Raw genomic sequence first — 51,657 nt, 5'->3', positions numbered from 1 at the left:
GACTGTAGAAGCAGATATCCATCAGGGCCAGAGGGATCCCTCAATAACAGGCCGGATATATGGGTGCAATGAACTCTTCTCAAAATCGTTATCGAATGTCTTGCAAACCGGATGGGTCCATATATGCACGATGAAAGCCAAACGACGATTTAAAAACCAACCGAGTTCTGGTGATTTTAATTTGGAGTTTATCTATGAAGCTAAAAACGGCCCCCATACGCCATGTAGTGATAACAAAGTTTACCTTATGCACTCTGCTCACACTCAGCACACTGATCAGTTTATCCAGCCATGCTGCGACACTGACGGCCGAACAGCAACAAGCAGTAAAATCGCACTTCGATAAACTGGCCCAGTCACAGCAAGTTGCAGAGCAACGCCTGACTGAGCAGCTCGATCAAGAATTTACCCGCCAATTAGCACAGGAGGAGCATCAGTTCATGCGCCAAACGTGTACCCAATACGGCATGACCTTCGACGTTACCAGTAACGCATGTTTGCGCTCCTAGGGCGAATTAAAACGGAAAACGCGCACTAAGCTCAGGATATTGCAGTCTTAAGTCTTTGGGTTTAGTGCTAAATTTTTTGCCTACGGGAGTCGCTTTACCCGAAGGCATAAAAGGCAACTCTTTACCCGTTCGGTCTTCGTATAATTGCCCTGCAATAAGATCGTAATCTTCAATAAAGGGATAGGCATAACCATCCTTTTCTGGCCATGCAGTTAACTTCGCTAACGAATCAGGCTGGGCAATCACAGCCTCATAACGGGCTTGTCCAAGTGAAATCAGAAAAGCACGAAACTCGGCAAAGGCATAATCAGAATCACACCCCGTAATGATATAAGCCGCCCCCCAAACCGACCATAAATAACTTCGGCGCATCTGTTGACCAAACAGCTTATCAAAGACTTTTAGCTCTTCATCACTCAGTTTACTCAGTTTCAGCTTTAATGCCTCAACCAAAGACTCTTGGGATTGCGCTGGTTCACTGCGGGTCACTAAGTCCCAAAATTCTACTTCTGTCATCACTTAACCTAATTTAATGCCCAAGCAAAGGCGTATTCTACATGATAATACGGTTATGCTGGACTCAGTTCGGGGCTTTTCCTACACTTGCTCCACTTCACATTAGCCAGTAACCCTAACTTTATGCCTAAACGCCTAATCCTATTGATAACCCTTTATACTCTGTTTGCCATTGTTGCCCTGCTACGTGCGGTTGCCACGGGTTCATTCGATCTCTTTAGCTTAGGTGTATTGCCCGTGTTGTTTGGCATACTGACGCAAGCACCTTGGTCTAGCTTAGTGCTCAAAATTTACCTTGGATTACAAACATTAGGCCTGTCAGCACTCGGTGTCACAGCCATTATCGCCTATCAGATTACACCTCAAGACGTTAAAGTGGTGGTAGAGGGTCATAACATCCCGATGTTACCGCTGGTGCTGTCTATCATTGCCCTGCTATTAGTAGAGTATTGGATCGCATTTTCACGGGTAACCCGTGATTATTTAACTGCAAAATTGAAAGCTTGATTTAATGTGTTGCGAAGCAGTTATTTCTCGCCTAAGTTAACGCCTTTCTAAAAAAGCCCAATAGCTTGTGACTATGACTCATTTATCGCCTAACGAATTATCGATGCTTATTATTGAGCCATCGGAAACCCAGCGCCGCATTATCATCAAGCGCTTACAGCAAGAAGGCATTGTTAGCATCGAAAATGCTGCCAATATTGAAGAGGCTAAAAGACTCATTGCTCGACACAAACCCGATCTCATTGCCAGTGCAATGCATTTTGAAGATGGAACAGCGACCGAGTTTTTGAACTACCTGCGCAGTAAAAGTGAATATAAAGATATTCAATTTATGCTGATCTCAAGTGAATGTCGCCGTGAACAATTGGAGATTTTCCGCCAGTCTGGCGTAGTCGCCATTCTGCCAAAACCTTTTAATGCCGAACACTTAGGCAAGGCGCTAAATGCGACCATCGATTTGCTCAGCCACGATGAACTCGACTTAAGCCACTTCGATGTGCACGATGTACGCGTGCTTGTGGTTGATGACAGTCGCATGGCACGTAATGTGATCAAGCGAACTATTGGTAATTTGGGGATAAAACTGATTACCGAAGCAGAAGATGGTGCGCAAGCCATTGAGTTAATGCGTCATAATATGTTTGATTTAATTATCACTGATTACAATATGCCCAGCGTTGATGGACTGGCATTAACGCAATTTATCCGCAATGAAAGTCAACAATCCCACGTGCCTATTTTAATGGTCTCGTCTGAGGCTAACGATACACATTTAAGTAATGTATCTCAGGCTGGGGTGAATGCCCTGTGCGACAAGCCCTTCGAACCCAAATTGGTTAAGCAACTCTTATATCAGTTGCTCGAAGAATAAAACCTAAGTCACGAATGGCGCAAATACCCTCCAATTTTGTTACTTCGATGACACAAGCCCGCAGCAAAGGGCTTTCCAACGCTTTAACCTTGTGGCATGTTAGGCTCGCTGACTTACATAAATCTACGGAAAGAAGAGACAATAAAAATGAACAAAACTGAACTTATCGCCAAAATTGCAGAAAATGCCGATATCACTAAAGCTGAAGCAGCACGAGCATTGAAATCTTTCGAAGCGGCGATTACTGAATCAATGAAAAACGGTGACAAAATCTCTATCGTCGGATTTGGCTCCTTTGAAACAGCGACTCGTGCAGCTCGTACTGGTCGTAACCCACAAACGGGCAAAGAAATCCAGATCGCTGAAGCCACTGTGCCTAAGTTTAAAGCGGGTAAAACCTTGCGTGATAGTGTGAACTAATTCGCTCGACATTGATTTTATAAAACGCCTCCTCTGTGAGGCGTTTTTTTTCCCTCACGAAAGCATAAAAGATGATTTTTTGCACAAACACAGTGCGTTCACCGCTCCATTTTTGAGCACTTTAAAACATTTAATTAACATAAATTATGTAACCAGTTGTTTTTAAAGATGTTCAAATAATGGCATGTGATTAGCAACTCCCTTATCAGAAAAAACCATGATGCACCAATGCCGCCGTATTTAAGTGGCATGAGTGAATCGATAAATAAGTCAATCGAGGGGATGAGTATGAGAAAATCACTGTACAGCGTTTTGGCATTATCGACGGGATTATTACTAACCACTAACGTCTTTGCGGCGGTATCCGGCAATATTGGCGGCACATCAAACTATCTATGGCGCGGAGTGACTCAAACCAATGATGCGGTCGCGATCCAAGGCGGTCTTGACTACAGTCATGACTCAGGATTTTATGCGGGTACGTGGGCATCAAATGTCGATTTTGGCAATGACACTAGCTACGAGTTAGACCTCTATGCTGGTTACGGTGGCAACATCACCGACGATCTCAGCTATGATTTTGGCTATCTCTATTATGCCTACCCGGATGCCGAAGGCAGCATCGATTTTGGTGAGCTCCACGGGGCTATTACCTGGAAGTGGGTTGAACTCAGTTATTCCCACGTAATCAATGCGGGTGATGACGTAGCGGCGGAACCACTCGATAACAAAGATATGAGTTATCTTGCCGCCACAGCATCTTTCCCTTTAACCGAGAAACTTAGCCTGTCATTCCACTATGGCTACTCCACGGGCGATGTGGTTGAAGCTTGGTTTGGTGAGGATAACTATGCCGATTACAACGTAACACTTAGTGCAGATACCAGCATGGGCACAGTCTCTTTTATGGTATCAGATACTGATCTGGCTGATGACGATGCTAAAATCGCTTTAGGTTACTCCTATAGCTTTGATTTATAAAACAAAGAACTAAGAAACACGCCGCGTTAATCGCGGCGTTTTTTATTAAGCGATCACCGCCCGATTCGACTTACGTGCTAACACCATTTTCTCAATATATTCCACAATAGGCTCAGTTACCGAAATACCCGTAGTTTGCTCAATACCTTCGATACCAGGAGCTGAGTTCACCTCAAGGATCAACGGGCCACGATTCGAACGTAAAATATCCACGCCTGCAACGACTAATCCCATCGCTTTAACAGCGGCAACGGCCATCTTGCGCTCTTCTGGCGTAATTTTCACTTTTTCACCACAGCCGCCTAAGTGTAAGTTTGAACGAAAATCGCCCTCTGGCCCCTGACGCTTCATCGAGGCCACCACTTTATCACCCACCACAAAACAGCGAATATCACTGCCGTTGGACTCTTGAATATACTCTTGCACCAAAATATTGGCTTTGAGCCCTAAAAAGGCTTCAATCACGCTCTCAGCGGCGGTTTTCGTTTCCGCTAATACCACCCCAATCCCCTGCGTACCTTCGAGTAACTTGATCACTAAAGGAGCACCGCCCACCATATTAATGAGATCAGGAATATCATTGGGTTTATTGGCAAATCCAGTGATAGGCATACCAATGCCTTTACGTGAAAGTAATTGCAGAGCACGTAACTTATCCCGCGAGCGTGCTATCGAAATTGAATCGTTGGCGGCAAATACACCCATCATTTCAAACTGGCGCACGACTGCGCAGCCATAAAAGGTCACACTGGCATGAATACGCGGAATAATGGCATCAAACCCTGTTAATTCTTCTCCCTGATAATGAATGCTAGGTTTAACGGAATTAATATTCATGTAGCAATTCAAGGTATTAATCACCACAGCCTCATGACCACGGCTTTCGCAGGCGGCCACTAAACGTCGGGTGGAATACAATTCTGGAAACTGAGATAAAATACCGATTTTCATTACTAAATGACCAAATTAAACACAGTGATTGAAGCTCTGAGCACATTGCATCAGAAAGGGGCGCTGATATTTGTCTATTGCTCAGTGTAAAGCAAGAAAATATTCCTCACCAGACGAAAACCTAAGCCTTAGTCAAACGTAAGATAATCTTCACAATTTAGTGACTAACGGTGTAATGAACCTTGCTTCAAATTCGCTTGCTTCTAGAGGACGAGAAAAGAAGTATCCCTGTAATAGATTGCAGTGCCTTACTGTACAAAACTCCGCTTGCTCGAGGGTTTCAATTCCCTCGGCAACAGAGGTGACGTTAAAGCCATAGGCAAAGTTAAGCAACGCTGTGAGTAAACGAGTGTCCTTTTCGTCCTTATCGTAGGAAGCAATAAAACTTTTATCGATTTTTAACACGCTGATGGGGAACAACTTTATATGTTCAAGGGATGAAAATCCGGTACCAAAATCGTCCAACGCAAATCGCACTCCAAGTTGGGCTATTTTATCGAGGATCTTGGCATGTTCATGGGGTTCTTCAATCAAACAGTTTTCAGTAATTTCCAACTCAAGTGCACTGGGCGCTAGCCCTGTCACGTTAAGAACATGGGCGATTTTCTCATATAAGTTGATATGCCCAATTTGAGATGCAGATAAGTTCACGGCAATGGTAAAGCGATGCCCTGTTGGAGCTAATTGGCTCAGCCAATATTGGGCCTGTCGGCAGGCTTCATACAATACCCAGTCACCGATTTCTTCCATCAACCCAATTTCTTCCGCTATGGGCAAAAATTGGTCAGGAGAAATCAAACCATCTTCGGGATGCTGCCAACGAATTAACGCCTCCATTCCCACCATATGATGTGTTTGAGCGTCAACTTGCACCTGATAATAAACCTTAAACTGATTCTGCCTTAAGGCCATTTTTAAGCTGGACTCGATATGATTGCGGTAGCGGACTTCTTTATCTAGCGCCTCGGAATAAAACTGGATCTGATTGCGTCCCATTTTCTTAGCACGATACATGGCGATATCGGCGCATTTCATTAACTCAGAGCTATCGGAGGCGGCTTCATTATAAAATGCCACGCCAATACTGGCGCCAATCATCACATCGTTATCTCCAAGGCAAAACACTTCTTCAAAAGCTTTAAGTAAACGGTTAGCCACTATCATGGGGAAATATTTGTAGTCATTGTCAGTCACTAACACCACAAATTCATCCCCGCCTAAACGAGCAATGACGTCACCATCCCGTAACACGGCACTGAGTCTAGATGCGACTTTCACCAACAAAATATCACCAGTCTGGTGACCTAACGTGTCATTAATCGCTTTAAAATCATCAAGATCAAGTAAAATCACGGCTAAAAAATCATTACTGCGTTTTGCTCTTGCAATGGCGCGATTTAAACACAGCTCAAATCCATAACGATTCATCAACTTGGTGAGTGAATCGTGCTCCGCCAGTTCTTTCAGTTTCTGATGGCTATTTCGTAGGGCAAGTGCCATTGAGGCGCGCTGTTTAGCGTAACGAATTGAACGACTCAGGATTCTTGAGTTAACTTCATCTTTAAGTAAGAAATCTTGGGCACCTAACTCAATACAACGCTGAGCGAGTTTTTCATCTTCGTAACGGCTCAACATCACCACCACAGTTTGATCTTGAGTCATAGAATTGAGCTTGATAAGCACTTCTAAGCCATTAGCATCGGGCAATAGGTAATCGAGTAGAATCCCGTCAAAATGACGCTCCAAGGCAAGATTCAATCCATCAAAAGCACAGTTTGCCTCAACCACATTAAAAGCTAACTTGGACTGTCGTAGCGCTCGAATAATAGCGGTTCTATCAACTTCATCATCATCGATAAGTAGTAAATCCATATACACATCCTATACGCTTGGAAGCTCAACGATGCGCCAGTAGCCTTCCAACATATTAAAAATATTGTGGAAACCATCTTTAATATCTGTTTTAACCATGTAACCAGCCACATGGTGACGGTAGGCTCTCATCCGATCTTCATCGGTACTAGAAGTCGTCAGCATAAACACAACGGAAGAAGACAACGTCGGATCAGAACGAATATGTTCAAGAAATTCAAAACCATTCATTCTGGGCATATTGAGATCGAGCAAGATCAAGTATGACCCCTTGATAGCGTTGGTATGCGTCAGAATTGAAAGTGCTTCAAGCCCATCCCTCGCTCGCACAAGAGGATTAAGCAAACGCAGTTGCTTCATCGCCCTCTGCACCGCCATATAATCCACATCGTCATCATCAACTAACAGAATGGTCACTTGTTTATAGTCATGGCTATTACTCATACCGCCTCCTTGTTGACTATGTGCATCGGCCAGCTAAACCTAAAGCAACAACCTCGCCCCGCTGATTCTAGTAGAATTTCCCCTCCTAAACTTTCAACCGTCTTTTTGACAAGCGACAATCCCAAACCGCTTCCCTCGACTTCGTCTCTTGGTCTAAGAGTTTGAAACATTTCAAATACTTTGTGGTGAAACTGGGCAGAAATTCCAGGTCCATCATCAATCACGCTAAACCAGTAATAGTGGCCTTTTGTTTCACATTGCACCTTAAGTACACCACCACCTCTATCATGGTGTTTAATGGCATTGCTAATTAAATTCCGAACGACTAGTTCTAAGAGCGTTTTAACCGTTTTAAATCGTGGAAAATTACCTTCGATGACCAATTCAAATCCCTGAGGCGGAGCGACCAAAGCGAACATATCTTCGACCAGTTGTCGACAATCGGTGTCAACCATTTCAATATCAACACGCCCAATGCGTGAAAACGTTAACAACCCGTCGAGCAATAACACCATTCTCTGGATACGATTCTGAATTAAGCCTAAGTATTTTTGGACATTTTCATTGGTGTTATCAGCAAGATCTTCACTTAACCAATGGGTTAGTTGCTCAATGCCTCTGAGGGGCGACTTCAAGTCATGGGAAGCAATATAGGCAAATCTATCTAGCTCTTGATTAATACGCTCCAATTCTGCCGTATGCTCGATACGCTGCGCTTCAATCCGCTTACGTTCAGAAATATTATTGATCGTCGTTAAAATGTAGATCCCATTACTAAAGTGAATAGGAGTTAATCCGACCTCGATCGCCAAACGTGTACCATCTTTGCAGCAACCAAACAGATCATCCCGCATCGACATATTCTTCGCGATGGGATGAAGCAGGTAATGAGATAGATGTTTTTTATGAATTTCCCTAAGCGATTCAGGTAGTAACATATTAATTGAACGTCCAAGTAACTCCTCCCTCGTATAACCAAAAAGCCTTTCGGCATGGGTATTGACTAAGGTAATCGCGCCTGTTTTATCAACCATAAACAGTGCACTCGGAGAAGCCTCGATGACTAGACGAAAGCGTTTTTCATTGGCAATTAATTCGGCGGTTAACATTGACTCTTGGTAACGGTTACGAGCCATACTGATAACAGCGTAAAATAAGGCAAGAATAAAAGCGCAACCAATCACTTGCAGCCATATACTCTGCGTTTGCTCAGCACTTGAAATAAAGCGCGACTCAGAAGAAACATCTATTCGCCAAACTTGCCCTTCCATGTTTTCTAGTTTTGATTGATAAAAAACATCCTTCGGAGAGGGAAGCGCTTTGTGGGAACTAAACATTAAACTGGCATGATTTGCCTCTGAACCATCATAAATGGCGAGTTTTAGGCCCGAAAAACGTTTTCCCATAATCCCTTGCATTAGATCATCCATTCGAAAAGGTGCAAAAATAACACCTATAGCCTGTTGTATACGCTCCGCTTCTGTCACGGGTTGACCATGATAAAAAGGAACATACATCAATACACCAGCCTGAGAATTATCGGGTGTTTCCTGCACTAAGGTAACTTTGCCAGACACCTTAACTTGTCCCGAAGCAATAGCGTTTAGAATTGCAGTGCGACGAGTTGATTCGGAACACATGTCAAAACCAAATGCCCGTTGATTTCGCCAGTCGAATGGTTCTAAATATTTGATAACACAGTAAAGCTCTCTATTACCTGTGGGAGTGACGCGAAAATCAGTAAATCCCTCCTCTCGGACTTGCTGGGTAAATTGATCCAAGATAGTAGGCGTAACTAACTCAGCATAACCAATACCTTGAATTCCTGGGTAATAATCAGATAAACGAGCATTGGTTACATAGGTATGCCACTCACTGCGGGTGACGCCGTTGGAGGACAAAAAAAGCCCTACTCCACCACGTAAAACTTGCTCATAGGCCGTCATTCTTCGGGTAACGGCTTCGGACAAATCCTGCACATTATTATTAAACCGCTCTTCGCCTCGATCTCTTAAATATTCCTCTAAAACAAACCAAGAAATACCCATAAAAGTCAGCGCGGCAAATAACATCAGCCAACTTGAACGAATCACACTAACGAAAAAACTTTTTGGGGGGCCGAAAGATTCAGGAAAACGGTCCGTGTCCATATTAGCTTCCCTAGCAAAGTTACATTTGAGTGTCTTCCCCAAGTGTTGTTCGATTTTTATGCAAATTCAAGTTTATCCGACTATTTAAGTAGGACTTAACATCAATATAAAAAGAAAGTGTTATGCGCTAAATCACAAAATTCAGCAAAAACTTAAATAGCCTTAACTCCCCTAAAAATCCAGTAATGCCATAGGAGTAACACACTGTCGTATGGGAAAAAAAATTTGCGTTTATGAGTAAAATTTTTTGCTTTTCTGCCACACTCTTTTTAGATAGAAAGGCGTTAGGAACAACATGAGGAATTCGTTATGGCTCATATTACTGAAGTCGTGCCCAACGATACTGAAATTGAGGCAATGACCACCCCTAGAAATAGCAAAGCAGCAGAGGCAATGCAGCATAAGCGTGAAATCAAGAAACGCTTAGAAGATTATCTCGAACGTGCCGAATTACGACGCGCATTAGGAGATGATGACTTTTTCTAAACTTCCTACTCCCATAAGGCATTATGGTCGTTTAAGTTCACGACTGTTATCCAAACCTTCACCCAGCTCCTTGGGGCTGGGTGCAAACGTTAACACTGATTTACCAAGCCGACTTTTCCTCATTTTATAAACCTGTGTCAGCCTAGTTTTATCAGCTACCGTTAAATCGGCACCACCAACGCATGCACTGCTGCATCGTTTCTCAAATAGCACAGTGCAGCCATAATCATCTCACACAGACTTTATAACCTTTTAGCATAAGCTAATTAGTCTTAATCTCATTGGGATAACACAATATTTAACAGTTACTTGCATAAAAAATCTTCGCCATTTTCAGGCTAAAACAATTCATATTGCACCAAAATGATTCACTAAATCGATAGCAGATAAGATACTTAATCGACAAGATTTAATTGTTCTGGGTAAGAAACCTATAAAAACAACGACTTTACCGCTATGATTGAACTAATTTTAGCGCCTAAGTAGCAACAGGATTTCGGGAATGTCAGAGTCATTAGCCCAGTACCAAGAAGATTTACGTCGCTTTTCCGATGAGCTGATCCGCATTCAAACCCCGATCAAGATTTTAGATGCCATCAAATGGCCGCGGGAAATGGAGGAGCGTTTTCTTTCTAGTAAAGGCACGGTTCTGCCAGCAATTACACAGGATTTTTATCAAAAAATTGCTCTGCCCTTCGATCCCGTAAAAACACAGGCTGAATTACTTTCTCTCAAACAAGACATTCATCGACGTTTAGGCAAAAAAGACAAGCTGGGCAAGATATTAGTCGCTAACGTAGACCAGTATCGTTTGGTGGTCGATATGCTGGGTCATCGAGGGACCCCTGTCTTTGGTCAGCTTAGCCAAGAACTCTACGGCAGCGCCAGCCACAGATTACATGGCGATCGCCACACTCTGCGCCAATTGGGCGATAAACTCAGTTATATCTTCTCATTGCCCGCTGCGCGGCATATGAATAAGCATCACCCTAAAATCATCAGTGCCCCCGAAGCCGTGAATGTGCTGAGCCAGCGATTGGAAAAATACTTCCATAGCGATGACATGCGGGTGCGTTTGAGTGACGGGATTGTGTCTGACGCCGCAGTGGGGGGCGATACGGTCAAACTCAATAGTAAGGCCATGTTCAGCGAGTCAGATCTCAATGTGTACGAAGTTCATGAAGGTTGGGTGCATGTGGGCACCACCCTGAATGGTCGGGCTCAACCCCATGCTACTTGGCTCAGCGTCGGCTCTCCCCGCGTAGCTGCCACCCAAGAAGGGCTTGCTGTATTACTCGAAATGCTCACCCTAAGCTCAAACCCAGGCCGTGCCCGCCGTATTAGTGACCGTGTCGCAGCGGTAGATATGGCGGAAAATGGGGCCAACTTTATTGAAGTATTTAACTATTTTAGAGAGTTAAATCTTAGCGCTAAGGATAGTTATCGAGTCACACAAAGGGTGTTTCGTGGCGGTATGGTCGAAGGCGGCAGCTTTTTTACCAAAGATATTTCCTATGTGCGTGGTTATGTTGAGAACATCAACTTTATCCGCAGCGCCATCACATCGGGTTTACCCGAACTTATCCCTATGCTGTTTTTGGGCAAACTCGCCATTGAGGATATTCCCGTTCTCTATCAAGCCTGCCAAGAAGGCATCATTACGCCACCAAAATATTTACCGCCCATGTTCGACAACTTTAGCGGCTTGTATGCTTGGTTTGGTTTCGCCTCAGGATTGGCAGGTATCGATTTGAAAGGGGTGCAACGTCACTTCACTCGCCTATTTAAAGATGTGCCTAGTATCGATCCAAGCTTAGAGTTATTCGACGATACAGAGTTTGATAATAACTCGGACTAATCAAGTCATTTTGCCACAGCCCTCTTCGGGCTGTGGCCTATCGCTTAAGTTGTTATCCACATCAGTTTGGGTAAGGCGTTCAAATCCAACTTATCGCCACGGGTGGCAATAGCCAGTGCCTTAGGTTTAGTTTTCGGATCTTGATTCATGACGGTCACTAATCCCTGTTGTGCTTGGGCCTCGCCATGCACTAGCACTAAAGGTGGTTGATCTTCAAAGTGCCGATACCAACGTAGCAACTCTGCCTGATCCGCATGGGCCGATAAGCCTCCGACGGTATGTAACTTGGCGGCAACTTTGACGCTATTACCATGGATAGTGAGCTCCTCAGCGCCATCGACCAAGGCTCGTCCAGGCGTGCCAAGCGCTTGGAAACCACAGATAATCACATCACATTCTGGCCGCCACAGATTATGTTCCAAATGACTACGGATACGGCCACCATTACACATGCCGCTACCCGCAATAATGATCAAGCCCTGATGCACATCGTTTAATGCGATAGACTCTTCAGTAGTTTGAATAAATTCGACATTCGATAATAAGGGATGTTGCCCCGGATGCTGGCGAGTAAAACGCTTAAAATCATCATCCATTAACGGATAGTTATTAACATATACCCGTGTTGCCTCAATCGCCATTGGACTATCGAGGCAGACTTTCCAGCGAGATAAATCCCAATCTTTAGCATATAAATGAAATAGATATAAAAGCTCCTGCGCTCGCCCTACTGAGAAGGCTGGCAAAAGAATATTACCGCGGCTCTCGGTGACTGCCTTAGCAAAAATCGCCTTTAATTCGGCCAGAGTATCAGTCCAGCTTCGGTGGAAACGATCGCCGTAGGTGCTTTCCATTAACACTAAATCTGCGGTGTCGACTAAGGTGGGATTACGTAATATCGGCATACCCGCCCGGCCAAGATCACCACTAAAGACGATTTTCTTCTGGGACTTACCTTCGCCTAACCATAACTCGACTAAGGCAGAACCTAAAATATGCCCCGCATCTGAGAGGCAAATATCCACATGGGGAATAACCTGAGTCACTTGGCCGTATTCCAGCGACACAAATTGACTAATGGCCTGTTCGGCATCTTCGACGGTGAATAGTGGCTCTAGGGGGTCAAGATCATGTTTAGCACGCTTTTTATTGGTTCTTTCAGTGTCGCGCACCTGCAGCATTGCCGCATCTTTAAGCATGATCGCGCACAGATCTGCTGTGGCTTTATGGGTATAGATTGGCCCATCAAAACCCGCTTTGACTAAGAGTGGTAAACGCCCTGAATGGTCGATATGGGCATGGCTGAGTACAACTGCGGAAATAGACTCAGGATCGAAGGTGAAGGGCTCATGGTTACGCAATTCATCCGCTTTACCACCTTGGATTAAACCACAATCGAGTAATAAGTGTTCATGATCGACCGAGAGCAAATGGCATGAGCCGGTCACTTCCTCTGTCGCCCCTAAAAACTGCAGTGTCATCCGCATGGTGTGCCTCCAACGTGATTACCTCGTATAAAGCTAGACTATGCCCTTATTCCTAAAACAAAAAGCAATAATTAGTCGCATGCGAGCAATGTCAACTTTTGCCGTAACACTCAAGCATCAATAACCTAATAGCGGGTACAACTCACCTTGGCGCACGGTTTTATCGGCATTGATTAAGGTGCCATCACGCTGCCATTGAGCGAGTTGATCTTGAATGATGGGTTGCACTTCTTTTGCCGTCATCCCCGCGTTAATCTGGCGACTGTAGAGTAATTTCAGCAAAATATAATCGAGCCCAGTGAGTAAGTCCTGCGGGGTTTTATCGTTAAAGATGGACGGAAATACTTTTTCAGAATCATTGGGTAGCCCAAGTACTTGAGTGATTTCTTCGACGATACAAGCCACTAACTTACCATGCATTTTTGCCTGATCCACGGGAATAATTACCCAGGCGCGCTCAATCTCATTCTGAGAGTTGAGGGCAAATTTGCCCATACAAACAGAGCCATGAATATTACTGGCTGCACTCGCGCCCATGAGGCGCATCACCTCATCGGCCCATTGGGATTGGCGGGTAAAGACTAAATGTAAATTAGCCTCTTCGAGCTTATCTACCTGCAAAATACTGTGACCCGTGATTTGCGCAAGATGACTTAGATGCATCTGCACCAATTGCGCATGCAGTGCATTGTCGCCAACTTGGTGCTCAACAAAGACGCGCACGGGTTTTTGCCATTTTCGTACTCGGTGCTTATCTTTATCGTATTCATTTTTAAGGGCTATCTCATCGAAAGCTTGGTTGATGTAGGCTGGATTTTTCCAATCTCGAATGGATGTTGAAGCGAGATTGGGCATGTCGGCCTCTTTGGGACTTAACGTTGGGGAAACCGATGCACAGAGTGGCGCAACAAAGGCTGCAAGTAGTGAAACAATACAGGCTAAGCCAATCGAACTCTTCCCCTTGAAGTGCTTTCGCCAGATTAACATCTTGTTATTCCTTCGATTGTCGAGGCAACTTAATAGAAATCAAGGCCGTAGTCGCGATAAAGGCTGTCGACATCCATAAGCAGGCCACCAGCCCATGACTCTGATACACCCAGCCAGAAAGCACGGTTCCCACCAAACGCCCCATAGCGTTGGCCATATAATAAAATCCAACATCGAGGGATACCGCCTCTTCGCTGGCATAACTCACAATCAAATAACTGTGCAGCGACGAGTTCACCGCAAACAGTGCACCAAATAGCATTAAGCCCAGCAACAAACTGGCTTCAGGGTAAAAACTGAACTGTATCGCGCTGGCAATCAATGCTGGGATAAAGGCCAAGATACTGGCCCAAATTAACGCGCTGCGACCATCGGGTACTGCACCGACGGCTAAGCTTTGGTGTTGGTGATTGCCAGTGATCTTAGGCGCCAAGGTTTGTACTATACCGTAGCCGATAACCCACACAGCTAAAAAGCCGCCCACCGCCCAATGATCCCAGCCAAATTTACTCGCTAGATACACAGGCAGCGCCACCACAAACCACACATCCCTGGCGGCAAACAGGAATAATCGTGCCGCCGAGAGAATGTTCACACTGCGACTCTTAGAGAAAATCTCCGTAAATTTAGGCTTATTCTTGGCTTTACCTAAATCCTTCTTCAGCATCACTAAGCTAAGTAGCCATACGAGTCCGAGCATACTCGCCATAGTGGCGATCGCCAGCTCAAATCCAAGTAAGGCAAGCAAAACACCACCGAGGAAAAATCCCGCGCCCTTGAGGGCATTTTTAGAACCCGTTAACAAGGCAACCCACTTATAAAGCTTGCCCTGCTCGCCTTTTGGTACTAGCAGTTTGATCGCGCTTTTAGCACTCATCTTATTGAGATCTTTAGCAACTCCAGATAACGCCTGCGCCGCCATCACCCAAGGCACGCCGGCGAGCCACAGCGGTAAACTCGCCGCTGGCACTAATAACATTCCTAATGCCAACACCTGCATACCAAGACCCAGATTCATGGTGCGATTTAACCCTAAACGCGCACCGAGATAGCCGCCCACCAGATTGGTTACAACGCCAAAAATCTCATAGAACAAGAACAACATCGCAATCGCGAATGGCGTATAACCGAGATCGTGAAAATGCAGCACCACCAACATCCGCAGCGCGCCGTCGGTTAAGGTAAAACTCCAATAATTGAAGGTGATCAGCAAATATTGCCGCACGGCGGCGGACAATTGCATCAGTTGTTCAAATAGCTTGGCAGCAGGCACTATGCTCTCCTAACGTGGCACATCAAGCTGGCCGACTAAACGGGCGAGCTCTGCCGTACGGTTGGCATATCCCCATTCATTGTCGTACCACACGTAGAGCTTTAGCTGAGTACCATTCACCACCATGGTCGAGAGCGCATCGACAATGCTCGAACGGGGATCGGTTTTGTAATCCACCGACACCAGCGGCCGTTCCTCGTAACCTAAAATCCCCTTAAGCTCCCCCTCAGCGGCGGTTTGTAGCAGCGCATTCACTTCTTCTTCGGTCACGCTGCGTTCAAGCTCAAATACACAATCGGTTAGAGAGGCATTGGCAAGCGGCACCCGCACGGCGTGGCCATTAAGCTTGCCCTTAAGCTCGGGGAAAATATGGGTAATCGCCGTCGCGCTGCCAGTAGTGGTTGGGATTAAACTCAAACCACAGGCGCGGGCGCGACGTAAATCTTTATGTGGCGCATCGAGAATGGTTTGAGTGTTAGTAATATCGTGGATCGTAGTCATAGAACCGTGTTTGATGCCGATCTGCTCGTGGATCACTTTAACCACAGGCGCAAGGCAATTGGTGGTACAGGAAGCCGCGGTCACAATCGGATGAATAGCCGGATCGTACAACTGGTGATTCACACCCATCACCACATTTAACACTCCTTCCTCTTTGACTGGCGCAGTGACTACAACCCGTTTAACACCTTGATCTAAATAGGCTTGTAATAAGGCTTTGGTTTTCATCACCCCAGAGGCTTCAATCACTACATCGCATCCAGACCAATCGGTCTCGGCGATGGCTTTATTACGTGTGGTGCGAATGCTTTTATCTTGAATGTGGATCTGATCATTATTCGCCGTCACGGGATAACACCAGCGGCCATGGACAGAATCAAACTCAAGCAAATGGGCTAAGGTGGCCGCATCCCCCGCGGGATCGTTAATCTGCACAAACTCCACCTCATCCCATTCCCATGCTGCACGCAGGGCTAAACGCCCCATACGTCCGAAGCCATTAATGCCAATTTTGATTGCCATGCTGATATTCCAATATGTTGATTTAAAATTTTATATTGTTAATTTTTAATATGTTATGAATATTGCGGACTTTTTACTTAATCGATAACATCACCATTGCCAACCCTATTGGATGACAATGGCGCATCTTGTTAACGACGATTATTGCTAGGCCAAAAGCAAGTCTTGCTCAATGATAATGGCTACTAATTTACTCCCTTAGCCATCCTTCAATTTCATCTCGGGTCGGTACTGAGCCGCTGTGGATTAACTCACCATCGATCACAACCGCTGGGGTTTTCATTACGTTAAATTTCAATAGGGTTTGCGGATCGGCATCCTTTTTCACAATCACATCTATACCCATTTCTTCAGATATATCCGCAATCATTTCAGCGGTTTTACTACATTTAGCGCAACCACTACCTAATACTTTGACTTGTTTCATGTTATTTCCTTAAAGATACGGTGCTGCAAAATTAAACATCCAACCTACTAACGTAAATGCCGTTAATAGCACAATCAACAGCAGCGCCAACAGGCGCCACTGCATAACTTGTTTGAGTAAAATAAATTCGGGGAAACTGGCTGCCACAGTGCTCATACAAAATGCTAGTGTAGTGCCAATTGACAGACCGTTTGCTAGCAAGCTTTCCATGACAGGAATAATGCCTGTCGCATTCGAATAAAGGGGAATGCCGATTAATACAGCCGCGGGCACTGACCACCATTGGCCTTGACCTAAGTGGGTTTCAACCCAACCCTCAGGTACAAAACCGTGCAGGGCAGCGCCAAGACCTACGCCGATAATGACCCACTTCCAGACGCGGCCAAAAATATCAATCGCCTCAGCTTTGGCAAATTGATGACGTTCAGAAAAAGAGAGGGCTTGCTGAGTCATTAAAACAGCATTTGATGCTGTCATCTGACGCCCACGGACGAGGGCTTCGGCGGCGAAGGATTGCAACCAACGCTCAGCCTTCATCGCATCTAGCAATAATCCGCCGAGCATACCCACCGCCATCCCCACAGCCACATAGAGCAAGGTAAATTTCCAACCGAGTAAACTCATTAGTAATAGGACAGCAACTTCATTGATCAAAGGTGAAGTGATCAAAAAGGCCATAGTGATCCCAAGGGGAATACCCGCCGAGGTAAAACCTAAAAACACAGGTATGCTAGAGCAAGAACAAAAAGGCGTGATGGCACCAAAAATCGACCCCAGCAAATAACCCACGCCCTTATTCTTACCCGCTAAATAATTGCGGACTCGCTCAACATCTAAGGACGCACGTAGCAGGGCGATCACATAAATCATCACCACCAGCAATACGAAAATTTTACTGACATCTTCAACAAAAAAATGCACTGCGTCGCCCAAGGCCGAACCCGCATCGAGGCCAAACACGCCAAACACTAGCCAAGTCGCAAAATCAGTAAATATTTGGAACATATCGCTCCTTAAAACAATGCAGACCTACACCCTGAGATTTATTAAGATTGAAACCAGTGCCGAGTGCGATTCGCAAAATACACCAGCGACAACATCACAGGCACCTCAACTAATACCCCAACCACAGTCGCGAGAGCCGCTCCCGAGTGCAGACCAAATAATGAAATAGCCACAGCGACCGCCAGCTCAAAAAAGTTAGAAGAGCCAATCATGCTCGCTGGTGCCGCAATCGCATGGGTAAGTTTTAGTTTTAAGGCTAGCCAATAGGCCAAGATAAAAATGCCATAGCTTTGAATAATCAAAGGGATAGCTATGAGTAGAATATTCTGTGGTTGACTCACAATAGTCTTCGCTTGAAAACCAAATAACAGCACAACCGTCGCGAGTAGCCCAATCACAGACCAAGGTTTGAGTTTAGCCAGTAACTGCGGCACAGCACTCGTATCATGGCGAGTCTCAAGGCGTTTTCGAGTCGCAACACCCGCAATCAAAGGCAATAACACATAGAGGACAACCGAAAGTAACAGGGTTTCCCATGGCACTTGAATATCGCTCACACCGAGTAATAATGCCGAGAGTGGCGCAAATAAAAACACCATAATGATATCGTTAACAGAGACTTGCACTAGCGTATAGTTCGGGTCACCTTTCGTCAGTTGACTCCACACAAACACCATTGCAGTACAAGGCGCCACACCGAGTAATATCATTCCCGCGATATATTCACTGGCGGTTTGTGGATCAACCCAGTCGGCAAATAGCAACTTGAAAAATAACCAGCCTAACAATGCCATAGTAAAAGGTTTAACGAGCCAGTTGATGAAAAGCGTTAACATCAATCCCTTCGGCGCTTTGCCAACATCTTTCACCGCAGAAAAATCAATCTGCACCATCATGGGATAAATCATTACCCAGATAAACAGGGCGATGACTAAATTAACATGGGCATATTCAAGCGCGGCTACAGCAGCAAATACACCGGGGACAACATTCCCCAACACAACCCCAGCAATAATGCTCAGCCCGACCCAAACACTTAAATAACGCTCAAAAATTCCCATATAAACCTCTTAATCGACTAACGGGTGGGCAAGTACAATTTGCTGTAATGCTGCCGATAAAACCCTAGGCTCGGCCTTTAAATCAACACGCAGCAAAGCACCTATCCGTCCCTCTAACAATCTGATTATTTTAAAAAATAAGACATCTTGATCTTCAAGCTGGCTTGGATCGGGTAATCCCCAGTGCAATTTCGGGGTATTTCCTAGCCATAAAGGGCAAGTTTCGCCCGCTGCACTATCACAAACGGTGATAACCAGATCCGGCGAGAAGTCAGCTAACGCCTCCCAACTTTTACTGTGAAGTCCTGCGGTTGAATACCCCTGTTGCTGAAGATGTTTCAGGGTCATAGGATGGACCTTGCCCGACGGGGCGCTGCCAGCACTCATAAAAGTCAGTGGCAACCCCAATGCCAGTTGCCGAGCAATGGCCTCCGCTAAAATGCTCCGACAAGCATTATGTGTGCACAAAAAAAGCACGTTAAAATCGGGGGTTAGCTCCACATATTGTTCTATAGCCGCCATGACAAACTCCAATCCTGTACGTTTCAAAAGTTATATTAACAACACGCTTTTGCTCGCTCAGGCCGCCCACCCATTTGACAGAGATTACGCAGGTTCTCCTGCAAAAAGATGTCGTTATCATCACAGGTTTGGGCAAGTACCTGCTGGCACCAAGGCGCGATCTCAGTATTAATCCGATAAAACACCCATTGTCCTTGACGTCGATCGACTAACAGCCGGGCTTTTTTTAACTGAGCCAAGTGGCGCGAAACCTTGGGCTGACTTTCAGACAGCGCAGCCATCAGTTCACACACGCATAATTCCCCTTCCCGCTGGATCAGCAGCAGACATTTCAACCGAGTTTCATCGGCAAGCGCCTTAAAAAATGCGACAGGTTGCATGGTTTAGTCCAAAGGTAGATAAAATTACATATGGAATTTAATATATATGAAAAAACATATATGTATAGTTATTTTTGTAGAAACCACTCACTGGCTTAATAAAACAAACATAAAAATAAATACCTTAACCGTTGAAGATGATGATGTAGGTACGAAAATAACCCATTGGAAAGGCCGTTAAAAAATGGTTACTCAGGCATAAAGTCGTGAAACCCGACCAAAAGAAATGCCAGTTAGCATTAACTGGCATTTTCGATTTGCAATACTTTATATCAAGCTAATGCTGATAAGGTTCTAGGGAGTAACCAAATCAAACCTTGGGTGACAACTTACACATAAATTTTCTGACTTTTGGTGTACGTGGTGACACTTAGCACAATCCGTCTCGGTAGCAAAGTGACGGTTGTTATGGGGGTTAGTCGGTTTCAGGTTTTCAGTTTTTAGCGCCAGCTTTTCAGTGTTATGGCATTGCACACACTTAAGCATAGGCACAGCTTGGCGCTCTCCTGTTCCATGGCAACTGTTACATTTAATCCCTTTTGCAGCATGGGTTTGATCGAGTAGAACATTGTCTTTTGCTATCGCACTTGCTGCGAAAATGCCCAAGACAAGAGCCAAAATAATTGTGAGATTTTTCATTTTTAAATTCCATCATTCATGTCACTGGATGCCAACTAAAAGCAGCCGCTATTGATAATTTGGCGTTTAAAGTTTCGCGACGTATTTGCCCGCTAAGTAGCCAAAGGTGTAGCAACGTCCCAGAGACAGACCGAATACTGTTAATGGGTAATCAACACCACCATAGAAGCCCGCACCCAAGTTGCCGACAATAAACAGGCCAGGAATTTCTTTACCATCCGCATCCAGTACTTGATGATTTTCGTTCACCAGAATTCCTGAACATAAGGTTGAAATTCTCATACGACGATGAATGCCGTAAAACGGCGGTTTAAGCACTGGAACCATTTTGCTGGCTGGTTTACCAAAATCTTCGTCTTTACCTTTTTTGCACAATTCGTTGTAACGATTCACGCTTGCAACAAAGGTTTTGGGATCACATTCTAGCTTCACAGCTAATTCTTCTAAGGTGTTGGCGGCGTAGGTATTGGTCAAAGAAGGGAATACACCTTTTTTCTCGCCGGGCACTTCAGGCATATAAACCTTAAGCTCCTCTGGAGAATAAAGATGACCTGGCCAATCCTTCGCTTGTGTCATGTAATCCGAATCAAATACCTGGGAGTAATGTCCCGCGTTATACTCATCTTTCAGGTAGTTATTCATTAATGACATTTCAACTGTTTCATTAACGAAGCGTTCGCCTTTACGGTTAACGGCTAAGAAAGGCATATCGCACATTGAAGCAGGGCCCGCGTCGAAGTCATGCAACATTTTGGTATGACCAACAGGTTCAATAACCCCACCGGCCCAATACGCCATGGCAAAACCATCACCGGTACGGTCCATTTGTTTGCGTTCAAAGTTTTTCAAATCTGGAATAAAGAAATCACACATGGCCTTGTTATTTTGGTAATCACCAGAAGACAGGATGACCCCTTTCTTCGCCATGTATTTGTGGTACTTACCATCACGAGTTTGAGCAATAACACCGATCACTTTGCCTGATTCGTCTTGGATCAGTTGTTGTGCAGGAGTGTTAAAGAAGAATTTTACACCTGCCTTTTCCGCTGTTTTTGCCAGTGCACGAATACCATCACCGGTTGTGTAGGGTTTAGGGCCACAGAATGAGGTCACAAAATTTAAACGATCAGATTGGTCCGCAATACCTCGAATACCATGTTGTACCTTGGTACCCTGATCGACCACTTGGCCACCACTTTGTTTCATTCGATCAATCACCCAAGTGACAGCTTCACCGGAGTTGTAAGCCCATTGTCTTAATAAACCAGGATGCGAGCGGTGAGCATTATCAGCCATCAAACGGCTTACTAACGCCTCAATAGCTGCTTTATCACTATTTTTAAGATCGATGCCAGAACCAGTGTTTCCCTGTGAAACAGGAATGGCTTGTTTTTGTAAACAGGCAACTGTGGCGCCGTTTTCTCTGGCAGATAATGCCGCAGGAACACCGGAAGCTCCGGCACCGACAACAACAACGTCAAAGGTTTGAGTCGTTGCGATATCTTTATCTGCAATCGGTTTAGGTTTAGGTAAAAAACTTAAGGTTGCACCGCCAATCTCGGCACATTCGGCACCCACTTGCAGTGGTGCAGCACTGGCAGACCCCATTCCTAAAGAGGCAAAAGCTAAACCACCACTGCCCATTGCCGCTCGAGTCAGAAAACTTCTTCGAGAGATCCCGTTTTGAAGCACACTCGCTGTGTATTGATCAATTTCTTTCGATTTATTACTCATTTGATACTCCTTTGCCCTCATTGCGAGTGGTATTGCACTCACAATGGTGCTGGGTCTATTCGTGCCCAGATTTTTTTCGTGTATTTAGAAGCTAAAACCGCTGCGTTGACTTAAGAACACCCAATCAATCAACAATTAAATGTATGACACATGACAATACATAAAAAGAGGTATTAGCAACATCTTTGCAGTACTTCACAAAATATTAAATTTATGGAAAAACTAACCTTATTTAATAAGCAACTTCAGACTATTTTCAAACTCACCATTTAATAGATAAATACTCTAATTTCAATTATCTAATTAAAAAGTAATTTAAAATTTATTTCACAAGAAAAAATAGGTATACCCCAAAAAAAAATGGTATACCCTTAAAAAGTTGCAGGGGAGCAGTTTTCAGTACTAATGACCTAAAGTAAATTTATAGTTAATATAGAACCGAACATCATTGAAATTCTCACCTTGATCAAAATCAATAGTGGCATAACGAGCTTTTAACCCTAAACCGGAAAGTGCTCCAGAGAATTTATAACTAATTGAATAGTTGATTTCGCTAAAATCACTACCAGCATTTTCTGGCACATCATATTGACCATAATATGCATAGGCCTCTAATCCATTAAGGCCGAGTTTCTCAAAATCATAGGCTAGTTTTAATGCATTGACTTCTTCATCAGCACGCGCAGATTGATATACCTGTTGAATAACCACTTTTTCATCTCCCCATGGAGTGAGCACAGTGTCATCACCAGTTTTAGCATATAGATAAGTGACATCAGCACCAGCAAACTTGGCACCGAGATGGAAACCATATTGATATGTGTCTAGTGGGCCGCCAGTTTCATCACCCGTTGCTTTCTGAGTTAAGTAAGATGGAGTAAGATAAAAATTAACCGCACTGATGTCAGTGGAGAATTTTACTTTTGCATAGGTTTGATTAAAAACATCTTCCATGCGGTAATGCCAAAGATTAACCTCGGTTTTGACCGCTTCGAAAGGTAACTGATATTTAGCACCCAGAGCATAAACAGGGTTATCTGCCACCTCAGTAATCACACCCGCTCTCGCTAGCTCACTTTGTACAGCTTCTTTAACCGATATGAAGCTGTTATCAGACCATCCCATTGAGTCCGTAATATACAATGCGGAAAGAGTGAGATTATTTACGCTATTATTTTCAACAGAAAAACCACGAAAGGTTCTTGGAATGGCTCTAATATCGTGAGGATTCATCATCGGAGTTCTTAATTCTTGAGCTCCAAGTTTAAATTTAGTATTCCACCAATCACCTTGAATAAAATATTCTTGCAATCGATTGACACTATCATGGTCGCCATTTTTATCTCGAGCCACTAAACCATAAACACTATCAGAATCATTAGTCCAAATTGGATTAGCAGAGGCAAAGCTAGTACCAAAACTAATACCGTTAACTTTAGCGGTATTATAATAAAACAGCCCACCTAATGACGTATCATGTTTTTTATTCGTTGCGCCATCATAATCACGCGTAAAATCAAATAACCGCAATTCACCTTTAACCGTTCCATCGCTAAACATTTTATCAATCGTTGTATCTGCGAACGCAGATACAGAAAGTGCCGACAGCACAAAAAAAGATAGGCTTTTCATTTTCATCATCATCTTCCTGTTATTAGTTGACATGTTTGCCATGCCTATACTGGTTAAGAAACAGACTCCAAACCACTTTGGAGAAATGTATGACGTATAACCTTAATTAACAATGAAGACTGAACAAATATGAGAAACTAGTTGCGAAATTTATAGAGATGTTACTTCGATCAACAAAAATGAATGTTTTTTAATCACTAATATAGGAAAAGCGAGAGTACATTTTCTGCCTCAAAAGTACTTTTATGTTAAGATGGCAGAACTAAGCATATTGAGGGCAAACTAGTGCATAACTTCAAGCCAATTAAGCAGATAAAAGCATCTAGTGAAGTTGGACAACAGCTAAAAAATGCTATTTTAGGTGGCGATTATAAAGCTGGTGATAAACTACCATCCGAACGCGAACTCATAGAATTATTCCAAGTGAGTCGAACCGTTGTCAGGGAAGCCATTAAGAGCCTTGAAGCGAGCGGCTTGGTAGAAATTCGCCAAGGTGCAACGGGTGGTGCATTTGTTAAACATCTGACATTTGAGCGGTTAAGTGATGCCTGCCATGACATGTTTATGATGGGAAAGTTATCACTCCCCGAATTATGCCAAGCGCGCATTTTGATTGAACCTCAAGTCACCAGAATGGCAGCTAAAAATTGCACACCAGCACAAGCAATTGCTTTGCATGAAGCATTGCGACATGAAAATGACTCGTACGCATATCCCGAGACTGTCGCTTTACGCTCTGAAGTGCATTATTTATTAGCAGAAATGTCAGGCAACCGTTTCTTAGAGGCAATTGTAAAATCACTATTGATTTTACTTAAAAATCAAACAATAAAGTTTGAGCCGCCAACGGATGAAATCCATCCCTTGGGCTTACACGATATTATCGTTCAAGCCGTTATCGAAAAAGATGAAGCCAAAGCCGAAGCCGCCATGTTGGCACATTTAGAAGACTTTAATCGTCGTTTGAAAGAAATCGAATTGAGATACATCAAGCGGCTAAATAACGCTTAGTACTGCCCACGATAAATTTTGGCATTACAGTTTGATAAGCCGACTTACTGTAATGCCAAATTCTTTCATTACAACTCTTGATGACTGATTGAATCAACTCAATATCAGTATTATCTAATAAGTTAAGCTCCGTTCTTTGCACCATATTCTTAAACATCAAACATGCAAAAAATTAAATAATTGATTTAAAAAACAAAGCTAATTGATGCGTCAGATTTTGCCATTCCCTTTGAGCGATTAACCGCCGCATAATACCTTTAAATAAAAACACCCGATGGGTTCATCAGGTGTTTAGGAGTCAATCAGTAGCTCTGATGGCAAACCAGACTGTCGCACAAATGTGTGCAGATTTAGCTGAATTGAGCATGCTTATAACCCAAAGCTTCAGGATGTTATTTTTTGCAACGTCCAATATTGGAGCCAATAGATGCAACTTTGTCACACTCCTTGGCAGCTTTCTTTTCAGCAGTATTTGTAACTTTCGAGTTAGAGTTAGTATCAGCATTTGTCGATGCACAACCGCTCAAACCGAGAAATACGAGGGGAATAAGGCTCAGTGTCCATGTTTTTAGCATTGTATACATCCGTGAGTTAATTAGTGTTTAACATTTTGTTGCGGTATTGAATAGCGAAGACAGTAAGCTAACCAATAAAATCTCCTGATACAATGCTATAAACTGCAAAGACAATGTAAATTAATACATTCTACTGACGACATAAGGTTTATTAAGCGATAACACGGTAAAACACTTAGACGATGACCTGATGATAGGTTTCGACTTGGAACGACTCAACCAACTCAGGCATCACTTGGTGGAAATAATGTTGAATAGCCTCTTTAGCGCAGTGCTCATCGAAGGCAGTAATATCAACAAACTTCTCCACAAAGGTCACGCGGCGCGGTTCATCACGGCTGACGTTGAGCTCATACCGAATACAACCGGCTTCACGGCGTGTATCGGGGATCAGCGAGGCGAGCGCCGCAATCAAGGCCTCGGTTTTGCCTTCTTTGGCTAAAAAGCTCGCGACGCAAACGAGTTGTTGTTGATTGATTTTATAGTCCGCAACAGTAGTCATTTGATTTCCTTAATAAGATGTAAATTCAGCTAGTTAAAACCAGATCACTGAGGCTGGTAGCGCATGTCGATATGAGGAATGCCATCTTCCAAATACATTTCAGAACAGATGTTAAACCCGAGTTTTTGGTAGAAGTTTTTCAGATAATCCTGAGCACCAATTTGGATCCCCGCCTTGGGCCAAGTACTGAGTGCAGATTCGATCGCCCGCTGCATCAACGGCATTGCCAATCCTTTACCTCGTCCAGCAGGTGACACCACCACTCGGCCAATGCTGGCCTCGGGATAACTCAGCCCCGGAGGCAAAATACGGGCATAGGTGAGTAACTCGCCCGCAGGTGATAGGCCGATTAAATGCTGGGTTTCAGGGTGTCTATCTTTATCATCAAGCTCTGGATAAGCACAGGCCTGCTCGACCACAAACACATCGACTCGCAGTTTAAGGATTTCATATAAGGTATTGGCAGTTAATTGATTAAATTTAAGAATTTGCCACTCAACTGAATCTTGTATCGACATAAAAAGGCTCTGCGTACAACAGGAAAAGAGCTCGAGTCTATCACAGCTCAGCGGATAAAAAAGCGCCTTAATTCTGGGGGGAATTAAAACGCAAGGGTTACGCATTGCGAAAACTGACTCAGTGTTATTCGATAACCGCATCGTGGGCGACTGGGCCTTGTGGTTTACGGATAAGCAGCACAGCCACCACGGCAATTAACAACAGGGCCCCCATAATCAAAAACACATCGTTATAGGCTTGAATATAGGCCTGCTGACTCATGGTTTGCCCTAACAATGCCTTGGCCTGCATAGAGGCGGTATAGGGATCCGAGCCACCCTGTTGCAACATACTGGCACTCTGATTCAAATAGTCCTGCACCTGTGTGCTAACCGCTGGCAAAGATTCCTTCACATGGGCCAAATGGCCGCGAGCCAAGTTATCGGTTAAAGTCGCCACCAAGGCGATACCAAAGGCCCCACCTAAGTTACGCATCACGTTCAGTACGGTCGAAGCCGAAGGATTCTCATGGGGCTTTAAATGCGCAGTCGCGAGCATTCCGATAGGCACTAAGATAAAGGGCTGGCCTAAGGCGCGCACCACTTGGGAGGCTATCATCTGCTGCCCAGCGTAATCTGCGGTCATTTGGCTATTCATGTAATAACTTAGGGCAAACATAAAAAAGCCGAAGGCGGCTAAGTAACGCCCGTCGAAACGTTGCATTAAACGTGGCACTAAGGGCAAAACTAACAACTGCGGGAATCCCATCCACATAATCACCTCACCAATTTCCAGTGGTGTGTAATCATGCACTTGAGACAAATAAAGTGGGATCAAATAGATCGCGCCAAAGAGCGCCATCCCCAGTAAAAAATACGCCACGGTTGAAAGCACAAAATCACGTTTACCGAGTAAGCGTAAATTCACTAAAGGATCTTTACGTTTAAGCTGGATCCACACAAACAGCACTAAATTCACCGCGGCAATGATGGCGAGATTGCGGATCAAATCCGAGCCAAACCAATCCTTACGGTTTCCCTCCTCAAGCACCACCTCGAGGCAACCCATGCCCAGCGCCATGGTGACAATGCCTGCTAAGTCGGCATTTTTCAGCTTGTCCCACACCACAGGGCGTTTTTCGAGACCATAGGCCAACATCGCCATAACCAGCAATCCTGGCGGTACGTTGATATAAAACAGGTAATGCCAACTAAAATGCTCAGTTAACCAACCACCTAAGGTTGGGCCAATCGAGGGCGCAAACGTCGCAGTCACCCCGAATAACGCCATCCCCACGGCACGTTTATTCTCGGGTAAAAATTCTAAGATCAGCCGAAAAGCCAGCGGGATCAACGCGCCACCAAAGAAGCCCTGCAACGCCCGAAAGGCGATCATGGCCTCGAGGTTCCACGAAATCGAACACAGGATAGAAGCAAAGATAAAGGCTGCGGTGGTCCACAGCAGATAACGCCTGACCGAGAGCCCAGTGCTTAACCAGCCCGAGAGCGGAATCGCAATCATCTCGGCAACCAGATAAGCCGTTGAAATCCAGCTGCCTTCCTCAAGCGTTGCCCCAAGGCTGCCTTGGATTTCCTTCATAGAGGCATTGGTGATTTGAATATCGAGGATCGCCATAAAGGCGCCAATCAAACCACCAAAAACGGCAATCCACGAACGGCGACTACCACGCTCATATTCGCTCGGCGTAGCCCCAGCGTCGATAGCCTCAGGTGCAGCAGCAATTGTGCTCATGTTAACGACCTACTTAACGACCGACGTTAGCAGCTATAGCTGTCGTCGGATGCGACGCAGTATCGACCTTCACCACCGCACTTAACCCAGGGACGACACGCGCCTCTTCTTCTGAGAGCTCTAAACGGATCCGCACCGGAATACGCTGCACGATTTTGGTGAAGTTACCCGTGGCATTTTCAGCGGGCAGCAGACTAAATTTGGCTCCGGACGCCGGCGACAGACTATCGATAACACCTGCAAAGGTTTTGTCGGGAAACGCATCGAGACTGACCTGCACCGACTGCCCGGGTTGCATATGTTGGATTTGGGTTTCTTTAAAGTTCGCCGAGATCCACACAGCCCCGTCCGGAACCAAACTAAAGAGTGCTTGGCCGGGCTGAACATACTGCCCCACCATCGCGCCGCGTTTACCAATCACCCCAGAGAAGGGCGCGGTCACACGGGTATCATTGAGCTGAATGTTAGCTAGCTCCAATGCCGCATTCGACTGCTCAACCACAGAGCGGGCTTGATTAAGCTGAGCATTAAACACAGCAAGCTCACGTTCTTTAGCCACTAACAGCGCCTTGGCTTCATCGAGGCGCGCAGCAGCAGCATCAAATCCTGCTTGCAATTGATCGACATCGTCCTGTGAACTGTAATTGCTAACCTTTAACTTTTTCGCTCGGCTTAACTGTTGCTCTGCACGGATGTTATCTGCCTGCGCAGCCACGACGCCCGCACTCGCTTGGCTGATCAGCGCGTGTTGCAACTCAACCTTAGCGGCTAAGGTTTGCAAATCAGCTTTAGCACTGGCAAGTGCAGCCTCAGCTTGGCTGACTTTGGCGCTAAACTGGTTATCTTCAAGTTGCGCCAATAACTCGCCCTTACGCACATGCTGGTTATCGGTCACATCGGACAACACCACATAACCTGGCACTTTTACGCTCACATGGGAGATATCGGCCTCAACATAAGCATTATCAGTGGTTTCGATAAAACGTACTTGCGTCCACCAGTAATAGCCGCCACCCGCAGCGGCGGCGAGTAATAGTGGAACGGCGATAATGAGCTTACTTTTGGACATGAATGACTCCTTGATTAGTGAGTACTAGTGTACTACTGTCTCATCAAGTTTATTAGGTAGTTAAAAATCAACCCACTGTTTCACAGGTGTAACAATCATGGATCTCAATCGGGTGCAAATATTTGCTCAAGTGGTAGAGCAAGGTAGTTTTACCGGGGCAGCTAAAGCCCTCGGACTCACTAAGGCAACAGTCAGTCGCAAAATTGCCGAACTAGAAGCCGATACGGGTACTCAGCTATTATTCCGAACGACTCGCGCACTCAAACTCACAGAAGCGGGTTCGAGTTATTACAATCGAATCAATAAGATCTTAAGTGATCTTCAAAGCGCCGAAAATCAGCTCAGTGCCCACCAGCAATTAATCAAAGGTAACCTAAGAATCGTATGCCCTATTGAATTAGGCCAACTGTTTCTTGGGCCGATCTTCGCCCAGTTTTTAACCCTTTATCCCGATATCACCATAGAAGCCGAGCTCACTAACCGTAAAGTGGATGTGATAGAAGAAGGTGTGGATCTGCTATTCCAAATCGCTGACTCGAGTGATACCCGCCTACAAAGTTATTCCTTAGTTAACGCCTATAAATCCTTAATGGCCAGCCCTAAATATTTGGCTGAACATGGCACGCCCAAAGTGCCAAAGGATTTGGCTAAACATAAAGCGATTCGTTTACAGTCGGCCCATATTGAAGGGGCATGGAAGCTATTTGATGGTAAAACTTGGGTAGTCATTGAGCCCGTCACGCAATTAACAGTGAATAATGTCACCATTGCCCGCGAAGCTGCCATTGCAGGGCTTGGCATTACGGCCGTGCCGTCGATTATTGCCCAAGAGGCGATAGAGAAAGGCTATTTAGTGCGACTCCTTGACGATTATCCTATGGTGCAAACCAAGGTGGTACTCAGCTATCCCAAGCGAGCCTATCTGCCGCGCAAATACCGCGTTTTTATCGAGTTTATCTACGCCTCTTTGTTTAAACGCTGGGGATCACAAGTATTAGAAGTGCCAGAATTTATCGGTCAGCAAAAATAGACCCATTCACACCAAAATTAACAACTGTAACCTTGAGAGTGTGAAATCTGCCAGTGCAGGATAAATCCTTAATCTCAGAATTGCCTTAATCCTTAAGCCCCTATAAGCTTGGCAAGGTAACAGGCAGCAAAAGACCCTAAGGTTTTCCTGATACAGTTAATACAATAAAATTTAACATTTAATCATATTTTCGGAGGAAACCTAATGAGCTTACTTAAAGAGTTCAAGGCTTTTGCATCCCGTGGCAATGTAATCGATATGGCGGTGGGTATTATCATCGGTGCCGCTTTTGGCAAGATAGTCTCATCCTTTGTGGCCGATATCATTATGCCGCCGATTGGGATCATTTTAGGGGGGGTGAATTTTAGTGATCTGAGCGTTGTGCTCCTCGCTGCCCAAGGTGATGCGCCAGCTGTTGTCATCGCTTACGGTAAATTTATCCAAACCGTTATCGACTTTACCATTATCGCCTTCGCGATTTTTATGGGCTTAAAAGCCATTAACAGCTTAAAACGTAAACAAGAAGAAGCACCTTCCGCTCCGCCCGCACCAACCAAAGATCAAGAACTACTGTCTGAGATCCGCGATCTGCTTAAAGCTCAACAGGAAAAATAAGCCTTAAAAGTCCCTTAAGCAGAGTATTAAACATAAAAAACCCATCGATTCCGATGGGTTTTGTTTTTAACCTGTCAGGTCTCGATTACTCTGCGGCTTCGTGCACGGTTTCGCTATAATCTTGCACCACTTCGGCGACACGGATGCGATAAGCGTTAAACAAACAAGGCACTATGCCAGTCTGCTCGGCAATGCTGTGGGCCATTTGATTACGCCATTGGGTAATAGAAGCCATATCATCCCAAAACGATAAGCTCAGCACCTTACCATCGTCGGTTAAGCTCTGAAAACGTTCAATCGAAATTAATCCCTTGCGGCCTTCTAAATACTGGCGCATTTCAGCGGCCACATGCAGATACTCTTCCTTTCCTTCTTTCGTGGGAACGACTTCAAAAATGACTGCGATCATACTCTCTCCAGAGATACTTATCCTTAATACCAGCGCTAAGCCTAGCCTATATCACACACTATAGCTCGCTGATTTTTAAACTTTAACATTGAGACTTACCACAAAATCATGCCAAGACTCAGCCCCAACTAATCAGGCAATTTATCGTGTCGATATAACCAGCGGTATAAGGTAGGTAATACCAATAAAGTCAACGCCGTTGAGCTAAACAAACCGCCAATGATCACCACCGCTAGCGGCTTTTGGATTTCACTACCCACACCCGATGACACTAAGATCGGAATTAACCCTAAGGCAGAGGTTAATGCCGTCATCAATACTGGTCGTAAGCGGCCCACAGTGCCTTCATAAACCGATTCATAGAGCGACTCGCCGCTCTGCCTGCGTTGGTTTATCGAATCCACTAATACCACTCCGTTGAGCACCGCCACCCCAAACAGCGTGATAAAGCCAATGGAGCTTGGCACCGACAGATAAGTACCACTAACAAACAACGCCACAATACCGCCGATGAGTGCTAGCGGCACGTTCGCCATAATCAGTAATACCTGCTTAACCGCACCGAAGGAGAAGTACAACAGCAAGGCAATCAAGGCGATTGAGACAGGCACTACCAACATCAGCTTTTGCTGTGCCCGCTGCTGATTTTCATACTGACCACCCACAATCACAGTATATCCAGCAGGTAGATCGGCCTTTGGCACCAGCGCGTAAATATCATTTACCACAGAGCCCATGTCTCGCCCCGCCACGTTCGCTTGCACCACCACGCGGCGCTGCACATCGTCACGGCGAATATTCGGCGGCGCCATTTCCACTGCAACGCTGGCCACTTCGCCTAAGCGCACAATTGCGCCATTGGTGCCACTCAAGAGCAAATCCTTAATCACATCTGGACTGCTGCGAAACTCGGCGGCAAGGCGTAAATTAATGTCGTATCTGGCGTTACCGTCGATGACTTGGCCAGCGCTGGCGCCACCAATACCTTGGCTCACGAGTGTCATCACCTGATCGACACTGAGGCCATAACGGGCAAGCTGCGAACGCTCTGGCCGCACTACCAGCTGCGCCTCCCCACTCACCTGTTCGAGGGACACATCCACAGCGCCGGGGATTTTCGCCACCAGATCGGTGAGCACTTGGCCCTTGTCCGACAACACCGCGAGATCGGGACCAAAGAGTTTAATAGCTAACTGCGCCTTAACCCCCGAAAGCAGCTCATCGACCCGAGTCGCAATCGGTTGTGAGAAGGTGAGTAGCAGCCCAGGGAAGACACTGAGCTTTTCCTCCATCAGCCGTTGCAACTCCAAACGCGAACTGGCCGATTGCCATTCTTCTATTGGTTTTAGGCCGATATAGACTTCAATATTGCTGACAGGCTCAGGATCGCCGCCTAATTCGGGCGCACCGATTCGGCTTAAGGCATACTCCACCTCGGGGAATTCCAGCAGCAAAGCCTCAAGCTTAGGTGCGACATCCAAAGAGGTGCCAAGGCTAGCGGTGGGTGCTAACGTGACCCTCAGGTTAATCGTGCCTTCCTCTAACTCGGGCACAAACTCGGTGCCGAGTCTAGGCAGCAATGCCATGCTCATGACAAACATCAGTGCCGCACTGAGTACCACCATTTTAGGACGCGCTAGCGTTGCTCTGAGCAGTTTGCGATATGCGCTATCCAGCGGCCTTAAGATCACACTTTCTTTCAGCACAACTCCACGTTTAAACAGATATACCGCTAAAGCTGGCACCGCGATTAATGCCACCAGCAAGGCGGAAATCATCGCCAAAATAATGCTGACGGCCATAGGTTGGAACAGCTTGCCCTCAACCCCTTCCAGCGCAAATAGCGGCGCAAACACCACAATGATAATCGCCGTCGCGAAGAAGATAGGACTGCACACTTCTTTCGCCGCCAGCATAATGCGCACGGCCATATTCCCCTGATGTTCGTCATCATCAGCGTTAACACCCCCATCCTCATCACCATGGTACGGGTCAGTTTCACCATCGGCACGCGCCCTTGCCTCAGCTAAATGACGGCGATCCGGTTGGGTTAAATGTTTGAAAATATTCTCAACCATCACCACTGAGCCATCGACCAACATACCAATGGCCACCGCTAACCCACCGAGGGACATCAAGTTGGCTGAAAGGCCATAGTAGGACATCACCATCAGCGCCAAACCGATGGACACAGGGATAGACAGCAACACCAACAGGGTGGCGCGGATATTCACAAGGAACAGCGCCAAGATAACCACAATAAACACAAAAGCCATCAGCAGCGCATCGCGCACTGTGGTAACGGCTTTATCCACTAAGTCTGCTTGGTCGTAAAACACCTCAAAGGACACGCCCTTGGGCAACGCCTGCTCAATCAGATTAATCCGCGCATCGATATCATCAATCGTCGCCTTAGTGTTAGCGCCCATCCGTTTAAGCACTACACCCGCCACCACTTCGCCCAAGGCTTGCGCCTGCCCCGCCTCATCACGGCGCGTCATCGTCACTGCGCCAACGCGGATCTCACTACCAAAATCGACCTTTGCAATGTCACCCACACGCACAGGCGTGCCACGTACTTCAGTGAGTGGAATTTGAGCAATTGAGGCAAGCCCTGCCTCTCCGGCGGGCAACATACCATAGCCTCGAACCACTAATTGCTCTTGGCCTTGGTCCATAAACCAGCCACCAGCGTTACGGTTATTGCTTTCGAGCGCCTCGCTCACCTGCGCCATCGACAAGCCATAAGCACGCAACTTATTAGGGTCGACCTGCACTTGATATTGACGAACTTCGCCGCCAAAAGATAACACATCGGTCACGCCGCCAACGGGCATCAAGATAAGTTTGACGAGGTAGTCGTTAAGACTACGCAGCTCGGCGGCATTGATGCCTGCACTTGGATCCGCCCGCAAAATATATTGATAAATCTGCCCCAATCCAGAGGTGTTAGGGCCAATTTCTGGCACACCCACCCCGCTTGGGATCATCTCCCGCGCCGCCTGTAACTGCTCAAACACTTGCTGTCGGGCAAAGTAAATATCCGTGCCCTCAGCAAAGACGACCGTCACAATGGACAAGCCTGTGCGCGATAACGAACGCACTTCAGTCACCGCAGGCAAAGCATACATGGCCGATTCGACCGGATAACTGATGAGTTTTTCTACCTCTTCGGCGGCCAAGCCCTCAGCCTCGGTATTGATGGTCACCTGTACGTTGGTGACATCGGGAAAGGCATCGAGATTCAACTTGGGCAACATGGCCACACTGGCAGCGACCGCCGCCAGCAGCGCCAACACCACTAATAGCCGATTTTTAATCGCGGCTTCGATTGCTTTTTGCAACATAAGAATTCCTTAAGCGAGAATCATAGGCACAGTGATAGGCATCGCGATTAGTGGGCATGAATATCAAAACCAGCTTTCGCCTGCTCCGATGCCAAGAAAAATGCCCCTGCAACTACCACCTTTAATTGTGCCTGCCGTGCTTTATCCAGCTCACTGCCGCGAACTAAACTCAAGCCGCGCTGACGCTGCACCAGCTCCACCTCAATGGCTTCAAAACCATCCTCATCCTGAATAAAAATCTGCCAATCGCCATCACTGCTACGGGTTAACGCTGCATCGGGTAATACAATTCCCGATGAAATACCTGACCCGCTACTCGCCGCTGCCATGTTTTGAGAGGCATCGGCAAAGTACAGCTCGGCAAATTGCCCTGCGTGCAACACATGATCAGGATTAGGCATACTGACTAACACTTGCTCAGTACGTGTCACGCTATCCAGCTCGTGGGAGCGGCCGATAATCTTACCTGCTAAGGTTTTATCTCCCACTTGGATCAAGGCTGGGGCACCCACCTTCACATTGACGGCCTGCGCAGGCGTTAGCTGAGCCTCAACCCAAAGGTGCGACTCATCGGTCAACTGCATTAATGGCGTGCCTGCGCTAAACACTTGGCCTAGCATGGCGATATCTTGCTGCACACGGCCGTCGATAGGCGCCAACAGTTGATAGCTACCGATAGCTTCAGGGGTCGACTCTAAGGTACGAATTTGCTCCGAGGTCATTTTTATCGCCTCTAAAATCGCCCGTTTCAGTTCGGCATCGACTTGAGCCTGCATTCTGCGACTCACACTCACAGCGCCTTCACTCATGCGGCGCACGCGGCTCCATTCAGCAGCGGCATTAATGTAGTCCGCCTGTGCCTGCGCAACGGCTGTGCCACCCAAGGTAAGTAAAGGCTCACCTTTTTTCACCTCTTGGCCGGGAACCACATGGCGCGCTTGTACGCGAACATCGAGCTGTGGCGCTAAGGTCGCGGTTCTATCACGATCAACCACTAAAGAAGCCGTTGCTCGAACATCGAGGTTTAAATTGGCAAGACTTAAGCTATCGCTGCTCAAGGGTAACAAACGAATTCCCGCCAGCTCCAACTGCGCAGGCGTAAAGGTTAATGCTTGCTCGCTATGGTCATCCGGTGCTTGCTCGGCAGCAGTACTCTTCGCTGCGTTGTTAACTTGTTTTTCGCCAGCATGATCATGGCCGTCACCAGCAAATGCTGACGTTGGCGTAATCAAGGTTAACGAGGTGAGCATCAGTGCCAACGCTAAACGTGATGGCGTAAACACCGATATGAAACCTGCTGCAGACACATTGGCGAAAGAGTGAAAAACAGATTTAGGAAAAGTTGAATTCATTAGTGTGACCTCACGATTGACTTGGCTGGCACGGCGTTAGTGGGAGAAGTGGCTGTTAACGAATCGATAAAGGGCAGCAGTTGACCGCTGTCCCCCATCCAGGTTAACCAGCTCTGATAAATCGCCGTTTCGAGGTTTAAACCGACCAAATAACTGGCCGCAAGTTGTCGCCGACTCTGTAAATACTCACTGGTGCTCACATCGCCCGAGCGCCACTGTTCACTTAAGGATTTAGCGGCTTTACTCCCCGAGGCTGCGACTCGCTCACGCCAATCTTGGTAACGAGCCAGTAAACGGGGTAAGGCATTGTTAAATTGCGCCTGTTTAGCAGTAAGCACTCGCTCACGGGCTAAGTAGGACTGCTCTGCGATAGCGATGCCCTTATCTGCAACCGACTGTAACTCACTGTAGTTATTACGAACCTGCAAGGGGATAGCCACACCGACGCCAAACTTGTTGTCAGAGCCTTCCCGTTCGAGACCAAGGTTGATGGTGGGATCCGCCGCTGTATCAGCCTTAACCTTCATGGCATTGGCCTTTGCCAATAACACCTGCTGATGGGCACTGGTCAATGCGGGTAATTCCGCTCTCGGGGCAATCATCGACACAAATTGGCCAATATCAGAGATGAACTCCCTAAACTTGAGCTTATCAACCCCAAGTAACTCAATCACTTTACCTTCGGCGACTAAGGCCGCTTGTTCGGCTAGAGCATAGTCGGCGGTATTGCTTGCCAGTTCGAGTTTAAGCAGTTGCAACTCAACATCAGACAAATCTCCCGCGGCAAAGCGCTGCTCGGCAATATTGAGCTGTGCCTGAGTAAATCTTAATTGCTGCTCTGCAAAAGTAAGCGCCTTGTGGCTTTGCGACTGCTCGGCCAGCGCTAATAGACGCTCGGCCAACATCTGACTGCGTTCTAACTGTATATCCGCTAACAGGATCTGCGCCTCAAGCTGGGCAAGGCGGGTTGCTACGCCACGCTTATCGCCCCAATCGATGGTTTGGCTCAGCCCTAGGCTGTAGGTATCTGTGTCGGCATTTTGATAATTGAGTCCAAGTTCAGGGTTATAGACGGCGCGATCCGCCGCGGCAATCACCAGCTCCGCCTGTTGCTGCCGAGCAATTTGCGCCTGCACCTCTGGCAACTGGTTAATTTGCTTGAGTAACTCTGGTAACCACTGATTCAGCGAGGTTTGAGTTTCTTGGGTTAAAAGTTCACCTTGCGCTACTGCATCTAGCTCTTTGACGTCTAGGCTTGAGCTTGCTGCAACAGCGTAATTCACCTGTCCACCAACGAGCACTAGCGTACTCAACAGGCCAAACAAGGTCTGGGCGATAATGGTTTTCTTCATCGCAATTCCTAACAATATCTAAATAGGATTGGCCCTACGCCATCGACGTGCGGATACCAATCGAATGCTCCCCAGAGGCAAAATGTCGAATAAGCTCAAAGCGCTAGCGCGAGCCAAACACGTTCGAGGTTAATAAAACCTTTGCTTTGGGGATAAATTAAGGGCTTATTGCGGCGCGCCCGAACAATAGATACGCAACCAGAAATAAGCAGATATTGAGGGTTAAGCGATGGGTGGGCGGTACTTAGGTAATTGATCTGGAGGGAAATAGGCTAAATCCGTTGGCATGTAAGCCGTTTCGAATGCCGTTAGGGTTTGGCTTTCAAAATGAGATAGTAACGCCACATGGCCGCCATGGCATTGGCAATCAAGGCAAAGGTCAAAGTTTTGAATTTCAGTGGTTTGCACTAAATGAGAGTGGCTACTAGCACTGGCAGTCGATACGCCCGCATTGAATGCGGCTTCACCAAACTGCTCGGTGCTGAATCCGGGAGTCTGCTCATTGGGGCACACACAATCCACACATTGAGCTAAGGTGGTCACGGGAGCACTAAATTGTAGGTGGGGATGATTCTCGGCTTCTTCAACGCCATTACCCGCATGTAACTGATGGGCACCCAAATTCGCGCCCGCAAATTGCAGCACGATAATGGCTATCAGTAGGGTCACCATTCGGCTAAAGAATGGCTTAGCGGTCGAAATCAAATATCACCTTTGGACGATTTAGTCATAATTCAGCAATAGCTTGTGCAAACTTAAGACAGGGATTTTAAGCATAAGTTCACAGCTTGCAAGGATTAATCTGTCAAGCTGTGACACTATTCGCTTGAAAAACTTACTTAAACACGCAGTGTTTGGCGTAATCGGCCGCTTCGTTCGCCGTCCAATCACCTTTAGGTTTTTCCTTCATTTGCTTACACCAAGCATCACTACCTACCTCTGGCGCACAGGCACTTAAGCCTGCGGTAAAGGCCAACACTAGGGCGATAGCGCCTAATTTAGCGGTCGGTTTGGCCGTTATCAATTGCAACAAAGACATAGTTAATTCCCTATAAGTTATACCCACCATGGGTCATTAAAAAGTTGAACGTTTAGCGATCCACGCAATGGCTTTGGCTTTCTGCTCCAAGGGGAACCAAGCGACTTCGCCCTGCATAAAGGGGCCGAGTAAACGCACAGCATTCCCCACCCAATCTGGGCCGCCAACAAATACTAAAGCTTCAAAATTAGGAAGTTGGACTTCACCACTGCCCGTTAGCGACTCAAATTCCCAACCTTCAAGTAAGACGTCCGCCTCAATATACAGGCAAACCTGTCCCCAATCCTTGCGGTAACTCTTAATGGCCGGTTGTAAGCGGGTACGATAATCGGTTGAAGAGAGTCGACCACTGGCGAAAAGACTGATAACACCCTTAGCAATATCGGGGATTTGGCATAACATAAAGGCACTCCGAAACGAGAACACTATTTTGCGAACGGGCAACCACGCCTGCCCTGCAAGAATGCGCCCGATGATAACAAATCTATTGAAAAGCCATAAGCAGTTATTGCTCGCTTCTCAAAGCAATTGGACAAAACCCTAAGTCTGCCATGATAAAAATCTCAAACCGTGTGGAACTTCCGGAAAATGAAATCGAGTGGCAATTTATCCGCTCAAGCGGGGCTGGCGGGCAGAATGTCAATAAAGTCTCCACCGCCGCCCAATTGATTTTTGATATCAGAAACTCGTCATTACCCGAGTTTTATCAGCAGCGCCTGCTGCAAAAAGCCGATCATCGGATTACCGCCAGCGGCAAAATCATTATCAAATGTCAGGCGAGCCGCAGCCAAGAGGCGAATCGGCAAACCGCATTGGAACAATTTATCGCCCTAGTTGCCAGCGTGGCCGACGTGCCCAAAAAACGTATCCCCACCCGTGCGACCAAAAGCAGCCAAACCAAACGCTTAGACACCAAAAAACAACGTGGTGCCACTAAGGCTATGCGCCAGATTAAGTTGGATTAACCCAGCTTGCACAGTAACGACATTCATAATGCAAAATCCGCCCGAACAGGTTAAGTTAATGGCATTCAACCCGTTAAGGCATGTCGTAAAAGGAAAGCGTAATGAATCATAAAGTTCTGCTCATCAATGGCCCCAATTTAAACCTCCTTGGCCGCCGCGAACCCAGTGTTTACGGTCATCAAACCTTAGCCGATATCGTTGCCATTTTGAGTGAACAAGCTCAAGCAGCAGGTGTTGAACTTGAGCATATTCAATCGAATGCCGAATTTGAACTGATCAACGCGATCCATGCTACCGATGCGCAGATGATTATTATCAACCCCGCAGCCTTTACCCATACCAGCGTGGCCCTGCGTGACGCACTGCTTGGGGTAGATATTCCTTTTTATGAAGTGCACTTATCTAATGTCCATGCCCGCGAACCTTTCCGCCACCACTCCTATTTGTCCGATAAGGCCATTGGAGTGATTTGTGGTTTCGGTGCCCAAGGCTATGAGTTTGCCCTCGCGGCGGCGATTAAAAGATTAAAGGCATAAACGCGATAAGCGTGAGCACAGGGAGCCACAAGCCATGGCCGTTGACCTTCGGAAGATCAAAAAACTGATTGAATTAGTGCAGGAATCTGGGATTGCAGAGCTGGCGATTACCGAAGGGGAAGAGTCTATTCGCATCACCCGCTACGGCCCGCATACAGTAAGCACACTCGAAGGCGCGCACAATCCACCGCCCTCCACAGCATCAAGCCCAAAGCTGGCGAAAGCCCGTGACGCCCTGCCTGTGATTGAAGGCTTTGTGCAAGTATCGCCCATGGTGGGCACCTTCCATGCGTCGCAAGGCCAAACCGAGCCGCCCTTGGTGCGCATCGGTCAACGGGTGGCTCGCGGCGAGACGCTTTGCATTATCGAAGCCATGCGAATGCAAAATCCCATCGATGCCGAGCGTGACGGTATAGTCGGCGCTATTTGGGTGAAAGACGGAGATGAGGTCGCCTTCGACCAGCCGCTGTTCACTCTGATCGAAACTTAGACTTCGAAATAGAATTTAGAGGTAAAGATGATACTGATTACTGGCGCAAGCAGTGGCTTAGGCGCAGCATTAGCCGCCCTGTATGCCAAGGATAACCAAGCACTTACACTGACGGGACGCGATGCCAACCGTCTTCATACTGTGGCTAATGCCCTCAGCCCATTTTCGAATCAAAGCATTAGCGCCATCAGTGCCAATTTAGCAGACGAAGCGAGTGTCGAAGCGCTATTCGATGGCCTTACCGATGCCCCCGACACGGTTATCCACTGCGCTGGCAGTGGTTACTTTGGCGCACTGGAAACCCAAGGTGCGAGCGAAATCCAAGCGCTGCTAAATAACAATGTCACTTCAACGATTCTGCTGGTGCGTGAATTGGTGAAACGCTATAAGCAGCAAGCGGTTAAGGTGGTGATCGTTATGTCCACCGCCGCCCTCGCCGCCAAAGCGGGTGAATCGACCTACTGCGCCGCCAAGTGGGCGGTGCGGGGCTTTATCGAATCGGTACGTTTGGAGCTCAAGCAAAGTCCAATGAAGTTGATTGCGGTTTATCCCGGCGGTATGGATACCGGCTTTTGGCCAAGCAGTGGTAAGAGTCTAGATACCTCAAGCTTTATGTCCGCCGATGAGGCCGCAGGCATGCTAAAACAAGCGCTACTCGCTACTGAGCACGGTTATATCGCCGATATCACCATACAAAGAGGTTAAAAAGTTAAGAAATTAACCGATAGGCGGCGCAGAGATGGATCTGCGCCGTCATGGTCGGCTTAATCAATACAGTTTGCAGTACAAAGATTATCAGCGCGGCGGCTCTCCCTGTGGGTTAACCACCACATGACTAAACCGCCAAGGGATAAAAGTGCTGCGGCATAGCCAGTCGCGGCAATACCTTGGCCAGATAAGATCACTAAGCTGCCAACCCAAGGGCCAATGGCATTAGCAAGGTTAAAGGCGCATTGTACTAAAGCGCCCGTCATGGCTTGCCCATCGGGAGCCACATCCATTAATCGTGCCTGCACTATCGTTGCTAGACCAATCCCCGAACCCACAAAGAATACAATCGGCATTAATGCCCAATAAGATCCCGTCAAACTTGGATACAGCGCCAATACTAAGGTGCTTAACACCAGCGACCAAAATGCCGCCGCCAGCGCCGACTTATCCGCCGCCCAGCCACAGACTAAAGTGCCCAAGGTGGCGCCAATCCCAAAGACCGCCATCATCACCGGGATTTTAAAGGGCTCGACCTGGGTGACTTGGATCAAGGTCTCGGCCAGATAGGTATACACACAGAAAATCCCACCAAAACCGATAGCCGCAATGCCGAGCGTGAGCCAAACTTCACGGTTCTTTAGGGTTTGCAGCTCTTTTTTCGGACTGGCATTTTGCGGTACGGCGACATTCGGGGCGAGAAAATACAGCATCACCGCGGTAACGGCGGCAATAATCGCCACTATGCCGATACCAGAGCGCCAACCGACGGTTTGCCCCATCCAAGTCGCGAAGGGCACGCCAACGATAGTGGCTAAGGTTAAGCCGATAATCACCCGAGAAACCGCTCGAGCCTTCATCTCTGGCGGCACTAAGGACGCCGCCAGTAACATAGCGACACCAAAATATGCACCATGGGGCAAGCCACTTAAAAAACGGAAAAAGACTAACCAATTCAAGCTGGGCGCCAAGGCACTTAAACCATTAGCAACTGCCATCATGGCGGCCAAGGCGATTAACAGGGTGCGCCGCTTAATCCTCACTCCCAGCACCATAATGATGGGCGATCCCACCACCACCCCAAGGGCATAGGCGCTGATGGCATAACTCACATGGGCGACATCGACACTTAAATCGCTGGCGATATAAGGCACTAAGGTCATGGCGGCAAACTCTGTGGTGCCTAGGGCAAAAGTGCCTAATGCCAAGGCTAACAACACCCAAAGCGCACTGCTTTGAGCTGGGGAGTGAGAGTTGGGTTGAACTGCTTGCAAACGATTTCTCCGCGATTCTGTAAAACGACAACTGGCTAAGAAAAAAATAGGAGCCCACTCGGGGCTCCAGTTATAGAAGCGTTGATAAAAATGGATTACTTAACTAACTGTTCTTGATAGGTTTGGCTATTCCAATCGAAGGCATAAAGCGTGCCTTGCCATTCATATAAGGTACGGCCATCTTGCTGCACTATTCTGGCATTGCTCGGCAGACTCGACACACTGCGCGCCGCCCGCGCCCGGGGAACTGCGGCAGTTGGCTCCGCTGAGACTGTTGAAGCTCTCGCCGTCGAGGCCGCCGACATTACAGTTGCGCTATTGGTTGGCATATTCGACACCATCCGACCTTCGCTCGGCGAATATTGCATGCTGGTGGTAACACGCACAGGCGCAGAAATGGCCACTGGCGTATCATCATAGCCCGTCGGGATCGACAAACCGATGCCTGAATAAGGTGAATGCCAGTAACGCTCGCGATTCCAACGCCAGTCGTCATTCCATATCCCATCATTCCAGCCATAGCCAAGGTTCCAGCCCGTCGCTAAGCCAACTCCTAAACCCAATCCCCAAGGATAATAGGGACGGTAATATGGGCGATAGTAACGATGGCTATCACTATGTTTATGATGCTTTTTATAGTGATTATCTTGGCGCCCATAACTCTCGCTATAGCGATCATTTGTGCCTCGATCCCCCGCAATCGCCCAATCTGGCGCGGCAAGATCACCGATCAACAAGGCGCCGAGTAAAGACAAAGCCAAGCCTGTTTTATGCCAAGGCTCCGCGTGCTTACTTAAGGAAACCGATTGATGTTTAAGGCATTTATCTTTAGCAAGGAATGAATAGAATCTCATATAAACCTCGATATACCGGGCGTTGGTCAAATAAACACCGACCTAGGACAAGTATTTTACGCTTCCAAAGCTGGAAGATCACTGAATAGCTTAACCCTAAAACAGAAAAATGCTATAGTGCGCGCCACACGGATTTCCACTGCAGAGGCTATTTCCACATGAGTTTTAAGGATTTACGCAGCTTTATCGATCATCTGGAAGCCAATGGCGAACTCAAACGCATTAGCTACCCCGTTGATCCTCATTTAGAAATGACAGAGATCGCCGATCGCGTTCTGCGTGCCAAAGGCCCTGCACTTCTGTTCGAAAATCCAACCAATCATTCCATGCCAGTGCTGGCTAACCTCTTTGGTACTCCAAAACGTGTCGCCATGGCGCTGGGTAAAGACGACCCGTTAGCGCTGCGCGAAGTCGGTGAGCTATTAGCGTTTTTAAAAGAACCTGAGCCACCACGCGGCTTTAAAGACGCAATTGCAAAAATCCCTATGTTCAAGCAAGCCTTGAATATGCCGCCCAAGACGGTGCGTAATCCCGCCTGTCAGCAAGTGGTAAAAACTGGCGATGAAGTCGATTTAACCCAGTTACCGATTCAGCATTGTTGGCCGGGCGATGTCGCGCCGCTGGTCACTTGGGGCTTAACCATTACTAAAGGCCCGCGTAAGAATCGCCAAAACCTTGGGATCTATCGCCAACAATTGCTAGGTAAGAATAAACTCATTATGCGCTGGCTATCCCACCGTGGTGGCGCGCTTGATTTTGCTGATTTTAAAGAGCAATTCCCCGGTGAGCGTTACCCTGTAGTTGTAGCCTTAGGCTCAGATCCTGTGACTATTTTAGGCGCGGTAACCCCAGTACCCGATGCGATGAGCGAATACGCCTTTGCGGGACTGCTGCGCGGTGAACGCACCGAAGTCTGCAAAGCCTTAAGCTGTGATTTAGAAGTACCCGCCAGCAGCGAGATTATCCTCGAAGGCTATATCGATCCCAACGAAATGGCTGAAGAAGGCCCCTACGGCGACCACACGGGTTACTACAACGAGACGGATAAATTCCCCGTCTTTACTGTGACCCATATTACTCATCGTAAAGATCCGATTTACCACAGCACCTACACTGGCCGTCCACCGGATGAACCCGCCATGTTAGGCGTGGCACTCAACGAAGTGTTTGTGCCGATTTTGCGTAAGCAATATCCTGAAATTATTGATTTTTACCTGCCTCCTGAAGGTTGTTCTTACCGGATGGCAGTGATCTCGATTCGCAAACAATATCCCGGCCATGCGAAACGGGTGATGATGGGCGCTTGGTCCTTCCTGCGCCAATTTATGTACACCAAGTTTATTGTGGTGGTCGATGACGATGTCAATTGCCGCGACTGGAACGATGTGATTTGGGCCATTACCACCCGTATGGACCCTAAACGCGATACCGTGATGATCGATAACACCCCTATCGATTACCTCGACTTTGCCTCTCCCGTAGCGGGCCTCGGCTCCAAAATGGGCCTCGATGCCACCAATAAGTGGGAAGGCGAAACCACCCGCGAATGGGGCACACCGATTGTGATGGACCCTAAGGTTAAGCAAAAAATCGACTCAATCTGGGATGAGTTAGGTATAGACGACAGCCCAACCCTATAATTCAGCTTAAGCACGACGTACCCACTTAAGCCAAGAGAATTGGCCGCGAATGGCCCTAATGCGACACCTCTAACAAAATAAAAAGGTGCAAAGGAAGTTTGATGAAAACCATACGTTGTAAGATAGAGAAAGTAACCCCCTTTAACGACGCCGTATATCAGGTGTGGTTAAAGCCTGACACCCCGTTGGAGTTTCAAGCGGGACAATACCTGTGTGTTGTGATGGGTGAAAAAGATAAACGTCCCTTCTCTATCGCGTCCGCCCCTAATGCCGAAGTGATTGAGCTTCATATTGGTGCGGCCGTCAGCGAAAGTTATCCAATGCAAGTAGTTGAAAGATTGCGTAATAACACGCATATCGACATCGAAGCGCCAGGTGGCGACGCTCACCTACGCCACGACAGCCTGCGCCCACGTTTATTGATCGCCGGTGGCACTGGCTTCTCTTACATTAAGAGTATTGTCGAGCAACAAATCGCCCTCGGCCAACAGGTCGAAACCACCCTCTACTGGGGTTGCCGCACCCAAGATGCCATGTACTACGAAAGCATCGCCCGCGCATGGCACGACGCTCACCCTTGGTTGCATTTTGTGCCCGTTATTGAAGAGGCCCCAGCAAACTGGCAAGGTAAAACCGCCAATCTGCTCGCGCAAATCAAACAAGATTTTATCAGCCTCAATGGCTATGACATCTATATCGCAGGACGTTTCGATATGGTCGGTGCCGCCCGCGAAATCTTCCGCGAAATGGGTGTTGAAGAAGCCCATCTCTACGGCGATGCCTTCGCGTTTATCAAATAACGCATTGATTAGCTTGGCAGGATAACCTTTGCCAACATAGGCTCAAACAATAAACCCCAGTTTTTACTGGGGTTTTGTTTTTAGGTTTGATCGCTTTTTTAACCGACTCACGAACGAGAGTCCTTGTCGAACAACGTCCATATCTAACGACTTGGTTACTCCCCAAGCCCTTTATTCGCACCACTTAAAGACACATCAAAAGCGTATTAGGTTTAATGTGCGTAGGAGTCTTTATTTAAAAGACTAAACCATAAAGAAATCCTGATGCGATAGCCATACCTAAAATAACGCCGAGAAAGGCAGCAATCATTTGATTTTTAAAGATCGCTTTTAACAAAATCACTTCAGTGATACTCGCGCCAGCACTGCCGATGATAAATGCCATCACAGAGCCCATTGCCATACCTTTTTGAACTAATGCCGCTGTGAGAGGGATGACGGCTTCGGCACGAATATAAAGGGGAATGCCAATAACCGCAGCAACAGGAATGGCATACCAAGTTGCCTCGCCAGCATAGTTCACGATAAATTCAGTGGGAATAAAGCCATAGATAAATGAGCCGAGTAACACCCCGACAAAAAGATAGGGTAATACATGCTTAAAGTCCTTCCATGTGGTGCGCCAAACTCGCAATGAACGACTCACAATATCGAGTTTAGGCGGTACAGTCGGGATATCAGCACCAGGAGTAGCCGACGCCGATGTTGTCCCACAGCAGGAAGATGCTAACGGTGCTGGTTTGGTTTCGCAGCAGGAAGATAGTGCTGAAGTAGGCTTAACATCAGCATAAAGGAACATCTTAGGTGAAGACTTTACATCACTACACAGGGATACAATCGGCGCTAATTTAGTGGTTTCACCGCATAAAGATAAGGCTGGTGCTGCTTTTGTGTCGCAGCAACTTGAGTGCTCTACATTTTCTTGACCATAAGCCTCTTTACGCACATATCGTTCGAATCCTAGTTTTTCAAGGGTATAGCCCGCAATGACCGATACTCCCATTGCCATGACAAAGTAAAATACCGCGACTTTCACGCCGAAAGTGACCACGAATAATCCCACAATGATAGGGTTTAGTAATGGGCTAGCAAATAGAAACACCATCATAGGACCAAAGCCAGCACGAGCCCTGAGTAAACCTTTTAAGAATGGGATCGTTGAGCAAGAGCAAAATGGCGTAATAGAACCAAGTAAAGCAGCAATCAAATATCCTTTGCCATTACGCGAACTCAAAATGGATTGCACTTTTTGAGGGGTAACAAACTCTTGAAGCATACCAACGAGATAGCTAATCACAAGGAATAACAAGGTTAACTCAAGCGCAATAAACGCAAACATATTTACCGTTTCATTTAGCATAGTGATGAGCTGTGGATTCATTTCTATCCTCAAAACATTTCGAATTTTCTAGAATAATAGTTATGACAACGACAATTTTCAACACTAAATTTCCATAAATGCAGAAATATAGTGTGAACACAGTATCAACCACAGATAAAGTTCATACTCATTGGGGATAGCAGTGCTTTTTGAAGCCGCTTAAAGATAGATAATTCTGGTATTATCGAATAAATTGATGGCATGAACGAAAACAACAGTATCAATATGAATATTGAAAATGCAGCTAAAGTATTGAAAGAACTCGGACATCCTACTCGTCTTGCCCTGTTCAGGATATTGGTAAAGGGTGGCTACGAAGGCGTTGCCGTGGGGCAACTACAAGAAGAGTTGCAGATCCCGGGTTCTACACTCTCGCATCATATTAGCGCCTTAGTATCAGCGGGGATTATCTCGCAGCGACGTGAAGGAAGAGTATTGTACTGCGTACCCGATTATCAATTATTACAAGGACTCGTACATTTTTTACAGGATCAATGTTGCAGTGCCCAGCGCCCTAAAATAGAGGAAGAGGCATAAACACACCTTCATACTACTACTTGCTAATCTCCGAAGTGTCTTGCACAAGCATTAAACAAGGACGTTTTATGCTCCGCAATACGCTGGCTCGCCTTACCCAGCAACCTAACGCTCAATATCTGTGACCATCACTAAAGGCAGGTTATCCACTGCATGCTTTTTTGTTGTCACGGCTCGAGTATTATCCTATCGATAAAATATAAACCCCAGTTTTTACTGGGGTTTATATTAATTTATCAACAACGACAAGTATCACTGATGGCTAGGAATAGACTTGTACGCTTATTTTCCCAAATTATCAGCTAACTGTTTAGCGCGACTCGCAGCCCACTGGTCGATCATCTTTTCCAGCTCGCTTGCACTAATTGGGGTATCTTTTTGGGTAGTGTCTTCACTCTCGCGAGCATCTAAAACTCGCACTAATAACTTACCGCTTTGTGAGTCGAGCAATTGCGACATGCTGCCAACCTTGAGCAAGTAAGGCTCCATACCTATTGCCTCTTTTGTCACATCAATGGCAATCTTCGCCGGTAATAAATCGCGTAATTTAAGCTCTGGTCGAGTTAAATCGAAATTTGTCACCGCAGCTTGAACTCTAATCACGCCAGGGCCAGACTCAGTCGCAATCTTGACTCCATTTTTCGTCAATTCATTTTTAAACTTCGTATGATAATAACGGCCAATCTCATTCTGCTCATTAGCTGTTAATAGATACCACTGGCCATTCTCTTGACGAATAAATTGTAATGGATCGAGCAACACTTGATTGTACTGGCGCAGATCTACACCCTGCTCCTTATAAATACGCTGATTGGGATTAGTTTCACTCGTTTTGAACGCATCAAAGGGCACAACTTGAAACCCACTCATCGCCCTTTCCTTTACCGAGCATCCACCCATCCCCAGTAAGACCGTCGCCATGGCAATCATTACCACTTTTTTCATATTTGCTCCTGCACTGATTAATAATTTGTTTTTAGGATGAACACCGCGATAAGCGGGCCTTCTCCTAGGTAGTATTCCAACCAACAGCCTTCCACAGTGGACACGACAAGGCAGCCCGTAACGACGACTCAAACAGTGACAACAGAAGTCACTTTATCAAACGGGTTCAGCGCTTTATCTTACTGATAGAATAGTAATAACCTAGATTTTGGCGATTAGAAAGTCGTGGAAGCATTTATCTGTAAACTAGGTATGTGCCATAGCGCTAACACAACATCTTTCATATGAAATAATACCCAACACAACATTTCACTAAAGAAGATTGCAGATATACCGTTTTTCGCAGTAGGGTTGTTTTAAATGCAGCAGGACCAGTACCTGCGGCATCCCGAGGGGAAGGTGAACTTCTGTGATCTCGGCATTGGCCCTCAATCTCAAAAGAGTTGTGCAAGTCCGATCTTTCGACTGTTAATCATTGCGGCCTAACGGCCGAGATGAATCAAAGTCGTGGGTCTTCAACCCACACCCGACCAAGGAGGACTGCTCGTCCTATCCTCCTTGGATGCACCAAGACGCCCCAACGGAGTTGAAAGCCCCTTGGGCATTTAGCGTCCTTATGCTATCGCGTCAGACGCTCGTCCCTGATTCGACTGACGCTATCTCGGCCTCCATGCCTCGCTCACGCAACGAACGCAAATGCCCTGCGGCAACTCCGAGGGAAGGTGTATTCTGTCACTTCAGTTTTAGCTGTTAATACAAAGAGCCATCAGCATTGCAAAATTTAACAATGGGTGTCTTGATAAATGTTCAGGGCGAAGGCCGTTTTGAGCGCGAGATAGGGATATCGAGCTGGCCATTTAACATGGACGTTTTTGATAGGACGAGCAATCCTCCTTGGTTGACTCTTTATAAAAAATAGGAGGTGAAGCCCCACGACTTTGACTCTGATTTAAAAGCTAAAAATCCCACCCACCCCCACGATTTGCACTAAAAGCTCTAACTGGATTCGACCGCGCCCTGCGCCGCCTAGCCTCCCCTTAACAACCCAGCAAAGTTAGCAAACAATACCAAACTGTTCGGCATAACTGCGTTTGGGATCTAAGGCTAACTCAAAGGAGAGCACTCGGTGACAAGCATCAAACAATTCCTCTCCAAACCATTGTTTATCAAATGAATGCAACGCATTAATGATGTCTTTTTGCCCCATATCTCCTTTCAAGGAGGCAGGGGTCAGCGCATCAATAAAGCTGGCGACGAGTCCAAAAAGATCCCGCTCGGCCTGACCTTCAAATGACCATAGGGTTGGATCGGCATATTGGGCCGCATAATAGCTTGCTGCAATATCGAGTCCGACCCCAAAGTTCACTAATACCGCCTTGTCAGCATGGCAAATGATGTTTTTGGGGCAAATGGCACCATGGAAAATATCAAGGCGATGCAAGTATTGCAGCGCGGACAATAACTGAGTAAACCATTGTCTCGGTTGCCCTATTTCAATATTTGACACAGTATCAATAGCGTCGCCTTGCTCCCATGCCCTAGCGATAAATAGCGCTTCGCTTTCTGGCAATTGGCCAAAAGCTAACACCTTTTCAATATGGGGATGATATATCTTCGATAAACTGCGATAGAGGTTACTTAGCATTGGCCAATCGGCATCGACCTGATGATAAATTGATAATCCGCATGCATATTGTCCCTGAAGGTGTAATGCCTGCCACAATTGACTATGGACGGATTCGGTGATCAGGCGTTCGAGGCGGTAATGGTGATCAACGACTGCTCCCTCTTTGATAACAATAGCTTGCGGTAACGTATCACACACGCCAATGTCGATAATGGCACTGAGATCGCTGCGCAGTGCATCCAAATCATTGGTGCCTCCTGCTATGGCCTGTCGATACCATTGGTAAATGCGTGGCTGGCGCGTTTGTTCCGCGAGGGCAAGAAAACGACTCGCATACTGCTGAATATCCGCCGAGGTTGAAATAGAGTCTTTAATATCAATAAACTCAACGTCACCTTCCTCAGAAATAAATACGCAGTTTTCCGCCCACCCTCCAACGGTATAACCGCGACGATGTATTTGCTGTAGGCTCGAAACAGAGCGGCGAAGTATTTCAAGTAATTGATAGGTTGTTAATTCGGTGAGCGAGAGCATATTCATCGGCAAGCCACGCGGCATGCGGATAGGCAGCACTAATTGTTCGCCGTCTTGGATCAGCGGTGCGCAGTAGGGGACGCCACTGCACCCTGATAGTGCCTGCATGCGCTGAAATTCATCCCGTAAACGCTGCTCATGCACCGCGGCCTCTTCACCGTGGTCGAACTGAATGGGTAATAAAATCTTCAGTAACCATGGTGCAGTCCAACCTCCCGGTTGATATTCGGCCTGCCATACCTCCAGTCCTTGCTGTAAAAACAAGCATTTTAGCTTAATAAAATCTTGGATCTTATTATTGCGTTGCTCCACCAATGCCACTTGACCTATGGTATTGAGCACTATTTCCTTTTGCTTTTCCGTTACCGGATGCTTGTGTGGAGCCGTTAAGCCCCATTCCTTGGTTAACGCGGCGATGATCTGCTTGGGCGTGTAAATACTCAGTGTGCCTTCATCCTTCTCAAGCTCAATTTCCTCCCCTTTGCGTCCAGTAACAAACACCATGCCTTGGCACCAAGGAGCATAAACTCCCACGGGGATTTTGTGCTTGAGCTTACCGGCGAGTACACGGGCAACATAATTGGCCTTAGCTAGGCTGTTATCCACATCACGACCATCGAGTAGCCATGCATGTAGCCCGGCATTCAGTCTTCCCATGTAACCTTTAACATCAACAACATATACCCCCCATTCCCCAACGACTAGGGCATCAACCTCCATCGCCTGTCCCGATTGCGTGGGGATTTCGACATTGGTTAGTAGCAAATAATCATCGGGAAGCTCTTCGGCAAGTAAACTGAATGCCCAACGCTCGGCATCGTTAACTGGCGTGCCAAAGCTGATATGTTTTGCCATAGGGTTCTCTGTTACTGAATAGATCAAAGTGAGTTAATACTAATCAAGCACTCGTTAAAAAACCACCATTTAGGTGGTTTTTTATATTAAATTCAGTCAGCTAAATAGCTGTTCCAAATAGTAGATCAAAGGAAGGGAACTCAGTCCTGTTTGAGCGATCTGATCTATCGCCAAACAAACCCACCACTCGCCGAGGACTGAGAATGGCGATCTTACCACCACTTT

Annotated in this window: 51 protein-coding genes; 18 read left to right on the top strand and 33 right to left on the bottom strand. The window is 46.6% G+C overall.

Annotated elements, in window-relative coordinates:
• Positions 1-194 precede the first annotated feature (194 nt).
• Positions 195-509 (top strand): hypothetical protein, encoded by a 315-nt coding sequence (locus IEY09_RS17430; protein WP_144345924.1) that lies wholly within the window; start codon positions 195-197, stop codon positions 507-509.
• Between the two features lie 6 nt (positions 510-515).
• Here the strand turns inward: IEY09_RS17430 and IEY09_RS17425 are convergent, their stop codons facing one another.
• Positions 516-1,025: a DUF4240 domain-containing protein gene (locus tag IEY09_RS17425; RefSeq protein ID WP_169547519.1), complete on the bottom strand. Its 510-nt coding sequence runs from the start codon at positions 1,023-1,025 to the stop codon at positions 516-518.
• Positions 1,026-1,148: 123 nt separating this feature from the next.
• Between IEY09_RS17425 and IEY09_RS17420 the strand changes: the two genes are divergently transcribed.
• From IEY09_RS17420 to IEY09_RS17405, 4 genes are all read left to right on the top strand, one after another.
• Positions 1,149-1,532 (top strand): hypothetical protein, encoded by a 384-nt coding sequence (locus tag IEY09_RS17420; RefSeq protein WP_037414043.1) that lies wholly within the window; start codon positions 1,149-1,151, stop codon positions 1,530-1,532.
• 73 nt (positions 1,533-1,605) lie between these two features.
• On the top strand, positions 1,606-2,403 hold the full coding sequence (locus tag IEY09_RS17415; RefSeq protein WP_037414020.1) for a response regulator: 798 nt from the start codon (positions 1,606-1,608) through the stop codon (positions 2,401-2,403).
• A gap of 147 nt (positions 2,404-2,550) precedes the next feature.
• Positions 2,551-2,823: an HU family DNA-binding protein gene (locus IEY09_RS17410; RefSeq protein ID WP_037414018.1), complete on the top strand. Its 273-nt coding sequence runs from the start codon at positions 2,551-2,553 to the stop codon at positions 2,821-2,823.
• A 288-nt stretch (positions 2,824-3,111) separates the two neighbouring features.
• Positions 3,112-3,804: a TorF family putative porin gene (locus IEY09_RS17405; RefSeq protein ID WP_037414015.1), complete on the top strand. Its 693-nt coding sequence runs from the start codon at positions 3,112-3,114 to the stop codon at positions 3,802-3,804.
• 45 nt (positions 3,805-3,849) lie between these two features.
• On the opposite strand, the gene rimK is transcribed toward IEY09_RS17405, so the two are convergent.
• The 4 genes from rimK to IEY09_RS17385 all read right to left on the bottom strand — a co-directional run bounded on the left by rimK (position 3,850) and on the right by IEY09_RS17385 (position 9,221).
• Entirely contained in the window at positions 3,850-4,755 is a 906-nt protein-coding gene (gene rimK / locus IEY09_RS17400; protein WP_037414013.1) for a 30S ribosomal protein S6--L-glutamate ligase, read from the bottom strand.
• 150 nt (positions 4,756-4,905) lie between these two features.
• Complete coding sequence (locus IEY09_RS17395; RefSeq protein ID WP_188872057.1) at positions 4,906-6,627, bottom strand: putative bifunctional diguanylate cyclase/phosphodiesterase; 1,722 nt, start codon at positions 6,625-6,627, stop codon at positions 4,906-4,908.
• 9 nt (positions 6,628-6,636) lie between these two features.
• Positions 6,637-7,071, bottom strand: coding sequence for a response regulator (locus IEY09_RS17390; RefSeq protein WP_144375758.1), 435 nt, complete (start codon positions 7,069-7,071; stop codon positions 6,637-6,639).
• Positions 7,068-9,221, bottom strand: a complete 2,154-nt coding sequence (locus IEY09_RS17385; protein ID WP_188872055.1) for a CHASE domain-containing sensor histidine kinase — start codon at positions 9,219-9,221, stop codon at positions 7,068-7,070. The genes IEY09_RS17390 and IEY09_RS17385 overlap by 4 nt, the downstream gene beginning before the upstream one ends.
• Positions 9,222-9,530: 309 nt before the next feature.
• Here IEY09_RS17385 and IEY09_RS17380 point away from each other — a divergent pair, with 309 nt between their 5' ends.
• Both IEY09_RS17380 and IEY09_RS17375 read left to right on the top strand, forming a co-directional pair.
• Positions 9,531-9,707 carry a PA3496 family putative envelope integrity protein gene (locus tag IEY09_RS17380; RefSeq protein WP_011621344.1) on the top strand — a complete coding sequence of 59 codons (177 nt, stop codon included), beginning with the start codon at positions 9,531-9,533 and terminating at the stop codon, positions 9,705-9,707.
• A 502-nt stretch (positions 9,708-10,209) separates the two neighbouring features.
• Positions 10,210-11,565: a flavohemoglobin expression-modulating QEGLA motif protein gene (locus IEY09_RS17375; protein ID WP_069453686.1), complete on the top strand. Its 1,356-nt coding sequence runs from the start codon at positions 10,210-10,212 to the stop codon at positions 11,563-11,565.
• Between the two features lie 44 nt (positions 11,566-11,609).
• Here IEY09_RS17375 and IEY09_RS17370 read toward each other — a convergent pair whose 3' ends face one another.
• The 9 genes from IEY09_RS17370 to IEY09_RS17330 all read right to left on the bottom strand — a co-directional run bounded on the left by IEY09_RS17370 (position 11,610) and on the right by IEY09_RS17330 (position 19,730).
• Positions 11,610-13,052, bottom strand: coding sequence for an MBL fold metallo-hydrolase RNA specificity domain-containing protein (locus IEY09_RS17370; RefSeq protein ID WP_088586185.1), 1,443 nt, complete (start codon positions 13,050-13,052; stop codon positions 11,610-11,612).
• A gap of 117 nt (positions 13,053-13,169) precedes the next feature.
• Positions 13,170-14,039 (bottom strand): DUF2927 domain-containing protein, encoded by an 870-nt coding sequence (locus IEY09_RS17365; protein ID WP_172589817.1) that lies wholly within the window; start codon positions 14,037-14,039, stop codon positions 13,170-13,172.
• A 4-nt stretch (positions 14,040-14,043) separates the two neighbouring features.
• Entirely contained in the window at positions 14,044-15,312 is a 1,269-nt protein-coding gene (gene arsJ / locus IEY09_RS17360; protein ID WP_188872053.1) for an organoarsenical effux MFS transporter ArsJ, read from the bottom strand.
• Positions 15,313-15,321: 9 nt separating this feature from the next.
• On the bottom strand, positions 15,322-16,335 hold the full coding sequence (locus tag IEY09_RS17355) for an ArsJ-associated glyceraldehyde-3-phosphate dehydrogenase (RefSeq protein WP_188872051.1): 1,014 nt from the start codon (positions 16,333-16,335) through the stop codon (positions 15,322-15,324).
• A gap of 190 nt (positions 16,336-16,525) precedes the next feature.
• Positions 16,526-16,762, bottom strand: coding sequence for a thioredoxin family protein (locus IEY09_RS17350; protein ID WP_037413994.1), 237 nt, complete (start codon positions 16,760-16,762; stop codon positions 16,526-16,528).
• 9 nt (positions 16,763-16,771) lie between these two features.
• On the bottom strand, positions 16,772-17,767 hold the full coding sequence (locus tag IEY09_RS17345) for a permease (RefSeq protein WP_188872049.1): 996 nt from the start codon (positions 17,765-17,767) through the stop codon (positions 16,772-16,774).
• A 41-nt stretch (positions 17,768-17,808) separates the two neighbouring features.
• Positions 17,809-18,828, bottom strand: coding sequence for an ACR3 family arsenite efflux transporter (gene arsB / locus IEY09_RS17340; RefSeq protein WP_037413989.1), 1,020 nt, complete (start codon positions 18,826-18,828; stop codon positions 17,809-17,811).
• Positions 18,829-18,837: 9 nt separating this feature from the next.
• Positions 18,838-19,350 carry an arsenate reductase ArsC gene (locus IEY09_RS17335; protein WP_172589812.1) on the bottom strand — a complete coding sequence of 171 codons (513 nt, stop codon included), beginning with the start codon at positions 19,348-19,350 and terminating at the stop codon, positions 18,838-18,840.
• Positions 19,351-19,385: 35 nt separating this feature from the next.
• Positions 19,386-19,730 carry a metalloregulator ArsR/SmtB family transcription factor gene (locus IEY09_RS17330; protein ID WP_037413988.1) on the bottom strand — a complete coding sequence of 115 codons (345 nt, stop codon included), beginning with the start codon at positions 19,728-19,730 and terminating at the stop codon, positions 19,386-19,388.
• 46 nt (positions 19,731-19,776) lie between these two features.
• Between IEY09_RS17330 and IEY09_RS20330 the strand changes: the two genes are divergently transcribed.
• Positions 19,777-19,911 (top strand): hypothetical protein, encoded by a 135-nt coding sequence (locus tag IEY09_RS20330; RefSeq protein ID WP_261737951.1) that lies wholly within the window; start codon positions 19,777-19,779, stop codon positions 19,909-19,911.
• Positions 19,912-20,024: 113 nt separating this feature from the next.
• Here IEY09_RS20330 and IEY09_RS17325 read toward each other — a convergent pair whose 3' ends face one another.
• From IEY09_RS17325 to IEY09_RS17315, 3 genes are all read right to left on the bottom strand, one after another.
• Positions 20,025-20,369 carry a cytochrome c3 family protein gene (locus IEY09_RS17325; protein WP_037413986.1) on the bottom strand — a complete coding sequence of 115 codons (345 nt, stop codon included), beginning with the start codon at positions 20,367-20,369 and terminating at the stop codon, positions 20,025-20,027.
• Positions 20,370-20,435: 66 nt separating this feature from the next.
• The gene (locus tag IEY09_RS17320) at positions 20,436-22,103 is read right to left on the bottom strand and encodes an FAD-dependent oxidoreductase (RefSeq protein WP_037428680.1); all 1,668 of its coding nucleotides are present in this window, start codon (positions 22,101-22,103) and stop codon (positions 20,436-20,438) included.
• A 402-nt stretch (positions 22,104-22,505) separates the two neighbouring features.
• Positions 22,506-23,768, bottom strand: coding sequence for an OprD family outer membrane porin (locus IEY09_RS17315; protein ID WP_229778012.1), 1,263 nt, complete (start codon positions 23,766-23,768; stop codon positions 22,506-22,508).
• Positions 23,769-24,020: 252 nt separating this feature from the next.
• Here IEY09_RS17315 and IEY09_RS17310 point away from each other — a divergent pair, with 252 nt between their 5' ends.
• Entirely contained in the window at positions 24,021-24,746 is a 726-nt protein-coding gene (locus tag IEY09_RS17310; protein WP_188872047.1) for a FadR/GntR family transcriptional regulator, read from the top strand.
• A gap of 750 nt (positions 24,747-25,496) precedes the next feature.
• On the opposite strand, the gene IEY09_RS17305 is transcribed toward IEY09_RS17310, so the two are convergent.
• From IEY09_RS17305 to IEY09_RS17290, 4 genes are all read right to left on the bottom strand, one after another.
• A complete protein-coding gene (locus tag IEY09_RS17305; RefSeq protein ID WP_037413979.1) occupies positions 25,497-25,823 on the bottom strand; it encodes a putative quinol monooxygenase in 327 nt (108 codons plus the stop codon).
• Positions 25,824-25,867: 44 nt separating this feature from the next.
• A complete protein-coding gene (locus tag IEY09_RS17300; protein WP_188872045.1) occupies positions 25,868-26,341 on the bottom strand; it encodes a GNAT family N-acetyltransferase in 474 nt (157 codons plus the stop codon).
• A gap of 124 nt (positions 26,342-26,465) precedes the next feature.
• Positions 26,466-28,073 carry a DHA2 family efflux MFS transporter permease subunit gene (locus IEY09_RS17295; protein ID WP_188872043.1) on the bottom strand — a complete coding sequence of 536 codons (1,608 nt, stop codon included), beginning with the start codon at positions 28,071-28,073 and terminating at the stop codon, positions 26,466-26,468.
• A 13-nt stretch (positions 28,074-28,086) separates the two neighbouring features.
• On the bottom strand, positions 28,087-29,142 hold the full coding sequence (locus IEY09_RS17290; RefSeq protein WP_188872041.1) for an HlyD family secretion protein: 1,056 nt from the start codon (positions 29,140-29,142) through the stop codon (positions 28,087-28,089).
• 97 nt (positions 29,143-29,239) lie between these two features.
• Here IEY09_RS17290 and IEY09_RS17285 point away from each other — a divergent pair, with 97 nt between their 5' ends.
• On the top strand, positions 29,240-30,172 hold the full coding sequence (locus tag IEY09_RS17285; protein ID WP_188872039.1) for a LysR family transcriptional regulator: 933 nt from the start codon (positions 29,240-29,242) through the stop codon (positions 30,170-30,172).
• Positions 30,173-30,376: 204 nt separating this feature from the next.
• Positions 30,377-30,787 carry a large-conductance mechanosensitive channel protein MscL gene (gene mscL, locus IEY09_RS17280; RefSeq protein ID WP_037413967.1) on the top strand — a complete coding sequence of 137 codons (411 nt, stop codon included), beginning with the start codon at positions 30,377-30,379 and terminating at the stop codon, positions 30,785-30,787.
• An 85-nt stretch (positions 30,788-30,872) separates the two neighbouring features.
• On the opposite strand, the gene IEY09_RS17275 is transcribed toward mscL, so the two are convergent.
• From IEY09_RS17275 to IEY09_RS17245, 7 genes are all read right to left on the bottom strand, one after another.
• Positions 30,873-31,196, bottom strand: coding sequence for an antibiotic biosynthesis monooxygenase family protein (locus tag IEY09_RS17275; protein ID WP_037413966.1), 324 nt, complete (start codon positions 31,194-31,196; stop codon positions 30,873-30,875).
• 128 nt (positions 31,197-31,324) lie between these two features.
• Positions 31,325-34,543, bottom strand: coding sequence for an efflux RND transporter permease subunit (locus tag IEY09_RS17270; RefSeq protein WP_188872038.1), 3,219 nt, complete (start codon positions 34,541-34,543; stop codon positions 31,325-31,327).
• A 47-nt stretch (positions 34,544-34,590) separates the two neighbouring features.
• Positions 34,591-35,895: an efflux RND transporter periplasmic adaptor subunit gene (locus IEY09_RS17265; protein WP_188872036.1), complete on the bottom strand. Its 1,305-nt coding sequence runs from the start codon at positions 35,893-35,895 to the stop codon at positions 34,591-34,593.
• Positions 35,895-37,247, bottom strand: a complete 1,353-nt coding sequence (locus tag IEY09_RS17260; protein WP_037428692.1) for a TolC family protein — start codon at positions 37,245-37,247, stop codon at positions 35,895-35,897. Before IEY09_RS17260 ends, IEY09_RS17265 begins: the two co-directional genes overlap by 1 nt.
• 222 nt (positions 37,248-37,469) lie before the next feature.
• Complete coding sequence (locus tag IEY09_RS17255) at positions 37,470-37,919, bottom strand: hypothetical protein (protein ID WP_037428715.1); 450 nt, start codon at positions 37,917-37,919, stop codon at positions 37,470-37,472.
• A gap of 163 nt (positions 37,920-38,082) precedes the next feature.
• Positions 38,083-38,286: a DUF3012 domain-containing protein gene (locus IEY09_RS17250; RefSeq protein ID WP_037413958.1), complete on the bottom strand. Its 204-nt coding sequence runs from the start codon at positions 38,284-38,286 to the stop codon at positions 38,083-38,085.
• 36 nt (positions 38,287-38,322) lie between these two features.
• Complete coding sequence (locus tag IEY09_RS17245; RefSeq protein ID WP_023268861.1) at positions 38,323-38,688, bottom strand: SpoIIAA family protein; 366 nt, start codon at positions 38,686-38,688, stop codon at positions 38,323-38,325.
• A gap of 149 nt (positions 38,689-38,837) precedes the next feature.
• Here IEY09_RS17245 and arfB point away from each other — a divergent pair, with 149 nt between their 5' ends.
• From arfB to IEY09_RS17225, 4 genes are all read left to right on the top strand, one after another.
• Positions 38,838-39,251, top strand: coding sequence for an alternative ribosome rescue aminoacyl-tRNA hydrolase ArfB (gene arfB / locus IEY09_RS17240; RefSeq protein ID WP_188872034.1), 414 nt, complete (start codon positions 38,838-38,840; stop codon positions 39,249-39,251).
• A gap of 101 nt (positions 39,252-39,352) precedes the next feature.
• A complete protein-coding gene (gene aroQ / locus IEY09_RS17235) occupies positions 39,353-39,787 on the top strand; it encodes a type II 3-dehydroquinate dehydratase (protein WP_037413951.1) in 435 nt (144 codons plus the stop codon).
• Positions 39,788-39,821: 34 nt separating this feature from the next.
• Entirely contained in the window at positions 39,822-40,277 is a 456-nt protein-coding gene (gene accB / locus IEY09_RS17230; protein ID WP_188872032.1) for an acetyl-CoA carboxylase biotin carboxyl carrier protein, read from the top strand.
• A 27-nt stretch (positions 40,278-40,304) separates the two neighbouring features.
• Positions 40,305-40,982 (top strand): SDR family NAD(P)-dependent oxidoreductase, encoded by a 678-nt coding sequence (locus tag IEY09_RS17225; protein ID WP_037413948.1) that lies wholly within the window; start codon positions 40,305-40,307, stop codon positions 40,980-40,982.
• 59 nt (positions 40,983-41,041) lie between these two features.
• On the opposite strand, the gene IEY09_RS17220 is transcribed toward IEY09_RS17225, so the two are convergent.
• Positions 41,042-42,259, bottom strand: coding sequence for an MFS transporter (locus IEY09_RS17220; protein ID WP_188872030.1), 1,218 nt, complete (start codon positions 42,257-42,259; stop codon positions 41,042-41,044).
• A 95-nt stretch (positions 42,260-42,354) separates the two neighbouring features.
• Entirely contained in the window at positions 42,355-43,113 is a 759-nt protein-coding gene (locus IEY09_RS17215) for a hypothetical protein (RefSeq protein WP_188872028.1), read from the bottom strand.
• Between the two features lie 158 nt (positions 43,114-43,271).
• Here IEY09_RS17215 and ubiD point away from each other — a divergent pair, with 158 nt between their 5' ends.
• Positions 43,272-44,753, top strand: coding sequence for a 4-hydroxy-3-polyprenylbenzoate decarboxylase (gene ubiD, locus IEY09_RS17210; protein ID WP_144345901.1), 1,482 nt, complete (start codon positions 43,272-43,274; stop codon positions 44,751-44,753).
• Positions 44,754-44,854: 101 nt separating this feature from the next.
• Entirely contained in the window at positions 44,855-45,553 is a 699-nt protein-coding gene (gene fre / locus IEY09_RS17205) for an NAD(P)H-flavin reductase (RefSeq protein ID WP_037427324.1), read from the top strand.
• A 235-nt stretch (positions 45,554-45,788) separates the two neighbouring features.
• Here the strand turns inward: fre and IEY09_RS17200 are convergent, their stop codons facing one another.
• Positions 45,789-46,934 (bottom strand): permease, encoded by a 1,146-nt coding sequence (locus tag IEY09_RS17200; protein ID WP_188872026.1) that lies wholly within the window; start codon positions 46,932-46,934, stop codon positions 45,789-45,791.
• Between the two features lie 225 nt (positions 46,935-47,159).
• On the opposite strand from IEY09_RS17200, the gene IEY09_RS17195 reads away from it, so the two are divergent.
• Entirely contained in the window at positions 47,160-47,471 is a 312-nt protein-coding gene (locus IEY09_RS17195; RefSeq protein WP_037414026.1) for an ArsR/SmtB family transcription factor, read from the top strand.
• 282 nt (positions 47,472-47,753) lie between these two features.
• Here IEY09_RS17195 and IEY09_RS17190 read toward each other — a convergent pair whose 3' ends face one another.
• Together IEY09_RS17190 and IEY09_RS17185 are read right to left on the bottom strand one after the other, a co-directional pair.
• Complete coding sequence (locus IEY09_RS17190) at positions 47,754-48,416, bottom strand: DUF3313 domain-containing protein (RefSeq protein ID WP_037413939.1); 663 nt, start codon at positions 48,414-48,416, stop codon at positions 47,754-47,756.
• A 1,054-nt stretch (positions 48,417-49,470) separates the two neighbouring features.
• Positions 49,471-51,432 carry an NERD domain-containing protein kinase family protein gene (locus IEY09_RS17185; RefSeq protein WP_188872023.1) on the bottom strand — a complete coding sequence of 654 codons (1,962 nt, stop codon included), beginning with the start codon at positions 51,430-51,432 and terminating at the stop codon, positions 49,471-49,473.
• Positions 51,433-51,657 lie beyond the last annotated feature (225 nt).

Origin of the sequence: Shewanella xiamenensis, from assembly GCF_014647135.1 — a bacterium.
Classification (GTDB): Bacteria; Pseudomonadota; Gammaproteobacteria; order Enterobacterales; family Shewanellaceae; genus Shewanella; species Shewanella xiamenensis.
Note: the sequence above shows the minus strand (reverse complement) of the source record. Positions and strands in the feature narration are given on the sequence as shown.

Bases quoted from the DNA above. Each gene is read 5' to 3' on its own strand.
- IEY09_RS17430 (WP_144345924.1), top strand. From the start codon at position 195: ATGAAGCTAAAAACGGCCCCCATACGCCATGTAGTGATAACAAAGTTT.
- IEY09_RS17425 (WP_169547519.1), bottom strand. From the start codon at position 1,025: ATGACAGAAGTAGAATTTTGGGACTTAGTGACCCGCAGTGAACCAGCG.
- IEY09_RS17420 (WP_037414043.1), top strand. From the start codon at position 1,149: ATGCCTAAACGCCTAATCCTATTGATAACCCTTTATACTCTGTTTGCC.
- IEY09_RS17415 (WP_037414020.1), top strand. From the start codon at position 1,606: ATGACTCATTTATCGCCTAACGAATTATCGATGCTTATTATTGAGCCA.
- IEY09_RS17410 (WP_037414018.1), top strand. From the start codon at position 2,551: ATGAACAAAACTGAACTTATCGCCAAAATTGCAGAAAATGCCGATATC.
- IEY09_RS17405 (WP_037414015.1), top strand. From the start codon at position 3,112: ATGAGAAAATCACTGTACAGCGTTTTGGCATTATCGACGGGATTATTA.
- rimK (WP_037414013.1), bottom strand. From the start codon at position 4,755: ATGAAAATCGGTATTTTATCTCAGTTTCCAGAATTGTATTCCACCCGA.
- IEY09_RS17395 (WP_188872057.1), bottom strand. From the start codon at position 6,627: ATGGATTTACTACTTATCGATGATGATGAAGTTGATAGAACCGCTATT.
- IEY09_RS17390 (WP_144375758.1), bottom strand. From the start codon at position 7,071: ATGAGTAATAGCCATGACTATAAACAAGTGACCATTCTGTTAGTTGAT.
- IEY09_RS17385 (WP_188872055.1), bottom strand. From the start codon at position 9,221: ATGGACACGGACCGTTTTCCTGAATCTTTCGGCCCCCCAAAAAGTTTT.
- IEY09_RS17380 (WP_011621344.1), top strand. From the start codon at position 9,531: ATGGCTCATATTACTGAAGTCGTGCCCAACGATACTGAAATTGAGGCA.
- IEY09_RS17375 (WP_069453686.1), top strand. From the start codon at position 10,210: ATGTCAGAGTCATTAGCCCAGTACCAAGAAGATTTACGTCGCTTTTCC.
- IEY09_RS17370 (WP_088586185.1), bottom strand. From the start codon at position 13,052: ATGCGGATGACACTGCAGTTTTTAGGGGCGACAGAGGAAGTGACCGGC.
- IEY09_RS17365 (WP_172589817.1), bottom strand. From the start codon at position 14,039: ATGTTAATCTGGCGAAAGCACTTCAAGGGGAAGAGTTCGATTGGCTTA.
- IEY09_RS17355 (WP_188872051.1), bottom strand. From the start codon at position 16,335: ATGGCAATCAAAATTGGCATTAATGGCTTCGGACGTATGGGGCGTTTA.
- IEY09_RS17350 (WP_037413994.1), bottom strand. From the start codon at position 16,762: ATGAAACAAGTCAAAGTATTAGGTAGTGGTTGCGCTAAATGTAGTAAA.
- IEY09_RS17345 (WP_188872049.1), bottom strand. From the start codon at position 17,767: ATGTTCCAAATATTTACTGATTTTGCGACTTGGCTAGTGTTTGGCGTG.
- arsB (WP_037413989.1), bottom strand. From the start codon at position 18,828: ATGGGAATTTTTGAGCGTTATTTAAGTGTTTGGGTCGGGCTGAGCATT.
- IEY09_RS17335 (WP_172589812.1), bottom strand. From the start codon at position 19,350: ATGGCGGCTATAGAACAATATGTGGAGCTAACCCCCGATTTTAACGTG.
- IEY09_RS17330 (WP_037413988.1), bottom strand. From the start codon at position 19,730: ATGCAACCTGTCGCATTTTTTAAGGCGCTTGCCGATGAAACTCGGTTG.
- IEY09_RS20330 (WP_261737951.1), top strand. From the start codon at position 19,777: ATGAAAAAACATATATGTATAGTTATTTTTGTAGAAACCACTCACTGG.
- IEY09_RS17325 (WP_037413986.1), bottom strand. From the start codon at position 20,369: ATGAAAAATCTCACAATTATTTTGGCTCTTGTCTTGGGCATTTTCGCA.
- IEY09_RS17320 (WP_037428680.1), bottom strand. From the start codon at position 22,103: ATGAGTAATAAATCGAAAGAAATTGATCAATACACAGCGAGTGTGCTT.
- IEY09_RS17315 (WP_229778012.1), bottom strand. From the start codon at position 23,768: ATGTCAACTAATAACAGGAAGATGATGATGAAAATGAAAAGCCTATCT.
- IEY09_RS17305 (WP_037413979.1), bottom strand. From the start codon at position 25,823: ATGACTACTGTTGCGGACTATAAAATCAATCAACAACAACTCGTTTGC.
- IEY09_RS17300 (WP_188872045.1), bottom strand. From the start codon at position 26,341: ATGTCGATACAAGATTCAGTTGAGTGGCAAATTCTTAAATTTAATCAA.
- IEY09_RS17295 (WP_188872043.1), bottom strand. From the start codon at position 28,073: ATGAGCACAATTGCTGCTGCACCTGAGGCTATCGACGCTGGGGCTACG.
- IEY09_RS17290 (WP_188872041.1), bottom strand. From the start codon at position 29,142: ATGTCCAAAAGTAAGCTCATTATCGCCGTTCCACTATTACTCGCCGCC.
- IEY09_RS17285 (WP_188872039.1), top strand. From the start codon at position 29,240: ATGGATCTCAATCGGGTGCAAATATTTGCTCAAGTGGTAGAGCAAGGT.
- mscL (WP_037413967.1), top strand. From the start codon at position 30,377: ATGAGCTTACTTAAAGAGTTCAAGGCTTTTGCATCCCGTGGCAATGTA.
- IEY09_RS17275 (WP_037413966.1), bottom strand. From the start codon at position 31,196: ATGATCGCAGTCATTTTTGAAGTCGTTCCCACGAAAGAAGGAAAGGAA.
- IEY09_RS17270 (WP_188872038.1), bottom strand. From the start codon at position 34,543: ATGTTGCAAAAAGCAATCGAAGCCGCGATTAAAAATCGGCTATTAGTG.
- IEY09_RS17265 (WP_188872036.1), bottom strand. From the start codon at position 35,895: ATGAATTCAACTTTTCCTAAATCTGTTTTTCACTCTTTCGCCAATGTG.
- IEY09_RS17260 (WP_037428692.1), bottom strand. From the start codon at position 37,247: ATGAAGAAAACCATTATCGCCCAGACCTTGTTTGGCCTGTTGAGTACG.
- IEY09_RS17255 (WP_037428715.1), bottom strand. From the start codon at position 37,919: ATGGTGACCCTACTGATAGCCATTATCGTGCTGCAATTTGCGGGCGCG.
- IEY09_RS17250 (WP_037413958.1), bottom strand. From the start codon at position 38,286: ATGTCTTTGTTGCAATTGATAACGGCCAAACCGACCGCTAAATTAGGC.
- IEY09_RS17245 (WP_023268861.1), bottom strand. From the start codon at position 38,688: ATGTTATGCCAAATCCCCGATATTGCTAAGGGTGTTATCAGTCTTTTC.
- arfB (WP_188872034.1), top strand. From the start codon at position 38,838: ATGATAAAAATCTCAAACCGTGTGGAACTTCCGGAAAATGAAATCGAG.
- aroQ (WP_037413951.1), top strand. From the start codon at position 39,353: ATGAATCATAAAGTTCTGCTCATCAATGGCCCCAATTTAAACCTCCTT.
- accB (WP_188872032.1), top strand. From the start codon at position 39,822: ATGGCCGTTGACCTTCGGAAGATCAAAAAACTGATTGAATTAGTGCAG.
- IEY09_RS17225 (WP_037413948.1), top strand. From the start codon at position 40,305: ATGATACTGATTACTGGCGCAAGCAGTGGCTTAGGCGCAGCATTAGCC.
- IEY09_RS17215 (WP_188872028.1), bottom strand. From the start codon at position 43,113: ATGAGATTCTATTCATTCCTTGCTAAAGATAAATGCCTTAAACATCAA.
- ubiD (WP_144345901.1), top strand. From the start codon at position 43,272: ATGAGTTTTAAGGATTTACGCAGCTTTATCGATCATCTGGAAGCCAAT.
- fre (WP_037427324.1), top strand. From the start codon at position 44,855: ATGAAAACCATACGTTGTAAGATAGAGAAAGTAACCCCCTTTAACGAC.
- IEY09_RS17200 (WP_188872026.1), bottom strand. From the start codon at position 46,934: ATGAATCCACAGCTCATCACTATGCTAAATGAAACGGTAAATATGTTT.
- IEY09_RS17195 (WP_037414026.1), top strand. From the start codon at position 47,160: ATGAATATTGAAAATGCAGCTAAAGTATTGAAAGAACTCGGACATCCT.
- IEY09_RS17190 (WP_037413939.1), bottom strand. From the start codon at position 48,416: ATGAAAAAAGTGGTAATGATTGCCATGGCGACGGTCTTACTGGGGATG.
- IEY09_RS17185 (WP_188872023.1), bottom strand. From the start codon at position 51,432: ATGGCAAAACATATCAGCTTTGGCACGCCAGTTAACGATGCCGAGCGT.